Here is a 57,671-nt window from a genome sequence, read left to right as displayed (position 1 = left end):
CCGTTCCGGCGCAGCGGGGAGTTCTTTCCCCATGAGCGGGGATTGTCTGCGTCGACGCCGGAGAGCGTCGTGCGGATCGTCCCGACGTCCTCCGACGAGGTGATCGATGCGAGCGACGCCGCCAGTCGAATCTCGGGCGTTCCGTCGTCGCACAGTCCGATCCATTCGGGGGAGAGCGTGCCCCCGAACGGCCGATCCGGTTTTTTCTCGGGCGAGTTCTGGAGCGCCACGTATTTCTCGAGACGCCCGTACGCGCGGATGAGGCCGCCGAAATGACGAGGCTCGGGGAATTGCGCGCACGTGAACGTGGCGTTCTCTATCCGGTTTCTAATTTCTTCGAGAGCGGCGGGAGTCGACTTGAGCTTCCGGACGTATTTTCTCAATGCGGATGAGATTTCGTCCGTTTCGGAAAGAATGGAGACATTCCGCTCGTCTCGGACTTTGAAACTCCCCAGAGGGACTGCGACGAAACTTCTTCCCCGCCGTCTGAGATATGCGTATCGTTCGAAGGAAGCGATCCCGCGGTCGACGCCGAGCGTCGATACTGCGCGCGCGAAGTCCGTTCCTGTTCGCGCCTGACGTCGCTTCACGGAATCGTCTCTTGAGGAATCGTTGTGACCGGACGTTCTCCGCCGCTCGACGGAGGCGCGCCCTTCCGCGAATAATCGACGTGTCTCGGTGTAACGAGCGAAATTTTTCCATATCGGGAGCCAGACTTCATATTTCGGTGTTTTGTCTTTCTCCTCTTGCAGGGCCTGCTCTGATTCCGAAAGTCGTGCAAAAAAAGGCGCGCTTAGCCCGATCTGCGAATACCCTTCTCTTCCGCTCGCGGATGTCGCAAAAAATGGGCAGCCTTCCAGCATCAGGATATAGTCCCAAGGATTCGTTCGAACGTTCTCTTCCTCGACGCCCTCTCCCTGATTGACTCCTCCTGCCGCTCCAGGGGCGAAAAAGCCCATCTTTGTTTTGGGCAAGCCGCGAACTGTTTCTGCGAACAAAGCGCCTCGGAGGCGTGTTTCACGACCTTCGCTTTTTGTATCGATAAGAACGGAGACACATTGCTGCATGAAGTTCAGGGAAAACTCCATGTTCCCGTCGTTTCCACCGGAAAGGAGGAACGGCGATGTCTTCGTTTCCCGGGAGGAAAGAGAAAACGCGGCGTCGAGCCATTCCAGGGACGCATCCGGCATCGTGGATCGCCATACCTGTAAAAGCATTTCTTTATTGCTGTTAAGTATATCATCAGAGTATTTTTTTCTTATATTTTCTATTAGTTTTATACTCTTATTTGGCGTACTTGACTCGCTGCAAGTTGTAGACTCCAATGAAGATATTATTTTATTGTATTCATCTATTTTCTTTTTGTTATTAAATGTTGATACAATATCTTTGAGTTGACGAATGAGATCACCGACACTCCCGGAGAGGTATGGCGTTTCCGGAAGAGAACGAATGACTTCGATAATCTCTGCGTATTGTGAGAATCGCGGATTTTCCCTTTCGGCGAGGATGCGATCAGGCGCATCGTCGTTCGTGTAGAATCTGCTTCCTTTATTCCACGGAGCGACGAACGGCGTCGGGGCGTACTCGTCCCGAAAGAAACGGACGAGGGCGGCTTCGTCGAATTCTTCCCGCGAAGGCGAGAGGACGAAGACCCCGTCTTTCCAGCACGCCGTCACCTTCGGGTCGACCTGAGTCGCCAGGATTCTGAAGACGCCGAGCGCCTTGAGGTACCCCGCCATCGGGCGCGGTTCGCAGCCGGAGAGCGTGATCGTCATCTCTGGTCCCCCCTTTCGTCCGCAGCGGCGCTTGCGCGTCTGTCGGCGCTCCGAAGCAGGGCTTCGAGGTAGGCCAGCCGGAAGGGGCCGAACGCGTCGAGAAGCTCCTCGGTTCTCGACGTCCAGCTCGGGCCGCGCTCTCCCTCGCCCAGCTCCATGACAGAAAGATTCAGCTCAAGTCCCGGAAAGCCGGCGCCGCCGCCGAGCGAAACCGCCGGAAGTGTGTCCCCGTCCCAGACGCCCCGCGCGAATCTGGAGGCGGGATCGGGCGGGCGCTTTTCGTCAGGAAAGGATCTGAGCGACAGACGGACCTTCCCGTGGTGCGCCGCGGCGAGATACGCCGCGAGATCGTTCAGGATCGTCTCGCCTTCGGGGTGCGTCTCGAGGATTGCGAGCGCGGAGGCGAGTTCGTGCCGGAAGCCGGGGCGTTCGTACCGGAGGCGTTTTCCCGTCTTCTCGCCGGGGCTCTTCGCCCAGACGGTTCCGGCCGGGGCGTCCTCGGGCGGCGTCTTCCCGTCCGTGATGGCCTTCCGGTAGACGGGATGGGCCTTTCCGACATCGTGGAACCTCGCCGCGCTCATGAGTGCGCTCGTGACGTCTGGGGCTTCGCAGGAAGAAGCGACAGGCATTTCGAGTCGTCCCATGCCTTCGAGAATGGCGCGAAGCTCTTCCACGACGCGATCCGTATGTTCGGCGAGGGTGCTCCATCGTCCTTCGGCCAAGGGGTCGTCGTCGTTTCCCTCTTCGGCGCGACCCTCTTGTGGGGCGATGTCGAATGACGGCGTGCCCGAAGACTTTCCGGTCCATCCGAGCGTCGCGTCGTATCCGCCGTTTGCTTTATCGAGCATGAGCGTCATTCCGGGAGCGGGGTGTGTGCATGAAACCCATTTCCGGTCGATCACATCCCAGAGCCGGGCGTTCCATTTATTCTTCGGGTCGCGAATGTCGCCGAGCGGCGCGGAACACAACTCGTCCCGTTCGGGCTGCGGTTCTTCGGAGGATGGCTCCTTTCCGGCGAGGTCTCTCCAGAAGACATGGACGTTGAGTTCTTCGGAGTCGCGGATGAAGCGGGAGACGTCCGTATCGAGGCCGGTCAGGTCGGGCGTCGTGTCGAAGAAGTCCCGGAGGTCCTTGCGTCGCAGGACGAACGAATACGCGAACGGTTCGCGGATTTTCGGCAAAGACGACGGGGCGGCGTTTTTTCCTTCGAGCAGTTCCAGCTGCGTACGCGCGGCCGCTATCGCGGCGGCTTCGTACGGCGCCGCCCACGACGCGTCGGACGACGGTTTCTTTTTCTTCCCCTGCGAATCCGCGAAGCGGGACGGACCCGTTTCGATCCAGTAGATTTCGGCGGGGTCGTCCGGGCCGAACTCGCCGAACCGGGCGTTCCGACCGAACCGTTGGACCAACGACGACCACGGAGCGATGTCGGTGATCAGAAGGCGGGAGGAGATATTGACGCCGGCTTCGATAACCTGCGTCGCGACGACGATCGTTCCGTTCTCCGACGGTTCCGCGACGGCTGCTTTGAACGCGGCGTCGCGCTCCGGCGGACGGAAACGGGAATGCAGGAGGCAGACGGCCGGAACGCTCTTTCCGTCTTCGCCCGCAGTATTCGTTCTGTCCACGAGCCGCCCGTAGATGTCCTGCGCCCGCTTGACGCGATTGACGACGACGAGAGTCCGTGTTCCGGGCCTGTGGCGCGCGAGTGCAAATTCCGCGATGGCCTCCGGGTCGTCTCCGCTGAACGGAGCTTTTCTGAGGATCTTGCGCGCTCCGCTCCGTTTCACGACTTCCGGAACGCGTTCGTCTTCTTCCGTGAGCGACATCGTCGACAGCGTTTCGAGCCGGGGTGTGAAGTCGACGGTTCCGAGCCGTTTGCGGTCGAGGGTCGCGCTCATCCAGAGGGTGCGGTGTGGACGCGCGGTCCCGAGCGTCCGTCTGAAGGCGTCGAGTTGCGTGGTCGTCGCGAGTCCCGGTCCCATGAGCTGGATTTCGTCGAGCACCCAGAGACAGTCGTTGTTCAGGAGTCCGAAGTGGATCGGCCACTTGTAGCGGCTCATGGCGTATCCCCGGCAGAGCGCCCGGGAAAGAAGCTGGTCCTGGGTTCCGACGAGAACGGCGGATCGTTCCGGGGTCGTCTCCCATGTCTCGTCGATGTCGCCGCCCATGAGCCGGTGGACCGTCGGGAGGTCCGACGCATCTTCCGATACGGCGCCGAGATTTCGTATCCATTCCACGATGGAGGCCGCGGTCTGTTCCACGAGAACGCGCGTCGGGAGCGTGAAGACAAGGCGTCCGGGAGCGTCGGTGTCACGGAGGAGCCTGCGGAAGATCCACGCGAGGACGACCGCGGCGGTTTTCCCGAGCCCCGTGGGTATTTCGAGAAGATCGGGCCATTTCGACATCGGCGTTTCGGCAAACCGTTTCTGGTATGGGAAAGGAGTTTTTCCGGTCGCTATGCGAAAGAAGTCTTCGTAGTGAATTTCTGCATTGTGGAGCATCACGCCTCGCCCCCTGCGGTCATTCACGATTTTTTTCTTGAGTGACATGAAAGGATTCAACACGAGATTTAATAATCAAATCTATCAGGAATCTGGATACAGAATAGTCTTTCGACGTGATAAACGCAAGCAGGAGGAGTTCTTTCGTTGGTGAGAGCGTGTTTTCGAGTGATATGATACAAATTGCCGGAGTGGTGCAACGCCGAAAGGGGAGAATCGTCCGTGACGAAGTCCGGGGCTTTCGGGGCCGCACTTGGGTTTGGCCTGCTGTACGCGTGGATGGAAACGCTCGCCGTTCGTCTCGCAGCGGGGGCGACGTCTGCGTCTTCACCCGGCGCGCCGCTCTTTCTCGCCTGCCTTGCGCTCACGCTGTTCGTGTCGGGTGCGTCCTCGCTCCAGCCGTTCATCGAACGCTTCCGGAGAGAGCTTTCGATTGCCGGATGCGTCCTCATGTCCTCGACGCCCATCCTTCTCGCCGCGACCGGTTTTCTGCCGCCCGCGCCGTCCTCGGTCTTTTCGTCCGTCGCCCTCGCCTTAGGCGGCGTCGGAACCGCCCTGCTGCTGTGCCGGTGGGGGATTCTTCTGAGCGCGTTCGAACCGGACGATATCGCCGTCGCCTTCGGCGTCTCTCCGTTCGTTCCGGTCATTGCCGCGGCAGTCGCCGGCGGCGCGCTTCTCGTCGCCGCGCCGCCCGTCGCGCTGTACCTTCTCGTGAAGATTTCCGCGACCGGGGGCGACGCATCGCCCCTTCCGCGCGACGTCCCCCTTTTCGATCTCGCGCTCATGCTCTTCTGCCTCCATCTTGCGATCGGCGCACTGTCGCCCCTCACTGAGGGCGGCGCCGGAGTCCCGGGGTGGAGCGTCTGGATCCATCCGCTCGCGACGGCGTTCGCCGCGCTCGTCTTCCTCTTTCACCGGAACGCGGATCTTCCAGGGTTCTACCGAACCGCCCTTCCGGTCGTCGGAGCGGCGCTCTTCCTGTTGGGGTTTTTCCCCGACAGCCGGACCACGGCCGTTCTCGCCGGGGGCGGGACGGCCCTTCTCGAACTCTACGCGTGGCTGCTGCTGATGCATGTCGCGTCCGCTTCGGGCGCAAGGAGAGGCGTCGTTGTCGCGCGCGGCCTGTTTGTCATCGTGTGCGCGACGGTCGCCGCGTCGATGTCCGCGGGCGCAGCGGACGGACGGCTTGCGGCGTTCGCGTTTCCGCTCGCGATCCTCGTCGCGCTCTTCGCCGCGTGGAAGCGCTGCGGGAGGATCCTTCTCCTGCAGCTGGACGCCTCGATCCCGCTCCGGAACGAGCCTGCCCCCGAGACTGTCCCCGCCGCCGATCCGCCCGAGACCCCCGGGGCACCGGAAATTTCCGATGCCTCCGCCGCGAAGGACGACCGCGACAAGCTCGCGCATTTCGGCCTCACGTCGAGGGAGACGGACGTCGCGCTTCTGCTGCTGCGGGGCTTTCGGGACGCCTCGATCTGCGCCTCGCTCTTCATCTCGCGAAACACCCTCAAATATCACCTCAGGAACATCTACCGGAAGACCGAGACGGGCAACCGCCGCGAACTGCGCGACGTAGTCGGCTGACGCCGCGCCTCCGCGTCCTCTTTCGCGCATCGCCGGAGGGGTGGCGGAAACCACCCCCGGACGGCATACGTCGGGGTGGGGCGGCGCCGTTTCGTTTGCGCTACGATGCGTTCGGAGAACTGCCGGGTGTGTCGGGAACGGAGGAGACGGCGAACGCGAAAGGGAGGTGTCCCGAATGCAGGAAACGAGCGCGTGCGGCCGAACGGTCGCCGGAGAGCCCTCCGATGCGGAGATCCGCATCCGGCTCCAGCTCGAACCCTTCCGGCTGACGAGGCGGGAGGCCGAGATCACGCTGCTGCTGCTCGGCGAGCTGCAACGAAAGGCTATTCTCGAGGCGTGCGGCATCACGAACAACACGCTCAAGAGCCACATCCGCCGGATCTACCGGAAACTGGGGGCGGTCCGCCGGAATGACCTTGCCGGACGCGTGAGGGCGGCGGGGGATTAAAGAAGCGCGAAAAGTCGACCGAGTCGCACTGGCGCTTCAATATGATGCGGACAAAGGGCCTTCTCTGCGGTAGACTGGTGGCGGAAGCGCAATTTGTGCGGAAGGGAGATGGTGGCGGGTGACGTGTCGTCGATCCGTTCTGGCCGTTTTTGTTCTGTGCCTGTGCCTCTTCGCGGTTCCCGCGTCCGCTTTCGGTGCGGATACCGCCTCCGCGGCGCCGAAGAACGAGATCTCGCGCGCGGAGTTCTTTCTCAAAAAGTTCGAGGACAGGCTTTCGCGTTTCCGGGGGCAGTCATTCCGGCTCGGGTACGAGGACCAGGAGGCCCTGAACCGGATCCGGGCGCTCAAGGAAAAGTATCCCGGCGATCCGGCCGTCGAAGCGCTCTTCCGACGGGGGCGCGCCGCCCTCATGAAGAGCAAGGGGGACTTCATAGACATCACCCCCGCGATGCTTGCGTACCGGGAGAACGAGCAGAAGCTCAAGTCTATCTTCGGCCGTCTCGCCGACGAGGAGTGGAAGCGCTTCGCAGAGAGCGTCCTTTCCGGCCCGACGACGATCGCGAAGCCCTTTCCCGCGCCGGACAGGGAGAAGATCTCCCTCGACGAGATCCTGGGCCGCTACGTGATTCTCGACGATTTCGAATACCCCGCGAACCAGTTCGTCGACATCGGGCGCGAGTTCGTCTTCGCCGGGTCGGGGGCGCTCGGATGGTATTTCGTCGAGATCTCGGACAGGAGCTGGCTCGGCCCCTACGAGGCGCTCAAGCGCTATCGGAGGCTCGTGAACCGCGACTTTCCCGAGGGCGGGAAGTGGACGCTTCTCGGCCGGATCTCCGGAATCGAACTCGCCATCCCGCAGGCGGAAAAGACGAAGACAATCGCGCCGCGCTGGGGGTGGGTCGTCGAGCCGGTCGCGATCTATATCCCAGGGATAACGTTCGCGGTGTGCGACGAGACGTCCGGGACGGGCGGCGTCTTCGCCGGAGAGGAACGGATGGAGGAGATCAAGGGCCCGCTCTATACGGTTCGCTCGATCCCGGCCGACGTGACTCCGGAACGGCTCGTCGAGATCCTCGCGACGGCCGTGAAGGAGAAGAATTTCGACCTCTTCCTCGACTGCATCGCTCCGGAGCGGAAGCGAACGCCGAAGGAGCTGTCGCTCGTCCGGTATCACTGGGATCTCCACCTCGAACGCTTCGCGACGTTCTACGTCCACGTCACGACGGACGAGGCGACGGTCGAAACGATCAAGGGCTTTGACTCCGACAACGTACTCGAGGATTTCTTTCTCGACGACGCGCAGAAGAAAAAGGTCCGCGAGATCTCCGGAACGCGCGTCGAACGGGCGACGGTCGTCACGAGGGCGTGGGACGAGCGCGGACGCCAGTACGGATCCCCGAAACCGCACGTCCTCGTCCGGCGGGACGGGGGGCGCTGGAATGTCTATAATTTCGAGCAACCGTTCTAGAGAGGGGAGGGCTCCGGCATGAACGGACGCAACCCGCGATTGCTTGCGGCGACTGTGCTCCTCATATTCCTGCTTCTTCCCGCCGGAGGGGCGGGCGCCGCGAAACCGCAGACGGTGCAGGGGATCATGTCCTCGTGCGAAGCGGACATGAAAACGGGACTCGAAGCGGTGGAACGCCTCCTGAAATCGACGAAGAGGGAAAAGAGCGAGACCGTCGCCGTCTGGGAGGACATCAACGAAAAGAACTTCCTGAAGTTCCGGAGTTCGACGATCGTCGAGTTTTCGGCGCTCCTGAAGGGAAAGACGGATCCCGCCTCGGAGCGGGCTCTGGCGTGGGCCGCCGCGATGGAGTCGTTCACGACCGATCTCCAGTCCGTCGGCGAGGTCGTCGAGCAGCTCCGGAAGATGAATGTCCTCAGGAATCGGATCGAATTCGAGACGGAATATCTCTTCGTCCGGATGGCCGAATTCCAGGAGGAACTCAAGAAAATCGGGCTGACGCTCGACGCCGTGAAAGACGCCGTGGCGGGCGGAACGCTTTCGACGTCGTCGGAACGCGGGACGCTCCTCGGGAAGGCGGACGACGTCCTCAAGGCGCGGAATATGACCGAAATCGTCGTCGAGGCGGTCGATGCAGCCCTCGCCGCGATGGGGAAGGAACTTTCCCCTCCGGAGGAGATCGACAAGCGGATCGCGGCCATTCTCGAGGGGTGGAGCGGCGTCAAGGCGAAGCACCCGGACGTGACGGCCGATCTGACGGACATCCCGCCGCGGTGGGTTCCGCTCGTGAAAAATCAGTGGAACAACCTTCTCGCGGCGAGGAAGAAATTCGACGAGGAAGCGTCGCCGTTCTACTCGGGCGGGCTTGTGCGGGATCTCCCGTTCTTCGGGGCGGCGGGGAGTTCAGGAAGCTCCTATAAGGATGTCGTTCGTCCGGTCCTGGAACTCGAGTTCACGATCCGGGGGATGATCGAGAAGGCGAAGGAGGCGGAGGAAAAACGCCGGACGGACCTCGCGAAGGACGACGAACTCACGCGCGGCGAACTCGCCAGGATCCGGGAACTCGAACGCCTCTACGGCCCCGTCCGGGAGCGGGAGGTCATCACCGCCCTCGAACGAGCCGCCGGAGGCGTTGCGCGCAAGGTCGAACTCCAGCGGCGCATCGACGCGCTCGGCTCCGGGTTCGGGGCGAAAGAGCGCGAGGAGCTGCGGCTTCTCAACGAGTGGAAACACCCGGAGCAGATACCCGCTCGGGACGCCTATTCGGCGTTTTACGAGGGGCGCGCGAAAGCGAACGAGGAGATCTCGGGCATTCTGAAAGCCCACGTCGAGCGCCGGAGGAAGCTCGGTCTCCGTCCGGTCCTCGACGTCGGCGCGTGGAGCAGCTTCCCCGCGGCGAAGAGGAAGCTCTGAACCGCGGGACGCGGACGGTTCCGGACCTCCGGCCGTCGACCACAGATCCGTAGGGAGTGATGATCATGAGAAAACTGTCGTTTCTTCTCGCCATCGTCGCTGTGATAAGCGCATTCCCGTTCGCCGCGCCGGCCGAAGAGCGCATCCTCCGGTTCGACGCCGCGGCGGAAATCCGGAGCGACGCCTCGCTCGTCGTGACGGAGTCGATCCGGTTCGTTTCGGAAGGGAAGGACATCAAACGCGGGCTCATCCGGACCATCCCGACCGACTTCACCGACGCGCAGGGAAAACGGCGCCGCGCCGGGTTCGAGGTGCTTTCGGCCGAGATCGACGGATCGCCGACGGACCTCCGCGTCGAACGGAGCGGGGGCGACCTCGACATCCGCATCGGGCGCGAAAAGACCGTTCTCGCTCCGGGCGAACACGTCATCGTCCTTGCCTATCGCACCACCGGACAGCTCGGCTTCTTCGCCGGCCACGACGAACTCTACTGGAACGTGACGGGCAACGACTGGGCGTTCACGATCGAACGGGCGACGTTCCGTCTCAAGCTCCCCGGGAGGGACTTCGGCGAGGGATTCCGGAGCGTCGACGTCTATACCGGGAAGAAGGGAGAGAAGCGCACCGACGCGCGGACCCTTCCCGACGGTTCCGTTGAGTCGACGAAACCCTTCCCGACGGGCGAAGGCTTGACGGTCGCCGTCACGTGGCCCAAGGGGATCGTCGCGCCGCCGGAGACGCCGGCCCCGCTGCTCGAACGCTGGACGCGGTCGCCTTGGAGGGCACTCCACCTGGCGATGCCGGTCGTCCTTCTCGCGCTCATGGCGGCGATCTGGTTCCGATGGGGACGCGACCCTGAAGCGAAGACCGTGATCCCGCGCTTCACGCCACCGGACGGCGTCGAGGCGGGTTTCGGCCGCTACGTCCGGACGATGCGCATCGACGACACGGCCTTCGGCGCGATGCTTCTGGGGCTCGCGGTCAAGGGGTGCGTCACGATCGAGGAACGCACCTTCGCGGCCGACCAGATGGCGAAGGCCGTTTCGGGAAGCACGGCCGGAAAGGCGTTGAAGCTGCTTTCGAAGCTGGCCGGGAGGTCGTATCGGCTCCGGCTGAGTCGGGAAAAGATCGAGAGCGCATCCCTGACGGCCGACGAGCGCTTTCTCGTCGACGAACTCTTCGGATCGACGAGAAGCGAGATCACGCTGTCGACCGCCGACCGCCCCGTGATCCGCGAGGCGTTCGCCCATGTGACGAACCGCTTCAAGGCCAGGGGGAAGCCGCTCTTCGCGTCGAATATCGGGAAGTGGTCGATCGGCGTCGTGCTGTTCGAGATCTACGCGTTCTCCATGTTCATCGCCATGATGATCGGGACGGGAGGAACTCCCGAACCTCGTTTCGAGCCGATCCTCGCGCTGATCGCAGGGCCGTTTCTGCTGCTGCCCTTTGCGATCCCGCTTCCATCGGGCAAGGGAAGCCTGTTTTCCCGTTTCTTTCTCAGGGTTTTATTCCCGGCGATCTTCCTCTTCGTGACGGCGGGCACGATCTTCGCGGGAGGTTCGAGCGGACTCGACGTCGACCCGGTGTCGGCCGTCGGCCCGATCGCGAGCATGATCATCCTGCTCGTCTTCAAGCCCCTCATGCGGAGAAGAACCATCGATGGCGCCCGGCTCGCGGAAGAGATCGAGGGGCTCAGAATGTTCATCACGACGGCCGAGAAGGAACGTCTCGAAATGATGGCACCTCCGGACGAGACGCCGCAGCTCTTCGAATCCCTGTTGCCGTGGGCCTACGCGCTCGATGCCGCGGAGACGTGGGCGAACCGTTTCGAGAGGATTCTCGCCGCGTCGCAGTACACGCCGTCGTGGTACCAGGGCGATATGGATGCGTTCGCGACGCCCGCGGGGGTCGCCGCGTTCGCGTCGACGTTCGCACAGTCCGTGAGCATGGGAACCCGTTCGTCGGGAAGCGGCGGGAGCGGCTCTTCCGGAGGCGGTGGAGGCGGCGGCGGGGGACGCGGGTGGTGAGCGCGGGAAGCGTGTTGCCGGCGCTGTTGTTGTGGATCTCTTGCGGCGCGATGGCCCTTGCCGTCCCGCTCTCCGAGGCCGCGGGAAAAGAGCTGCCGAACATTGACAGGACCCTGTATTCGCCCGAAGAGGGAGAATGTGACATCATTGCCTTCGTGGACGACGCAGGTGCGGAGGAGGCTGTTGTCAGGGACGCGCCCGGCGGAAAGATCTTCACGCGATTCCGTCGTTCGTCGGAAGCGCCAGGACAGATTGTCGTTCTGGTCGTCGGACACAGGCGGGGATGGCTCGCGGTGTCGCTGCCTGCGGGCGCCAGGGGGTGGATTTCATGCGGACCGCTGAAAGTCGGTGTCCGAAACGACGGTCCCGGTTCCGTGACGGCCCTTCGATGTCGCCCCGAAGAAGATGCCCCTGCGGTCATAGACATCTTCGGCGGCGGGGAAACAACGCTCGTTGGCGGCACCGGGAAATGGGCGCTGGTGCGCTACACGACTCCGGCGGGCATTACCGCCACGGGGTGGCTCGATCCCAGACAGGCAGTCTGTCCATAGCCGCCTGAAGGCGAGCGGCGACCAGGGGCGGCGGGCGCGGGCGCTATGATGCGGCTTGCCGGCAGGGATACCGCGGCATGATATCATTACCGCATCACAGCGCGACGACGGGGAGACGAGTATGCCGCAACGAATTGTCTTATCGATAGGAGAACAGATCTACCGGACGATCCGTGAGAAGATCATCGACAACGAGTACTCTCCGGGCGAGATACTCAGTATCGACAAGCTCGCGGAGGAGTTCGGCGTTAGCACGACCCCGGTCCGGGAGGTGCTCTTCAGGCTCGAGGGGGCGGGACTCGTCGCGATCACCCGCAACAGGGGCGCCACCGTTTCGCCGATCAACCCGGATACGGCGCATGAGGTGTGGGAGTTCCGGCGCCTGCTCGAATCGTACGCGGCTCGATTCGCGGCGACGCGATGCGACATCGGACGGATCGTGGATGTCGAGCGGAAGATTCTGGTCCTTCTCGAAAATGTCGGCGATTTCGAGCTCTACAAGGAAACCGACCGGCTGCTGCACAGACTTTTGTACGAAAACATGGGAAACCGGCTCATCAGAGAATCTCTCGATACGCTGAGCGACCACGCGCGACGGATCCGCTACTTCGCAGAGAGCCTTCCGTTCCGCGAAGAGGTGATCGAGCGGGTGTCGCGGGAACACCTGAAAATCATAGAGGCGCTGAAGCGGCGCGACGCGGGAGCGTCGGAGGCCGCAGTCTTCGAGCATCTCGAGCACGCCGAGGAACGAACGCTCGACGCGCTCGCCAGGAGTTCCTGCTCCGGCGCTGTCGACGAGTAGCGATCCCGGACGGGATCGGGAGAGACATGCGGGGATCCGCCCTCGAGGGCGGATCCCCCTTTTTTATTCTCCGAAAATCGCATTCCGACCGCTGACTTCCAGGAAAAGCGTCTCAATCCGTCATAATCGAATACAATATATTTGACATGATCGTTTTGACGTGATACCGTATTCCCGCTGTTCGACACTATCCGAATCTTCGGATGGGGAGGGAATTTCGAGTGAATTCGTTTTTATCTGATGTCATGAGTCAGATCACCCCTTCGGCCACCGAGAAGACCTCGGCGCTCGCAAACCGGATGCGGCGCGAGGGAATCGACGTGATCAGCTTCGCTCAGGGGGAACCGGATTTCGATACCCCGGAGAATATCCGCGAGGCGGGATGCGGTGCGATCCGCGGAGGATTCACGCGCTACACGGATGTCCCCGGGATTCCGGAACTCAAGGACGCCATCGCGGAGAAGTTCCGGCGCGAAAACGGACTCTCCTACGACCGGGACGAGATCATCGCGAGCAACGGGGGAAAGCAGATTCTGTATCTGCTCTTCCGCTGCGTCTGCAATCCCGGTGACGAGGTCATTCTTCCGACGCCCTGCTACGTGAGCTATGCGGATCAGATCCGTCTCTCGGGCGGCGTTCCGGTGTTTGCGCCGACATCAGAGGCCCGCGCCTTCCGGTTGTGCGCCAATGACATCCGTCCGCATCTGAGCGCCAGGACGAAGGTCGTTGTCGTCAACTCGCCCAACAATCCCACGGGCGCGATCTGCACCGGAGAGGATCTTCGGGAGATCGCCGCGCTGTCGGAGGAGCGGGATCTTCTGGTGGTGACGGACGAGGTCTACGAACATCTGCTCTACGACGGCGTCCGACACGTCAGTTTCGCGTCGCTGGACAGTGGCGCGAAGAGGCGGACGATCACCGTGAACAGTCTTTCGAAGACATACGCGATGACCGGGTGGCGCATCGGGTTCGCCGGAGGTCCGGCCCCTCTCATAGGAGCCATGTCGAAGCTCCAGGGGCACGTCTCGGGCAACGTGAACTCCGTGACGCAGAAGGCCGCGATCGAGGCGTTGCGGGGACCGCAGGACGCCGTCGAGGTCATGCGGACGCGCTACGAATCCCGGAGGAATCTGATGATGGAGCTCGTTGACGCGATCCCGGGGCTCCGTGCGGTCACGCCGCAGGGAGCCTTCTACCTCTTCACCGACGTCCGCGGACTGTACGGCAGGAGCTGGAAGGGCGGTGTCCTCGGGAACGACATCGACGTCGCGGAGTTTCTGCTCGCCGAGGCGCACGTCGCCGTCGTTCCCGGAGAGGCGTTCGCGTACGGCGGATTCGTCAGATTCGTCTTCGCGAAGGGCGAGAGCGTCATCCGGGAGGGGCTCGGGCGGGTCGCCCGGGTGATCGGAGCTCTCAGATGAAGGAACGCGGGAGACGCGTCCTGAGCGGCGTCCATTTCATGATGGGGAACCACGCCGCTGTCGAGGGCGCGATCGCGGCGGGGTGCGATTTCTTCGCGGGGTATCCCATCACTCCGGCGAACGAGATCTCCGAGCGGATGGCGTCCAGGCTGCCCGAGGTCGGAGGCGTTTTCGTCCAGGGAGAGGACGAACTGTGTTCCGTCTACGCGCTCTCCGGCGCGTCGCTCTCGGGCGCGCGGGCGATGACCGCGACGGCGAGCGCCGGATTCAACTACATGCAGGAGGGCATCGGCTACGCCGTTTCCGTCGAGGCGCCGATCGTGATTCTCGACGTCATGCGGTGCCGGGGGGAGAACTTCGCGACGCAGGCGGATGTCATGCAGCTCAAGTGGGGGCACAGCGGCGACTCAGAGTTCATCGTGCTCGCGCCCTCTTCCGTTCAGGAGCTCTTCGATTTCACGGTCCGTGCGTTCAACCTCGCGGCGCAGTACAGGACGCCGGTCATCGTGATGTCCGAAACTACGATCGCGCTGATGCGCGAGCGTCTCGTGATCCCGGAAAAGGATGCGATCCCGATCGTCAGGCCGCGGCCGGCGGCGCTTCCGCCCGAAGGCGCGGCATACGATCGTCCCTTCGCGGCCCCCGGATACGGAGTTCCGGACTTCGCGCGTCTCGGCGACGGGTATCGCGTGATCCATTCGCTGAACCCGCACGACGAACGCGGCTCGATTGAGTGGGATCCGGACGTTTTCGAGCGCCTGTACGAGCGGATCTGCGGCAAGGTGCTGCGCGACCGGAAGGTCATCTCGACGACGCACGCCTTCCAGATGGACGACGCGGAGATCGCGCTCGTGGCGTACGGGAGCGAGGTACGCCCGTGCATCGAGGCGATGGACGCGGCCCGCGAAGCGGGCGCCAGGGTCGGCGTCCTCAAGCTCGACGCCGTGTGGCCCGTTCCGGAAGAGGCGATCGCCGACGTGTCGCGTCACGTGAAGAAGCTCTTCACGGTGGAGATGAACCGGGGAAAGTATGCCGGCGAGGTCGAGCGCGTCTGCGCCGGAAGGTGCGAAACCGGGAGGATCACGCGAAATCGGGGGCTGATCCATTCGCCTTCGGAAATTCTCGCGGCGATCGGAACGAGAGCGGCCTGTCCGGGGGCCGGGGAGGGACCACGATGACCGTCATCAATCCGTTGCGGCGATATATCAGGGGCGGACGACTGCCGCACTTCTTCTGCCCGGGCTGCGGATGCGGCCAGGTGCTCAATACCTTTCTCCGGGCAGTGGAGAAGACGGGGTTCGACCTGCGACATTCAGTGTGTATCGGCGGCGTCGGCTGCACGGCGCGCATTCCCGTCTACCTCGACTGCGATGTCCTTCACGGTGTCCATGGCCGGACGTTCGCCTGGGCGACCGGGATCAAGCTGCACCGTCCGGAGCTTCCCGTCGTGATCTTCGCGGGGGACGGCGACGCCGCGTCCATCGGCGGCAACCACCTGATCCACGCGGCGCGGCGAAACCTCGACGTGACGGTCTTCGTCGTGAACAATTTCAACTTCGCGATGACAGGCGGACAGGTCGCGCCGATGACTCCGGAAGGATCGGTGACGATGACGACGCCGTACGGAAGCGCGGAACCCGAGTTCGATCTCTGCAGGCTCGTCGCGGCGGCCGGAGGAAGCTACGTCGCGCGGGGAAGCACGACCGATCTCTCGGGGCTTCTCGGGCTCATGATCCGGGCGATCGGGCGCAAGGGGTTCTCGCTCGTCGAGATCCTCTCGCAGTGCCCGACGCATTTCGGAAGGTACGCTCTCGGGAGCGGCGACCCCGCGAAGACGCTCGAGTGGATGGATTCCAGGCAGATTTCGGCGGCGAAGGCGAAAGGGGCACTCCCCGATTCTTTGAAGGAGAAGTACGTCCTCGGCGAGTTCGCCGACGCGGAACGGCCGGTCTTCCTCGGGACGACCCGCTGCGGGAAGGAGGGTGGACGGAATGGGGACTAAAAGCGTGCGCTTCTGCGGTTTCGGGGGGCAGGGCGTCGTCCTCGCGTCCGTGGTCCTCGGCGAGGCGATCGTGAAGGGGCACGGGCTCCACGCCGCGCAGACGCAGTCGTACGGGTCGGAGGCGCGCGGAGGCGCCTGTCAGGCCGAACTCCTCTTTTCGGACTCGCCGATTCTGACGCCGATCCGGACTCTTTCGGACATTCTCGTCGCGCTCTTTCAGACCGCCTACAACACGTACCGGGAACGGGTCGTTCCTGCAGGGCTCGTGATCGTCGACCGGGATCTCGCGCCGGATGTCCGAAGCGACGGAGTCGATCTCAGGCGCGTCCCGGCGACCGAGACGGCCGTGTCGCACGGAAGCCGTATGGCGGCGAACATGGTCATGCTCGGGTATCTGCAGGCGGCCGCGGGGATCGTCACGCGGGAGAGCCTCGCGCAGGCGATCACGGACAACGCGCCGCGACGGTTCCTCGATATCAATCTGAAGGCGCTCGACGCCGGAATTTCGCTCGCGAAGGAGGGCATCCGATGAGACTTCTCGAATGCCAGGGCAAGGAACTCTTCCGCGAGGCGGGAATCTCTGTTCCGAAAGGCTCCGTGCTCCCGCTCTCCGGGCCGGTCGCCGCGGAGTCGTACCCTGTCGTCGCCAAGGCGCAGGTGCTTGCGGGCGGCCGGGGAAAGGCGGGCGGCGTGCGCGTCTGCAGGACGCAGGAGGAACTCCGCGAAGCGGCGCGCGATATCTCCGCGCTCAGGATCCGGGAACTTCCGGTTCGGGGCCTTCTGCTCGAGGAAGCGCTCGAGATCGAGAAAGAGTATTACCTCGCGTGTCTCATCGACGGCGCAGCCGGTTGTCCCGTCCTGATCGCCTCCGCCGAGGGCGGGACGGAGATCGAGTCCGTCGCGGAAATGACGCCGGAGAAGATCCTGAGAATTCCCGTCCACCCCTCCTATGGCCTGTCGGATTTCCATGTCCGGCGCGCGGCGCGCTTTCTCGGCTGCGGCCGGGAGCGGGAACTTGCGGATCTTCTGCGGAAGATGCTGAAGGTCATGTCCGATTCGGACGCGACGCTCGTCGAGATCAATCCGCTCGTCGAGACGCCGAAGGGTCTCGTCGCCCTGGATTCGAAGATGAATCTCGACGATCACGCGTTCCGGCGTCGCCGGGACCTCTTCGAACGCCTCCACGCGGCGCAGGTGGCCCTGATCGGCTGCGACGCCGACCCTGTCGGCGAAGGGGACACGATCACGTATGTCCCGATGGACGGGACGGTGGGGCTGATCTCCGACGGAGCGGGCACGGGAATGCTCTCGCTCGACCTCATCGTCGACGCCGGGGGGCGTCCCGCGGATTTCTGCGAAATGGGAGGTCTTACGGACGCGGACGTCATGTATCGCGCGATCGATCGGGTCCTGTCCGCGCCGGGCGTGCGCAGCCTGTTGATCGTCCTGATCGGCGGCTTCGTGCGGATGGACGAAATGGCGGAGGGAATCGCGAGGTATCACGGGGAGCACCAGGAGCACGCGCCGTTCGTGGTTCGCCTGTGCGGAACGAAAGAGGCCGAAGGACGCCGGATCATGGCGGAGGCGGGGCTCGAAACGCGCGACGATTTGCAGGCATCCGTCAGGGAAGCCGTGGAACGTGCGGGGAGGGCATAGGGAATGGCGATTCTGATCGACGGGAACACGCGTCTGGTCGTCCAGGGGATCACGGGAACCTCGGGGCTTCTCCAGACGAAGGTCATGATCGACTACGGGACGAACGTCGTCGCCGGGGTCACTCCCGGCAAAGGGGGGCGAACCGTCGAGGGCGTGCCCGTCTACGACTTCGTCGGAGACGCCGTCAGGGAACATGGCGCGAACGCGCTGATCAGTTTCGTTCCGCCGATGTTCGCGTGGGACGCGGCGCGGGAATCCGTGGACGCCGGAGTGGAGCTTCTCGTGCTCACGATGGAGGGCATTCCGCTGCACGACGCGACGAGGATTCTTGCCTACGCGAAAGAACGCGGAACGCGCGTCGTCGGACCGGGGACCGCTGGAATCATCTCGCCCGGAAAGAGCAAGGTCGGCGCGCATCCGGCCCGGATGTTCGCGCCCGGGGATGTCGGCGTCGTATCGAAAAGCGGCGCGCTTTCCTACGAAATCGGCAAAACGCTCACGGACGCCGGGATCGGGCAATCGACGGTCGTCGCGCTTGGCGGAGGTCCGCTCTGGGGGACGACGCAGCGGGAGGTGATCGCTCTTTTCAACGACGACCCCGAGACACGGGTCATCCTTCTTCTCGGCGAGATCGGCGGATCGATGGAGGACGACGCGGCGGAATACATCGGGCAATGCGTCGAGAAGCCCGTCGTCGCGCTGATCGTCGGCCGTTCGGCGCCGAAGGGGCGTTCTCTGGGGCACGCCGGGGCGATCGTCACCGGATCGAAGGGGACCGCCGAGGCGAAGATGCGGCGTCTGACCGAAGCCGGCGTCACGATCGCCCGGACGCCCGCTGAGGTCGTCGAAACCATCGGGAAGATGAGGTGATGTCCGGATGAAAGTTCATGTCGACCGGGAGGTCTGCAAGGGGTGCGGGCTCTGCGTCGCGTTTTGCCCGGCCGGAGTTTTCCGGATCGGCGCGGAGACGAACAAAAAGGGATATGCGTTCGTCGTAGCGCCGGACGAATCAAAGTGCGTCGGATGCGGCCGTTGCGAAGCCAGCTGTCCGGATCTGGCGCTGTTTATCGAACGGTGACGCAGGGCGGGGTCCTTCCGGTCACGACCGGAGAGCGATTCCCGCTCTTTTCGCATACGCACAATCCGCATCGTGAGGGGGCAAATCGAACATGCTGGATATGGTCATTGAGAAGGGGCTCGTGGTGCTGCCCGGAGGGGCGCGGCGGGTTTCCGTGGGAGTCCTCGACGGAAAAATCGTCGAAGTCGCGGCTCCGGGACGGGAACTCAAGGGAAATACCGTGATCGACGCGACGGGACGCGTGGTGCTGCCCGGTCTTGTGGACGGGCACGTCCATGCGGGGCACGGCACGCCGGACAGGGAGTCGTTCGCGTGCGCATCGAAAGCGGCGGTCGCGGGCGGTATTACGACGATCGTGGAAATGCCGCTCTCCGAGCCGAGCACGGTGACGGTCCGGGCGCTCGAAGACAAGAAGGCGTCGGCGTCCGAACAGTGCGTCGTGGATTTCGCGCTCTACAGCGGCGTCCTGCCGGGGCGTTTCGACGATATCGAGCCGACGTTCCGCGCCGGGGCGCAGGCGTTCAAGGCGTTCATGTGCCGCTGTTCGAACTATCCGATGACCGATGACGGGACGCTGCTCCGGGGGATGCGGAAAGTCGGGGAACTCGGCGGCGTGGTCTGCGTCCACGCGGAGAACGACACTCTCATCCAGGAACTCGTCGACCGCTTTCGCGCCGAGGGACGGAAGGATGCGCGGGCGTTCATCGACTCGCATCCGGAGTACTCGGAACTCGAGGCGGTCCATCGACTGCTCTTTCTCGCGGAGCAGGCGCCGGAGTGCGCTGTCCACGTGTGCCACATGAGCGTGGCCTCCGGAGTCAGGTTCATCCGGGAGGCGCGGGGGCGCGGCGTGACGAACGTCACCTGCGAGACCTGCCCGCAGTACCTCGGACTGACGGAAGACGATCTCGTCCGCGTCGGCGCGTTCGCCAAGTGCGATCCTCCGGTGCGGTCCCGCGAGACTGTGGACGCGATGTGGGGATACGTTCTCGGCGGTACGGTCGATATCGTGGCGACCGACCACTCGCCGCATCCCGCGGCTCGGAAGACCGGGCGGGAAGATGACTTCTGGACCGTCGCGGAGGGATGCACGGGGCTTCAGACGATGCTGCCGGTTCTCTTGACGCAGGGACGGCCCCGCGGACTTACGTGGGAGCGCCTCGCGGAGCTGTGCGCGTCGCGTCCGTCGGAGATTTTCGGAGTCGCGGACCGCAAGGGGCGGATCGAACCGGGGCTCGACGCGGACTTCGCGATCGTCGATCCGGACGTCTCGTGGATCTTGCGCGAAAACGACCTCTTCTATCTCAACCCCGCGAGTCCTCATACGGGTGAAACCTTCACGGGCCGCGTCGCGGAAACGATCCTGCGCGGGCAGGTCGTGTACCGCGACGGGGCGATCCTCGCGCCGGAGGGACTCGGCCGCTTCCTCCCGATGCGGCGGGGATAGCACGGAGACTGCGTTCGTTGGAGGGGGTGAAACGGACTCCCTGCGTATGTTTCCGAAATGGCGACGACGGACCGAAAGGTTTTTTCATTCATGAGTTCGACAAGGGGGAATAGAAGTGGACGCAATTCTTGATATGGCGGGGAAAACAGCGGATCTGCTCTGGGGGCCGTGGACGCTCGCCCTCATCGCGGTCGTGGCCGTAACGTTCACTCTTCGGACGGGATTCTTCCAGTTTATCGGGTTCGGAACGATCATGCGGAACACCTTGGGCAAGATGTGGGACAAGGGAAGGGGAAAGGGCGGCATGTCTCCCTTCCAGGCGGCGACGACCGCGCTCGCGAGCACCGTCGGCATGGGCAACGTCGCCGGGGTCGCGACGGCGATCGCCGTGGGCGGGCCGGGCGCGATCTTCTGGATGTGGCTCTTCGCGCTGCTTGGAATGATCTCGAAGGTCGTCGAAGTCACGCTGGCGGTTCACTACCGGAACGTCAACCCCGACGGGACGACGCTCGGCGGCCCGATGTACTACGTCGAAAAGGGCCTCGGAATGACGTGGCTCGCGAAGCTCATCAGCTTCGGTCTCTTCGTCAACGCGATCCTCGCCGCAGGATTGTTGCAGCCGCACACGGTCGGGCGCGCCTTCCTGAGTTCCTACGGAATCGATCCGTACGTCACGTGCGGACTTCTCGCCGTCGTTACGGGCGTCACGGTCATCGGCGGCGTAAAGCGCATCGGGAAGGTCTGCGAAACGATGGTGCCGTTCATGTCGATCGTCTATATCATCGCGGCCGTGGTCCTGTTCGCGGTCAACGCAAAGGCGATCCCTCACGTCTTCGGCCTGATCTTTTCGAGCGCCTTCGCGCCGTCCCCAGCGATGGGCGGTTTCGCCGGAGCCGCGGTCGCCGCCGCGATTCAGAAGGGCGTCTCCCGCGGGATGCTCTCGAACGAGGCCGGTCTGGGCACCGCGCCGATGGCGCACGCCACCGCGACGACGGAGCACCCCTTTGAGCAGGGAATGTGGGGCGCTTTCGAAGTCTTCTTCGACACGATCGTCATCTGCACGGTCACGGCGTTCGCGATCCTCTCGACGGGCGCGATCGAAAGCGGGACTTCCGGCGTCGAGCTGACGCTCAGGGCCTTCGGCGCGGTCTTCCCCCCGGCTCTGGCGCAGGGACTGATCTCGTTCATCATCCTGTTCTTCTGTCTTTCGACGCAGATCGGATTCTTCATCTACTACGAAACCGCGACCGTCTATCTGTTCGGCCAGGGGTCGATGTCGGTCATGAAATGGGTTTATCTTCTTCCTGGAATCGTCTTCGCGGGCGTGGCGAACGTCGACCGTCTCTGGGTCTTCGCGGACGTCGCCACGGGGCTGTGCGCGATCCCCAACCTGATCGCGATCATGTTGCTCGGCGGCGTGTTCATGACGCTTATGAGAGACTGGAAATCCGGCGAGCGGAAGTACGCGACGGCCATCGTGGACGAGAAACGCGCCTACGTCTCGAACCGGAGCCGGGGATAGACGGCCCGAAGCCGCGAATATCGGTGCGGACCTAAGGGCGGGAGGCGGCTCGCTTCCCGCCCTTTCCCGTGAGGCGACCCCGGGAAACGGATACAATACGAAAGGAAGGTATGCGGACATGAAGCTTCTTGTCATCAATCCGAACAGCGATACGTCATTTACGCGTCTCATCGACGCGACGGCGCGAAAGACGGCGTCGCCCGGGACGGAACTGACATGCGTCAACGCGCCGGACGCCCCGGCGTTCATCGAGAACTACAGGGAATGGGCGCTGTGCGCGCCGGGGATGCTCCGCGTCCTCGAAGAACACGGCGGCGCTTTCGACGCGGCGATCGTTGCATGCACGTGCGACGTGAACATCGACCTGCTTCGAGAGGCGACCGACCGGCCGGTTCTCGGCGTCGGGGAGTGTTCGTTCCTGATGGCGATGACGCTCGGCGAGCGCTTCTCCGTCTTGCAGACGTCGGAACGCTCCGTTCCGATGAAGCGGCTCATGATCCGGCGTCTGGGGCTCGAGGCGCGGTGCGCGTCGGTGCGGTCGGTCGACGAGCGGGCGACCGGCGAGACGCTCGAAGAGCGGATGACCGACGCGGGACGCCTCGCCGTGGAACGCGACGGCGCGGAAGTCCTCACGCTCGGGTGCGCGGGGCTCTCGGGCCTCGATCGCCGGGTGTCCGACGCACTCGGCGTCCCCGTGATCGATGGCGTGGGCGTCGCGGTTCCGATGGCGGAAGCGCTGGTTCGCTGCGGCCATCGGACGAGTAAGGTCGGACGCTTCCGCTACGAGTCGATATCCTGAGTTTGGGAGGAACGACGAATGTTCGACTGTATTCTGCGAAACGCGACGATAGCCGACGGAACGGGCCGAGAACGCTTCCGGACAGACGTGGCCCTCGCCGGCGACCGGATCGCGAAAATCGGCGATCTCGGTCCCGGAGAAGCGACCGCGTCGGAAATTGACTGCTCGGAGATGGTGCTCACACCCGGCTTCATCGACATGCACAGCCATACGGACCTCGAATTCTTCCGCGCCGCGCCGCCGGAGGCGAAGATACGACAGGGCGTCACGACCGAGCTTCTCGGGCAGGACGGCCTAGGGACGGCTCCCGTCCGCGACGATACGTTGCCCGTCGTGCGCGACCTTCTGGCCGGGCTCGACGGCGTCCTTCCGGAGGAAAAATGGAGCTGGAGGACGTTCGGGCAATACCTCGCCGCGCTCGAAAAGAGGGGAGTGCCGAACAACGTCGCGGTCCTGCTTTCGCATGGCCCCGTGCGGATCGAATCGCTCGGGATGGCCGAGCGGGGCGCGACGAAGGAAGAACTCGCCGCAATGTGCGCCACGGTCCGCGACTGTATGCGGGAGGGGGCGTTCGGACTTTCGACGGGGCTCATCTACCCCCCGTGCCCCTACGGCGATGCGGACGAACTCATAGCGCTGAACCGGGAAGTCGCGGCCCAGGGCGGCATCTTCGTCGTGCATCAGCGCGACGAGGGGTATTACCTGTCGCGATCGTTCGACGAAGTCGCACGGATCTCCATGGAGTCGGGCGCGCACCTCGAGATTTCCCACTGGCAGGCGTACGGGAAGGTGAACTGGCCGCTCATGGACGTCGTTATGGAGAAGGCCGAACGATTCGCCGCGGAGGGAGGAAGCATCTCCTGGGACCGGTATCCCTATCTCGCGGGGAGCACCGTCCTGACGGCCGTCCTGCCGACCTGGACCTTCAACGAGGGGACGGCCGCGCTTGTCCGGAACCTATCGAATCCGGCCTTCCGCGCGCGGATCCGCGAGGAATTCACGAAGGGACTCGATGTCTGGCACAACAGGCAAATCTCGGTCGGCTGGGAGAACATCGTCGTGACCGCGGTCCAGCTGGAAAAGAACCGATGGATGGAGGGCCGGAGCTGCCGGGCGATTGCGGACGAACAGCGAAAAAACCCCGTCGACGCCGTTATGGATCTTCTCGCGGAGGAGAAGCTCGCGGTGACGATGATCAGCTTCTACGGTTCGGACGACATCATGGACAGGGTCATCGGGCACCGGCTCGGAACGGTGGGGAGCGACGGGATCTACGGCGGACGTCCGCACCCGAGACTCTACGGAACGTATCCCTGCTACTTCCGGCGTTTCGTGCGGGAGAAGAAGCTGCTCCGTCTCGAAGAAGCCGTGCGCAAGGTCACGGGCTATCCGGCGTCGATCCTCGGAATCGGCGACCGGGGGACGATCGCCGAAGGCAAGAAGGCGGACATCGTGCTCTTCGACCCCGATACGATCGCCGACAGGGCGACCTATGAGGACCCGATACAGTTTCCGACGGGCGTTTCGCATGTCTTCGTCAACGGGCGGGCCGTCGTGACGCCGGAGGGATATACGGGCGAACTGCCGGGGCAGGTGCTTCGGCGGGGGAGGCGCCTCTCGTGACGATGTCGCCCGCCTCGCAGATCACGTTCCTCTATTTCGAGGATCTTGCGGAACCGGCGCGTTTCTTCGAAGAATGCCTCGGATTCGAATGCGCCGACGATCAGGGGACGTGCCGGATCTACCGGGTCGCGGAGGGGGCCTTCGTCGGGGTCGTGGCGGGGAAGTCGGGACACTGCCGTCCGCAGCCGGAGAGCGCGGTTCTCGTGACGTTCGTCACGGACGATCTCGCCGGATGGCGCGACAGGGTGGCTGCGTACGGATCGCGCGACCTCACGGAGATCCGCCGACCGGCGTCGTTCCCGGTCGAGTGCTTCTTCTTCCGCGGCCCCGGGGGATATCACTTCGAGGTGCAGCGCTTTCTGTCGCCCGATGTCCGGCGGCGGTTCGGGCAACCCAACGCCGGCTGACGCCATTTCTGGGGCGCCGGACGCCGCTCGCGGCGTGAAAACGACCGCCCGATATGCCGGACAGTTGCTTTGCGGTATCATATTTTTCAGGGCGATGTCCCGCGTTCCGTTCAGAGGAAGGGACGCACGACTTCGGAGAAGGGGGCTTTTTGGTCATGAACGGCAACGGAAACGACGATGCGACAATGTGCCCGACGACGATCCTCGGCGTCCTCGGCGGGCTTGGACCGGCCGCGAGCGCGGACTTCCTTCGCCTGCTCGCGCGACTCGCGCCGGCGGAGCGCGACCAGGACCACCCGGTCGTCTATATGTATTCCAACCCGCAGATCCCCGACCGGAGCGCCGCGATCCTCGGCCGCGGGCCGAGTCCCGAAGGCGACCTGAAGAAGGGGCTTCTCGAACTCTGCCGCTGGGGGGCGGGACTGCTCGCCGTTCCGTGCAACACGGCGCACTTCTTCATCGACCGCTTCCGCAGCGAGCTTCCGGTCCCGCTCGTCCACATCGTCGACGCGACCGTGACGCGCGCGATGCGTGCGAGTCCCCGGGGCGCGTGGCTCATCGCGACGGGAGGGACCATGGCGAGCGGGCTCTACCCGAAGAAGGCGGCGGAACTGGGGTACCGCTTTCTCGAACCGGGAGACGACGTGAAGGCGCTCGTCACGGACGCGATCGCGCTCGTGAAGGCCGGTCGCCTGCCCGAGAGCGGAGATGTCATGAAGACGATCGTCGCGCGGCTGCGCGCCGCGGCGGACCTCCCTGTCGTGGGGGCCTGCACGGAGCTGCCGCTCGCGTACGACGCCTCGGGGCTGCCCCCCGAGGGGATGGTTTCGAGCCTCGACAGCCTCGCCCGGGAGTGCGTCGGGCGACTCTACGGAAGGGAGATATGAAGGATGCGTGATTTCGTCTTCTACAACCCGACGCGGATCATCTTCGGGAAAAAGGCGACGGACAAAATCGGCGAGACGGCCGCCTCCGCCGGAATCCGCCGCGCGCTGCTGATCTACGGAAAGGGGTCGGTCAAGGCGAGCGGCGTCTATGACCGCGTGCTCGCCTCGCTCGCGCAGGCGGGAGTCGACGTGACGGACCTTTCGGGCGTCCAGCCGAACCCGGTCGTCTCGAAGGTCCGCGAGGGGATCGCGCTCTGCCGGGAACGGAACCTCGAAGCCGTCATTCCGGTCGGCGGCGGGAGCGTCTACGACACGGCGAAGGCCGTCGCCGCGGGCGTCCGCTACGAGGGCGACATCTGGGAGCTGTACGGCGACCGGATTCCCGTGAAGGGCGCGCTGCCGATCTTCGGGATTCTCACGACCTCGGCCACGGGCAGCGAGATGAACCGCGGCTCGATCATCACGAACGAGGCGACGCGGCAGAAGTGGGGGCTTCATTCCGATTTCATCTACCCGACCGTCTCGATCATCGACCCGGAGCTTCAGGCGACGCTGCCGCGCGGCCAGACGGTCTGGGGCGGGATCGATACGATCGTCCACGTCCTCGAGGTCTACTTCGACGGCGTCCGGAACGTGGACGTCATGAGCGAATATTCCGAAGGCATCATCCGGACGGTCATGAAGCACCTGCCGCGCGTCATGAACGACGCCGCGGACTACGACTCCCGCGCGGAACTCGCGTGGGCCGCGACGCTGGCCCTCAACGAATCGACGAAGTGCTGCCGGACGGGCGGCGACTGGTCGACCCACACGATCGAGCACTCGCTGAGCGCGATCTACGACATCGTCCACGCCGCCGGGCTCGCGGTGATCATGCCCGCGTGGATGGAGAACGTCCGGGGCGAGTACCCGGAGATCTTCGCGCGATTCGCCGAAAAGATCTTCGGCGTCGTCGCGGGAAGCTCGCCGAAGGGGCAGGAACAGGCGGGGCTCGCCGGAATCGCGCAGCTCCGGGCCTACTTCACGTCCCTCGGCGCGCCGGTGACGCTTCGCGACCTCAACATCCCCGAAGCCGACCTGGAGCGCATCGCCGACAACGTCATGGAGACGAAGGGCGGCGCCCCGATCGGAATGATGAAGAAGCTCGTCCGCGAGGATGTTTTGAGCATCCTCCGCCGGGCGTTCTGACGCGGGAGGGGACCGGGTGACGACACGAATCCTGCTTCTCGGACACGGCGTCGTGGGGAAGGGGCTCTGTTCGCTGCTCGCGGACAAGCGCGGGCGTCTCGCGGAGATATGCGGCGGGGAGCTGTCGCTCGTCGGCGTCGCGACCGGAAGACGCGGATGCGCCTATTCGCCCGAAGGGCTCGACCCCCTCGAGCCGCTCGCGCACGCGTCGCCGGACTGGACGACCGAACGGCTCGTCCGCGAGGCGGAGTACGACGTCCTCGCCGAATGCACGGTCACGGATCCGTGGAACGGCGAACCGGCGATGTCGTTCATCCGGGGGGCGCTCACGCGCGGAAAATCCGTGACGACGTCGAACAAGGGCCCGGTCGCGCTCGACTTTCACGGCCTGCGGCGGCTCGCGGCGGCGAACGGCGCGCGGCTCCTCTTCGAGGGGACCGTCATGGCGGCGACGCCGCTCTTCTCGGCGCTCGGCCCCGGGCTGCTCGGCGCGGAGGTTCTCGGCTTCGAGGGCGTCCTCAACGGGACGTGCAACTTCGTCATCGAGGGGATGAAGTCCGGAAAGAGCTTCGCGGAGGCGCTCGCGGAGGCGCAGGCCTCGGGGCTCGCGGAGGCCGACCCGACGCTCGACGTCGAGGGGTGGGACGCGACGCTCAAGGCCATCATCCTCGCGCAGGCCGTGATGGACTTCCCGGCGATCCGGCCGCAGGACGTCGACCGGAAGGGGATCTCGCACCTGACGCCGGACGACCTCCGGGACGCGGCAGAGCGCGGCGGCGCGATCCGGCACGTCGCGGTCGCGGAACGCAGGAACGGCAAGCCGGTCCTCACGGTGGGGCCGAGGTTCGTTCCCGCGTCGAGCCCGCTCTGTTCGATCCCCGCGAACGCGAAGGCGGTGCTCTTCCGCACCGACTGCGCGGGCGACGTGTGCATCACGGGCGTCGGTTCCGGCGGGGCGAGGACGGCGTTCGCGCTGCTCCGGGATATCGTCGACATCGCGATGACGCGGTAGAAAACGCCGCCCGGACGCATCTTCCAATCCCGAAAAGAACGAGAGAGCCCGGCCGTCGCTTTCCGGCCGGGCTCTCTCTGTATCTGTATTTAGCGTGTGGCGTTTTGCGCGATTCGCTACAGCGACGGAAGCGCGCGCTCCATGCGGTCGAACGCCTTCGCGAGTCCCTCCATCGGGAGCGTGCAGGCGATGCGGACGTGCCCCTCGCCGCTCGCGCCGAAGGACGTTCCCGGGACGACCGCGACGTGGGCGGACTCCAGCAGCCTCCAGGCGAACTCCTCGCTCGTCTTTCCGGTTCCGGTGATGTCGGGGAAGAGGTAGAACGATCCGTTCGGCTCCGCGCACCGGACGCCCTTCATCGCGTTGAGCCGCGACGCGGCGTACTTCATGCGCTCCCCGAAGACGGCCGTTCGTTCGCGGACGCGCTCGTCCTGCGTCTTCAGGGCGTAGAGCGCCGCGCGCTGCGCGAGCGTATTGACGCCGAACGTCCGGACGACGGAGAGCGTGATCATCGTCCGCAGGAGGTCCGGCCGCCCGATGACGTATCCGATGCGCCAACCCGTCATGCAGTGGCTCTTCGAGAAGCCGCCGAGCGTTATGGTGCGCTCCTTCATCCCCGGAAGCGTCGCGATCGAGGTGTGAACGCTCCGGAAGACGAACGATTCGTAGATTTCGTCCGAGAGCACGAAGAGATTGTGCTTCTTCGCGACTTCGGCGACGCCTTCGAGGCATTCGCGGCTCAGGACGGCGCCCGTCGGGTTGTTCGGCGTGTTGAGGACGAGGACGCGCGTTTTCGCGGTCACGGCGCGCTCGATCGCGTCGGGCGACGGCTGGAAGCCGTCTCCGGCGCGCGTGGGCACGGGGACGACCACGCCGCCCGCATACTCGATCTGTTGGGCGTAGGCCGTGAAGTAGGGCTCGACGACGAGCGCCTCGTCGCCGGGGTCGAGCATCGCCTCGAAGAAGAGCGACGATCCCTGAATGCCGCCCACCGTGACGAAGATCTCGTCGGGCGTCGCGTCGAGACCGTGGCGCCGCTTCCACCACGAGCAGATCTCCGCGCGGAGGTCTGCGTAGCCGGGGAGCGGCGGGTAGTGCGTGCATCCCGCCCTTCCGGCGTCGGCGGCAGCGTCGACGATGTCGATGTCCGTGTCGAAGTCCGGCTCGCCGATGCTCAGGTTGCTCAGGTCGTCGATCGTCGCGGCGGCGTTGAAGATCTTCAGCATCGACGACGGCTGGAGCGATCCCCAGCGGTTCGCGACGCGGAAAGCGTTCGTTGCGCCGGTCATTGCGGGGGCCTTCAGTTCGCCGCGGCCTTCGCGACGAGGACGCGGAACTCCTGCTCGTTCAGGTCGCGCTTGAGTTCGATCGACAGCGCCTTCACGAGTTCGAGAAGGTCGCGCTCCCGGTCTTCGGGGATCGAGAGTCCGGTCTTTTCGAGCCAGTACCGGATGTTGTCCTTGCCGCTCTTCTTGCCGATGTAGAGCACGGGTTCCTTCTGGCCGGTCAGCGTGTAGTGGTAGGGGAGCATGATGAGCGGGTTCTCCTTCTTCGCGTTCGTCCAGAGGCTCGACGGAAGTCCCGTCTCCCAGCCGAAGAGCTTGTCGCCGACGACGGGCTTCGTCGGGGGCACCGGGAAGTTCGAGAGCCTCGCGACGAGTTCGGAAAGTTCCTTGAGCTTGTCGAGCCGGATGCCGGTCGCGCGTCCGTAGAGCGCCTCGAGCGAGATGGCGACGGGTTCGAGCCCCGCGCTGCCGGCCCGTTCGCCGATGCCGTTCACGGTGACGTGCGCGACGGATGCGCCCGCCGCGAGGGCCGCGAGCGTCGTCGCGACGCCGAGGTCGTAGTCGCTGTGGAAGTGCGCCTCGATCGGGAATGCGAAACGCTCCCGGAGCTTGCGCACCGTGAAGGCCGCGCCCTCGGGGGAGAACGTCCCGAACGTGTCGACGAGCGCGAGCGAGTCGATGTGTCCGCCCTCGGCGACGGCCTGCACGAAGTCGAGGAGGTAGTTCAGCTCCGCGCGCGAGCCGTCGGCCGGGAAGAACGTCACGAAGAGCCCGAGTTCGTGGGCCGCCTTCGTCGCCTCGACGCACGCCGCGACGGCCTGTTCGGGCGTCCACTTCTTGCCGTAGCGGAGCATCTGCTCGCTGCCGATGATCTCGCAGATGACCCCGTCGACGCCGAGGCTCTTCGCGAGTTCCATGTCCTTCACCATCGAGCGGCAGAAGCAGAACGTCTTCGCCTTCGATCCGTCGGGCAGCGTGAGGCCGAGGTCCGAGATCGCGCGGATCGCGTCGGCGTCCTCGGCGGATCCGGCCGGGGTTCCCGCCTCGATCCGGTGGACGCCGGCCTCGGCGAGTTTCTTCGCGATCGCGACCTTGTCGCCGCGCGTGAAGATGATCCCCGGCTGCTGCTCGCCGTCACGGAGCGTCGTGTCGAGGATCTCGATGCGTTCGGGGAAGTGAAGCTCATTCGTCACTTCGGATTCGTAATTCGCGGGGGAGACCCACCATTTGCCGTCTTCTCTGTAGCCCATTCGTCAGTTCCTCCTTCAGATGTTCTATTCGATGCGGATCCGGGCGTCGGCGACGATGAAGCGCTCTCCGTCCCAGATGAGGGGATTCACGTCGAGTTCCGCTATTTCCGGAACATCGAGCACAAGCCGTTGCAGCGCGGCAAGAAGTTCGAGGAGCTTCGGGATATCCGCGCCCTTCCGTCCACGATAGCCTTCGAGCAGCGGGAAGCACTGCAACTGTCGCAGCGCGGCGTCCGCGTCGCGCGTGTCGAAGGGGACGTGGAGGAGCCGGACGTCCTTGAAGACCTCGACGCTCACGCCGCCGTACCCGACGAGGACCGCGTGTCCGAGGACCGGATCGCGCGTGACCCCGAGGATGAGTTCCAGCGCGTCGGGGCTCCGTCGGATCTGTTCCTGGACGAGAACGCCGCGAGCGCCCGGGAAGCGCGCGAGAAGGCCGGAAACCGTCCGTTCGAGCGCCGCCGCGTCGGGGATGTCGAGGATGACCCCGCCGACGTCGGACTTGTGGAGGATCTCCGGGTGGTCGATCTTCGCGACCGCGGGGCAGCGAAAATCCTCCGGGGCGCGGCGGTCATCGCCGTCCGCGGCGACGAACGCGCTCTGCGGCGTCGGAAAGCCGAAGGCCGAAAGGAGTTCCATGCACCGCTCCTGGGGCAGGAACGTTCCCCTGTTTTCACCGACGAGGGCGCGTCGTTCTGCGAGCGTTACTTCCGGCTTCGCGGTCGCGCGTGCGGCTGCGGGAGGCGTCTGCGTCGCGCCGGTCCGCATCAGGTGAAGCACGGATGCGGTCTGTTCCGGAAACGTGAATGACGGAACGCCGTTTTCGAGCATGACGGCGCGTCCGGCCGCTCCGAGCGTGGGCCCGAAGAAGCAGGAGAGCACCGGGATTCCCGCGTTGCGCGCGGCGACGAGCCCGTCGATCATCCCGCGCGCCGCCGCGCCGGTGTCGACGCCAGCGGGCGGGACGACGACCACGAGGATCGCGTCGAAGACGCCGCTCTCGACCATCGTTCGGGCGGCCTCGCCGTAGTGTTCGGGCGTCGCGGTCGCGACGAGGTCGAGCGGGTTTCCCGTCGAGGCCTGCGGCATGATGCGCGACGCAAGGCGTTCGCGCAAAGGCGCGGGCATGAGCGGCAATTCGAAACCCCTGGTTGCGAGCGCGTCCGCGACGAGCGTTCCGGGGCCGCCGGCGTTGCTGATGATTCCGACGCGGTTTCCCCTGACGCGCGGCATCCGGGAGAGCGCCGAGGCGAGCAGGAAGGCCTCTTCGAGCGTCTCGGCGACGACGGCGCCCGACTGGGCGAGGAGCACTCCTGCGAGCCGGCCGTCGCCCGCGAGGCTGCCCGTGTGCGACTTGGCCGCCGCCGCTCCGGCCTCGGTCCGGCCGGATTTCAGAACGACGACGGGCTTGGCGGAAGCCGCCTCCCTGAGAATGCGCGCGAAACGCGGCGCGTCGGGGATCGCTTCGAGGTAGGCGAGGATGACCTTTGTGTTCGGATCGTCCGCGTAGAGCGGCAGCAGGTCGCATGCGGTCACGTCGGGTTGGTTGCCCGTTGACGCGATGCGCGAGAAGCCGAGGCCGTAGGCGGACGCGAAGTCGAGCATCGCGGCCCCGATTGCGCCGCTCTGGGTGATGAGGCCGATGCCGCCGCGCTCCGGGATCGTCTGGAGCATGTTCGCGTGTAGCCGAACGGCGGGGTCGGTGTTCAGGATGCCCATGCAGTTCGGCCCCATGAGGCGCATGCCGTAGCGGTTGACGATGTCCATGAGCGCGCGTTCCTGCGCCCCGCCCTCGTCGCCGGTCTCGCGGAAGCCGGCCGTGAGCGCGACCATCGCGCCGACGCCCTTCCGTCCGCACTCATCCGCGACCTCGAGGACGCCGTCCGACGGCACCGTGAGCATTGCGAGATCGACGTCGGACGGAATGTCGAGAACCGAACGGAATCCCTTCACGCCGTCGACCGTCTCGCCCTTCCGGTTCACGGGGAATACCTCGCCCGCGAAGTCGTAGCTCCGGATGTTCCGGAATACGGCATTGCCGATGCCCGGACGGGCCGACGCGCCGATGACGGCGACGCGCTTTGGCGAGAAGAGGCATTCGGTCCGCCGTTCGTGAAGCGGTGGGTTCTCCCGCCACGACTCGAAACGGAGGCCTTTCGGGGCCGGAACGCCGCGGAAGAAGACCGAGTCGCGCTCGTCGAGGCCGAAGGAACCGTTCGCGATCTCGAGCGTCGTGCGCGCGCCGACGATGCGCCCCTCGTCGTTGACGGACGGGAGGTAGCGGCGGACGCGGTCCTTCCCTTCGAGTCCGTCGCCGGTGTCGACCGGGACGCCGGGCGAGACGATCAGGATGGGGCCGCCGTCGATGAGGTCGGTCGCGAGGTAGGACGACGCGCGGATCTCGGACTCTCCGCCCGCGAGCGTGGAGCCGACGCCGTCGGCCCCCGCGTAGGCGCGCCGCCCGTCCTTCTCTATGGCGAGGTCGGCCGGGTGGACGCCCCACGTGATCAGCGACCCCGTGACGACGGATGTCGTGGCCCAGACGTACCCCGCGAGAAGGACGCCGTCGGGGGCGTAGGGCGCGAGGAGGTCGAGGATCTTCCGGTCGTAATCTGCCCGGACGGTCCGGTCCTTGAGCGGCGTTCCGCGATCGGCGTAAAAGGCCCGGATGTCGATCGAGAGGCCGGGGATTCCAAACTCCTCCGCGGTCCGGAGCGCCTTCGCCTCCGGAGAATCGGCGAAGACCGCGACGATTTCGAAGGGGGAGCCTCCGGGCGTCGCTTCGAGCGTCCGCTGAAGCTCCAGGGTTTTCCAGAGCGTGTTCCCCGACCCCGAGGCCAGACCGGCGACGCGCATCCGGCCCCGTGCGGCGTTCCATATCGGTTGGATCATTGGCTGTCCTCCTGTTTCTTTCGTGTGCGCTTCCTGGGAAGCGCGGGTTCCGTACTCTTGAGCGTGTCGAGGATGGTCTTCTGGTGGCGCATGGACGACTCCGTGATCTTCTTCTGATCTCCCGACCGCAGCGCGTCGATGATCTCCTCGTGCTCCGCGGGCGCATGTTGCAGGATCGGACTCTCCGGGTCGAGGATCTTGCGTTCGAGCATGCTGATCCGCTGGAGCCGGATCGTATCCGTGATCTCTTCGAGCTGTTCGAGAAGCATCTTGTTGGGGTAGACGCTGAAGATCGCCCGGTGGAACTTGTCGTTTTCCTCGAGCGCGCGATGGTTCTGTCCCGTCTTGAGGAAATGCTGCATGTTGTTGTTGAACTGCACGGCCTTTTCGATGTCTATCCCGGAGACGTAAGGTGCGATGCGGTCCATGACGTAGGACTTCAGCGCGTGCTGGATCTCCTGCATCTGGAAGAACTCGTCGAGCGAGAGCAACATCACGCTCCAGCCGATACGCGCCTCGGATTTCACGAATCCTTCGCGGGCCAGGCGTCCGAGCGCCTCCCGTATCGGGGTCTTGCTGACCTTGAGTTCCCGGGCGAGTTCATCCACGTTGAGCCTGTCGCCCGGCGCGCAGGAACCGTCCAGAATCCGTCTCCGGATTTCCGAAAGAACCGCTTCGACGATAGTGGGAATCTTCATGTCGTGTCGCCTCCTGTGAGCTTTCCCCGGCCCGCAAAATCTGATATAGTATCCGATATCCGAAGATGCTATATCCTGCGGAGCCGTTTGTCAATTCGGGACTATGCGGCAATGGTACACGACGGCGGCCCGCGGCGGAAGGAGAGGATGGTTGATGGTGCGTATCGGTCATGCGTTGTGCAGGTGCGCGGCGGCCGCGTGTGCGGCGGTGGTTGTGGGAGCGGCGGCAGTCGGAGGAGGTGTTCCGGCGTCGGCGGCGGAGTATATCGTCAAGATCGCGAACGTGACGGCGCCGGACCATCCACTGAACAGGAGCTTCGAGAAGATGGCCGCGATCCTGAACGAGCGGTCGGGCGGAAGGATCGAGGCGAAGGTCTACCCCAGCGCGCAGCTCGGCAATCTCCGCGCGATCGCGGAGGGGTTGCAGCTCGGGACCATCGAGATGGGCACGCAGAGCCCGGGCGGGCTGGCGTCGTTCATGCCGCTGCTCGGGGTCCTCGAACTGCCCTACGTCTACCGGAGCAACGATCACGTCTACAAAGTCGTCGACGGTCCCATCGGCGCGGAACTCAACGAGAAGTTCCGCGCGAAGACGGGAATCCGGATTCTCGGGTACTGGATGAACCTCTACCGCAACACGACGAACAACAAGCGCGCCATCGCCGCGCCTGCGGACTTCAAGGGCCTCAAGATCCGCGTTCCGGAGACGAAGACGGTCATGGACACGATGAACGCGCTCGGAGCGAGCCCCGTTCCGATGGCGTTCGGCGAGGTGTACACGGCGTTGTCGCAGGGCATCATCGACGGGCAGGAGAACCCGCTGTCGATCATCTGGGCCTCGAAGCTCTACGAAGTGCAGAAATACCTGTCGCTGACGGGGCATGTCTATTCCCCGACGGTCGTGATGATCTCCGATGCGTTCTACAAGAAGCTGCCCGAGGATCTTCAGAAGCTCGTCGTCGCGGCGTTCGAGGAAGTGCGTCCCGAGGCGCGGCGGATCGTCGAAGAGCAGGAGAAGGACCTCGTCGCGAAGCTGAAGGAGAAGGGAATGCAGGTCAACGAGGTCGACCCCGAACCGTTCAAGGCCGCGATGGCGCCCGTCTACGACGCGTTCGTGAAGGCGAGCGGCGCGGAGGCCGGCGGGTACATCGCGAAGATCCAGGAGACGAAGTAGCGTCCGTTCTCCCGTCCGTCCAGCACGGACGGCTTCATGAATCCATGAATCCATGAGACCGGGGGCGGCGGCGTCAGCGTCGCCTCCGGCGTTTTTAAGGAGGTGTCGCATGTGCGTGCAATCGCCGCGTTCCTGAGCGGCCTGACGGTGCGGATCGACCGGATCGTCAACCGCCTTCTCTTCGTCATTCTCTTCGTCATGACGGCCGTGACCTTCGCGCAGGTCGTCGCGCGCTACGCGCTCGGCTTTTCGATCTCCTGGAGCGAGGAGCTGTGCCGGTTCCTGTTCATCTGGATCATCTTCCTCGGCGTTCCGCCGCTGATCCTGCGTTCGGGGATGACGGCCTTCGATATGCTTCTCCGGAGCCTGAAGGGGTGGAAGGCCGTCGTCGCGGGGTGCGTCGTGTCCGGCGCGTCGTTCTGTTTCTTCTGGCTCATGGCCGTCGGAAGCCTGCCGCTCGTCGAACGGCAGATTCCGCAGATCGCGACGTCCCTGCCCGTGTCGATGGGGCTCGTGTACGGCGTGATCCCGCTGAGCGGAGGGCTCTCCCTGCTCTTCGCGGCGGAGCGGCTGCTCCGTCTGTTCGTCCCCGCGGACGGGGAGGCGCGCTGAGCTATGGATATCCTGCTGTTTTTCGGGGTCTTCTTCGCGATGCTTCTGATCGGCATGCCGATCGCGATTTCGCTCGGGTTCGTCGGCATCCTGCTCGCGATGTCGCGCGGCGTGTTTAACCCCGTCCTTCTCGGCCACATCATGTACCAGGGCGTGGACAGCTTCACGCTGCTCGCGGTTCCGTTCTTCATGCTCGCGGGGAGCCTGATGGAGGAGGGAGGCATCTCCCGGAGGCTCATGGATTTCGCGTTCGCGCTCGTCGGACGGATGCGCGGCGGGCTCGCGCAGGTCGCCGCGGTGTTGTCGATGCTCTTCGCGGGATTGTCGGGATCGGCGGTCGCGGATACGGCGGCCGTCGGTTCGCTGCTGATTCCGTCGATGAAGGCGAAGGGGTACCGCGAGGGGTTCTCGGCGGCGCTCGTCGCCGCGGGCGGCGCGATCGGCCCGATCATCCCGCCGAGCATTCCGATGATCATCTACGCCGTCGCCGCGAATGCGTCGGTCGCGAAGCTCTTCATGGGCGGCATCCTGCCCGGCGTCGCGTTCGGCGTCCTGCTCATGATCTACTCGCACATCGAGGCGGTCCGATTCAATTACCCGCGCGAGGAGGGCTCCTTCAGCGTCCGGGAGCTGGCCCGCGCGTTCCGCGACGGCTTCCTCGCGCTGCTCATGCCCGTGATCATTCTCGGCGGCATCCGCCTCGGGATCTTCACGGCGACGGAGTCGTCCGCGATCGCCGTGGTCTATGCGTTCGTCATCGGGAAGTTCGTCTACGGCGAGCTGACGTGGAAGCGGATTCCCGAAGTCTTCGCGGGGGCGGCGCGGAGCACGTCGGCCGTCATGTTCATCATCGCGGTCGCGTCGTTCCTGAGCTGGGTGCTGACGAGCCTCCAGGTTCCGCAGACGATCACGCTGTTCCTGACCTCGCTGTCGACGAACCCGACCGTGATCCTGCTGATCCTGAACGCGTTCATTCTCTTCCTCGGCTGTTTCATCGACGCCGTATCGATCATCGTCCTCATCACGCCCGTCGCGCTTCCGGTGATCCATCAGCTCGGAATCGACCCGGTGCTCTTCGGACTGCTGCTCGTCTGCAACGTCTGCATCGGCGCGCTCACGCCTCCTGTCGGAACGTGTCTGTTCGTCGCCTCGGGCGTCGGACGCGTGGATCTGTCGAAGACGGCGGTCGCGGTCCTTCCGATCGTGTGCATCGCGATCGCCGCGCTCGTTCTCGGGATCCTGTTTCCGCAGGCGCTCCTGTGGCTGCCGGATATGATCGGGTGATGTAGAATAGCTCCGGGGCGCATGCGCGCCCCGGAAGCGAGGGAGAGCCATGGAGCGTTCTGACGGCGAAACGGGGGCGTTCGGCCGGGATTTTCGGGTCTGCCTGTGGGCGACCTTCATGATCCAGTCCTTCCAGTCGATGTTCTTCATGTATCCGCAGGTGCTGTACGTCCAGGGCTTTTCGCTCGCCGCCTCCGGGTGGCTCATGAGCGCGTTCAATCTCGCGTCGACGGCGTCCCGTCCGGTTGCGGGGCGACTCGTGGAACGGGCCGGCTTCCGCAACACGCTCGTCGCCGCGTGTCTGGGGCTCACCGCGTTCACGATTCCGCTTCTGGTCGCCCGCTCGGGAATCGCGCTCTTCGTCCTTCGCCTCGGAATGGGGTTCTTCTGGGGCGTCGCGATGGTCGGAGTGTCGTCCTACCAGTCGCTGGCGGTTCCGCCGGAGCGCCGGGGAAGCGCCTTCGCGCTCGTCTCGATGGCCTACGTCCTGCCGCAGCTCACGCTTTTCGTCCTCGTGGAACGATTCATCTCGCTCGGATACGTCCGGCTTTTCGTCGCATCCGTCATCGTCGTCGACCTCTTGGCCGCGTGGCTTTCGCTGTCGTTTCGCGGCGATCTCCGGACCGGGAAGGGGGAGGCGCGCGTCTGGGGCGCGTGGAGCGATCTTCCGAAGGTTCCGGGCTTTTGGGTGCTCCTCGGCACGATTCTCTGCTGGTCGGTCGTGAATTCTTCCATCCTGCAGTACCTTCCGATGCTCGCCGCGTCGCGCGGGTGCAACGCGAGCGCCTTCATCGCCGTCAACGCGGCAATGTCGCTCGTCGTGCGGCTTCTGTTCGCGCAGGCCATGAATCACATGGACCGGCGGATCATGCTCTGCGGCGCGCTGACGCTCATGGGCGGAATGACGCTTCTGCTGCTCGTCGCGCGGACGAATGCCTGGTTCATCGCCATCGGGGTCGTCTACGGCTTCGGCATGGGCTTCGGGTTCCCCGCGATGCTCGCGCTGATGCCGGATATCTTCCCCGAACACCTTCGTCCCAAGGGCGTGTCCGTGAGTTTCTTCGCGCTCGACCTGGGGTTCATCGTGTCGCCGTTCCTGGTCGGGTATGGCGGTCAGCTTCTCGGACTGGATGCGACCTTTGCGCTGATCGGCGTGACGGGGGCCGTGACGGTCGCAACGCTCTACTTCCGCGCATGGCGCAGGATCCGAAACGCGTAGTCCCCGTTTCCTGATACAATACGGCGACATTTCATCACTTTTTTCGAGGAGGAAGACCATGCGTCGAAGTTCCGTTTCCCGTGTGACGTGTTTCATTGCCGCCGCGCTCCTTTTCTCCGGCGCCGCCAGCGCCGAGGGCTGGAAACTCGCTCCCGTGTCGGAGCGCTTTCTGAAATCGCCGATCGACCGGTCGGCCGTTTCGGCCACGGGGCACGCGACCGGATACAGGCCCGGGCCAATCGACTTCGGCGCGGCCGATGCGATGATCGCCGGAAACGCGTCGAAGAGAACCTCCAGAGGCTCCTTGCCCGCCGCCTACGATCTTCGGACGCTCGGACGCCTGACTTCGGTCCGGAATCAGGGGGCGTACGGAATCTGCTGGACCTTTGCGGCGCTCGGTTCGCTCGAGTCCACGCTGCTTTCGGCCGGAGGGCCAGCGAAAAATCTCTCCGAGTGGCATATGGGGTACTTCGCGTTCGCCGATACGGTCCCGTTCACCGGTAGTCCCTACAACGGCGGGTACGACTGGCAGGCGGTCGCGATGCTGGCCCGCCGGCGGGGCGCCGTGAACGAGGCGGACTGCCCGTACGGCGGCGCGAATCCGACCGGAAACGAGCCGAACTCGGTCTTTCTGCTCGACGCGCTGCATCTGCCGCAGATCAGCCCGAGCCAGTATTGGGTATTGGACCAATACCCCGAGCTCATCCGCGACACGGTCAAACAGGCCGTGATCGACAAAGGCGCGGTGTCTATCGGCATCTGGATGAACGAGTCCGACCCCGCGATGTGGGACGCGGCGACGAATTCGTATTACACGGCCGTCGGAAACAAATCGGCGAACCATGCGGTTCTCATCGTCGGATGGAACGATGCGTACCCGGCCGCGAACTTCGCGACGCAGCCCGCCGGACCCGGCGCGTGGATCGTGAAGAACAGCTGGGGAACGGGGTGGGGCGACGCAGGATACTTCTACGTCTCGTACTATGAACCGTCGCTCGACTCGGGAGTCGCCTACGTCGGCGCGACGGCTGACCCATACCTTCGCCGGTACGACTACGACCCGCTCGGATGGGTGAGGAACGCCGGCGGCGGCGACGTCGATACGGCATGGTTCGCGAACATGTGGACCGCCCAGGCGTCCGAGAGCGTCGCGGCGGCCTCCTTCTACGCGTACATGCCCAACTCCGTCTACGAGATCCGCGTCTATCGCAACGCGACGGCGGGGAACCCCGTCTCGGGAACGGCGACGCTCTCCGCGAGCGGGACGCTCGCGGAGACGGGGTATCACACGGTTCCGTTCGGGACGCTCGTCCCCGTCGCGGCGGGGGAGCGATTCTCCGTAGTCGTGAAGCTCACGACCCCAGGATACAACTACCCCGTTCCGGTCGAATTGCCGCTTCAGGGATACTCCGACAGCGCGACCGCGAACGCCGGAGAGAGCTTCTACAGTCTGAACGGCGCGAGCTGGACGGACGCGACGCTCCTGTACGCGAACGCGAACGTCTGTCTCAAGGCATTCACGAAGGCCGGAGCGCCCACGAACACGCCGGGCGGCGGCAGTTCAGGCGGCGGATGCTCCTCGGGCGCGGCGTCGCTCTGGGCGCTCCTGCTGCTCGTTCCGGCGTGCGTTCCGTTCGCCGTGAAATCGAAGCGCTAGAGCGGTGCGATGCGAGAGGGGGAGGCGGAGTTATCCGCCTCCCCCTTTTCCGTATCGTCGAAGGACCGCTTTCCCGTCAGCCCCGGGCCGGCTTCGTCACCTTGAAGAAGATCGCGTACAGGACCGGGACGACGACGAGCGTGAGCGCCGTGGCGAATGTGAGGCCGAACATGATCGTCACGGCCATCGCGGAGAAGAGCGTGTCGAAGTAGAGCGGAATCATCCCGAGGACGGTCGTCATGGCGGCCATGAGGACCGGCCTCGCGCGGCTGATCGCGGAACCCACGATGGCGTCGTACGGAGTCTTGCCCTCCCGCACCTCGAGGTCGATCTGGTCGATGAGCACGATCGCGTTCTTGATGAGCATCCCCGCGAGGCTCAGGAAGCCCAGGAGCGCCATGAAGTCGAAGGACTTGCCGAAAACGAGGAGCCCGGCGGTCATCCCCGTGAGCGAGAGCGGCAGCGTCAGGAGAATGATCGACACCTGCCCGAAGGCGTTGAAGAGCATCACGAGGATGAGAACGATGAAGACGAACGAGAGGGGAATCATCCCCATGAGTCCGCTCTGCGCCTTCTGCGAGCTTTCGTACTCCCCGCCCCATTCGAGGCTGTACCCCGGAGGCAACGGAATCCCCTCGATCTTCGGGCGGATCTTCCCGAAGAGGACGCCGGTCCGTCCGTCCGACGCGTCGCACTCGATCGTGATGGTGCGCATCCGGTTTCTCCTGTAGATCGTGGGGTCCTCCGCGAGCACGGGGAGCCCCGACGTGACCTGGACGAGCGGGATGTAGCGGCGCATGAGCTGACTCCAGACCTGGACGTCCGGCATCGTTCCGGCGTTTCCACGATCGAGCAGCGGAAGGCGCGCGACGATCGGGATGAGCTTGTCGTCCTCGCGGTAGAGACCGACCGACGAGCCCGAGAACGAGAGCTCGAGAGCCGTCGCGACGTCGCGTCGCGTCAGGCCTGAAGAACGGAGTCTCGTCTCGTCGAGCTGCGGCCGGATGACCTTGACGCGTAGCCCCCAGTCGCACTTGATGTTCATGCTCTCTGAAAACCCGCGCATGATTTCCGTCGTCCGCGCCTCGAGATCGCGGAGCACCATCGGATCCTCGCCCCGGAAACGGGCCTGGATCTTGGCTCCGCCGCCCGTCCCCTTGCTGAAGGCGCGTACGCGCGGGTCGATGTGCGGCATCTCCTTCGTGACGAAGTCCGCGACGTCGCGCATGAGTTTTTCGGCCTCGACCGTCCCCTTCGCCGTGACGACGAGGCTCCCGTAGCCGCTCTCCGAGTCGCCCGGGGTATAGGTCAGGATAAAGCGGAGCGCCCCTTCGCCGGTATAGGAGGCGACGGACGCGGTCTCAGGGCGCGAGAGCAGGAAGCGTTCGACCGAATGGACGTCTTCGGCCGTCGTTTCGATGTGCGTTCCCTTCGCCCTCCAGAAGTCGATCGTGAACATCGGACTCGTCGAGTTCGGGAAGAACGATTTGTCCACGAGTCCGAAACCGACGACGGAGAGCACGAGAACGCCGACGACGACCCAGACGACGATGACTCTGCCGCGGAGGCATCCCTCGAGAAACGCCCTGTACATCCTGTAGAGGCGGGAACCGTACGGGTCGACGCCCTGCTCCGACGCGGCGGGTTTGAGAACGAGGATCCCGGCGAGGGGCGTGACCGTGACGGCCAGGACCCAGCTCAGGAGCAGCGATATGCCGACGACCTGAAAGAGGCTGCCGCAGAACTCTCCCGTGCTGTCGGGGGAGAGGCCGATCGGCGCGAACGCGATGATCGCGATCAGCGTGGCTCCCATGAGAGGCCATTGGGTCTGTTTGACGACCTCGATCGCGGCCGACGCGCGGTCCTGTCCCATCTGGGAGCGGACGAGAATCCCGTCGGCGACGACGATCGCGTTGTCGACGAGCATTCCGAGAGCGACGATCAGCGCGCCGAGCGAGATGCTGTGGAGATCGATGTGAACCATTCTCATGACGACGAACGTCGCGAGGATCGTGAGCAGCAGTACCGCGCCGATGAGCATCCCGCTGCGGAGCCCCATGAAGACGAGAAGGAGGCCGATGACGATCACGAGCGATTCGAGCAGGTTGACGATGAAGTTGTTGATCGCGTCGCGGACCGTATCCGACTGGTAGTAGATCAGCCCGAGGCGCATCCCGACCGGGGTCTCCGGCTCGAGTTCCCTGAGCCGCTGTCTGACGGCGTCTCCCATCGTGATGACGTTGCCGCCCCTGACGTTGGAGATCCCGATGCCGATCGCGGGTTCTCCGTTGAAGCGCATAAGCGCGCGCGACGGGTCGACGTATCCCCTCGTGACGGTTGCGATGTCTCCGAGCCGGATCATGTTGCCGGACGAGCCCAGGAGCAGCAGCGATTCGATCTGCTTCGGCGACGAAAACGTTCCCGTCGGGTCGATCCGGATATAGTCCGTTCCGGCCTTCACTTTGCCCGCCGAGGCCACGACGTTCTGCGCCTTGAGCGTGTCGAAGATCTCCTGGAGCGAAATTCCGAGCTGCGCCATCCGTGTCCGGGAGAGTTCGACATAGACGGCTTCCCGCTGGGCGCCCGCGATTCTGACGTTCGCGACTCCCGGGACGAGCAGGAGTTCCTTGCGGAGCCGGATCGCGAAGTCCTCGAGCTCTCTCGGCGTGTACCCCTTCCCCGTGAGCGCGAAGTAGACGCCGAAGACGTCGCCGTAGTCGTCATTGACGAGCGACGGTCCCGCTCCGGGCGGGAGCATTCTCTGGACGTCGCCGACCTTGCGCCGGAGTTCGTCCCAGATCTGGGGGAGGTCCTTTCCGGTGAAGGTATCCTTGATGTCCACGTAGATCACGGACGCCCCCTCCTGCGAGAGGGAGCGGACCTTGTCCACCTGTCCGAGCTGCTGGATCGCGCTCTCGATGACCTCGGTAACCTCCTGCTCCACCTCGACAGGCGAGGCTCCCGTGTACGCCGTGCTCACGACCGCCGTCTTGATCGTGAACGACGGATCCTCGAGCTTGCCGAGGCCCGTATAGGCGGCAATGCCTCCGAGCGAGAGGAGGAGGACGAGGAACCACGTGATCGTCTTTTTGCGGATCGAATACTCGGCGATGTTCATGGCCGTTTCCCCCTACTTTCCGGAGGGTGCTTCGCCCCGTTCCGAAGAGGAAACGTACAGCCTGACCTTCTCCCCCTCCGCGAGGAGCTGCGTTCCGGCGACGACGATCCTGTCCCCCGGCTTCAGATCTCCCGACACGATTGCGGACTCGTCCCTGTAATCGACGATCTCGACGGGGACGCGCCGGACCGCCCGGGGCTCTCCCGAGACCTTCCAGACGAAGTGCTTCTCTCCCGCATCCGCGACGACCGCTCCCGACGGGATCGCGTACCCCGGAGCCGCGTCCGCCAGTTTCTCCGCCGAAAGCTGGACGGTCGCCGTCATTCCGGGCAGGATGACGAGACCTTCGGGGTAGGTCATTCCGAACGTGATCGCGTAGGTCTGCGTCTGCGGGTCCGCCCGCGTCGAGGCCTCCTTGAGGTAGAGCGGGAAGAGCCGGTCGGGAAGTGCGTCGAACTGGGCGTTCATCTCGATCGTGCCCGCGGATTTCGATCGCATGAGGTCCTGTTCGGGCAGGGCGATGACGATCTCGAGTTCCGACAGGTTCTGGATCGTCACGAGCGGCTGATCCTTCTGGACGCTCTGGAAGTTCTCCATGTAGCGGTCGACAACGATCCCCGAGAAGGGGGCGCGGAGTTCGGTGTCGTCGCGCGCGCTCTGCGCCGCCTGCACCTTCGCCGCGAGTCCCTTGATCGTCGCCTCCATCGCGTCGATGTCTTCCTTCCGCGAGCCCGTCCTGGCCTTCTGGAGTTCCTGATTGGCCGCGTTGAGCGATGCCTTCGCGACGTCGTACGCCGTCTTCGCCTGATCGTACGTGGATTTCGCGACGGCTCCGGACTTGAGCAGCGATTCCATGCGACGGAAGTTCGCCTCCGCCTCGTCCGTCCGGGCCTTCGCCGACGCCACCTGGGACGAGAGCGCCGAGATCTCTTCCTTCCGGGCTCCGGCCTTCATCGCGGCGAGCTGCGCCTTCGCGTTGTCGAGCGCGCTCTGCGCGTTCTGAAGCTGGATGTCGAAGTCCCTCGGGTCGAGTCTGGCGATGAGGTCGCCCTTCATGACCTTCTGTCCCTTGAGCGTCGGGAGCTCCATGAGCGTTCCGGCGACGCGGAAGGAAAGGTCGACGCGTTGCGACGCGAGGACCTTTCCGGGGTAGGACCGCCGGAAGCTGTCCTCTCCCCGTGCGAGTGCGACGGTCTTGACCGGTCGGGGAATGGGCTCCCTCGGGGTCACGTCTGCCGCACGCCGTTCGCGGAGGACGACGTATCCTCCGACGGCGGCGAGAATGAGAACGAGAACTGCGATGATCTTTCGAGACACTGATACTCCCCCTTTTGCCCGATGTGGGCTGTACTATAGCAGATTCGTTCCGTCCGCAGGAGAACCGGGGAGTTTCCGCCCGGATCCGCTCCGTCGCGTCCACTCGACCCGGTGCGTGGGAACGATTTCGATGCCGGCTTCCGTGAGACGTTCCGTGATCGCGAACCTGAGCTCGCTCATCGTGTCGTGGAAGAGCGACCACGAGAGCAGAAGGTCGTGCTGCGAGAGGTAGAAGGAGAGCCGGAAGGTCAGCGAGTGTTCCGCGAAATCCGCGAACGTGACGCTCGGCGCGGGGGATCGAAGGACGCTCGGGTGTATGGCGGCGACTTCGAGAAGGAGACGTTCGACCTCCCTCACGGGAGCGCCGTACGCGATTCCGATGGTGAGCCGCAGCTTCACTGCCTTCGACGAGAATGTCCTGTTGACGATCCGGTTTTCCCAGAAGAAGCTGTTCGGCAGAAAGACGTCCACGCCGTTGAACGTGAGGACGTGCGTCGTTCGCGAATCGATCTCCTTGACAACGGCGACGTCGTTGTCGATTTCGATGATGTCGTGGATCCTGACCGGTTTCTCGATCATGAGGGCGAGGCCGCTGATGAGGTTGCGGAAGAACTCCTGCGCGCCGAGCCCCACGCCCACGACGATCGCGCCGCCGAGGAACGCGAAGGCTGTCAGCGGGATGCGGACCGCGTGAAGGGCGAAGACCGCGAGAATCGTCACGAAAACGTACTGTGCGAGGCGAAGCAGCAGGCTCGCGACGTGGATATCCTGTCGCTGTCTGCGGTAGAGGCGCTTTTTGACGAACCGGATGATCGCGTTTCCCGCCGGGATTCCGACGAGCAGGATCAGAAGCGCTTCGAGGAGCTTTCCGAGCGTGACGGGGACGTCTCCGGTCGCCCAGAGTTCGATGTCGCCGAGATCCGAGATGCGCCGTTCGACGGATGCCTTCAGCCGCTCGCCGATCCCGGCGATGTCCCGGAGCCTGCCGATCTCGTCGAGAAGGCGGCGCTGCAACCGCGAAAAGGAAAGGAGAACGGAGATGTACTCGAGCGTCTCCCCCTTGCCGCGTTCGAGAACCGGCAGGCGGGACGGATGCGACCCCTCCGGCGAGGCCGCGTACGCGGCGACGTTCGCGAGAAAACGCTGTCTGTCCGTCAGCCGGGCGCGCACGACATCGCCCCACCACTTCGCCTCGCCGGCCCATTCGTCGAGGACGGCCGTTTCCGGCGGAGTCGGGCGCAGGATCGCGTATCTGCGTTCCCACGTTTCCCGGACGGCGTTCAGCAGTCCGGCGGCCTGTCGTGCCTGGTCCTCGAGCTTTCGGATCGTCTCCCGGAGCCCGCTCTCTCCCTGGGTCGCCGCGAGAAGCGATGCGTACCATTCGGCGCTTTCGAGGAAGCGGGACGAACGTTCCCCGATCCGGTCGATCTGTCCCCGAAGATCCTCCTCGTCGCAGGCGAGCCCCTTCCGGATCGCGGCGACGCGCTCGCGGAGGCGTCCTCTCTCCTCGTCGAGGATCGCGCGGGCGAGTTCTGAAACGACGCTGCGGATCCTGTAGAACTCCGTCGACGTTTCGATCGTCTCCTCTTCGGTCCTGAGGAAACGGAGGGTCCATTCGGCCTTCTTCCGCGCGGAGGATCCTCCGGTGGCGTCGCCGAGCCGGTCGGTCGCCCGACGGATCTTTCTGCGCACCGTGTCGAGGGATTCGGCGTCTTCCTTCAATCCCTCGCGGATCTGATCCTGCTGGAATTCGTTTTCGCGGAGTTGCTCGTCGAGGTCGTCGAGACGTTCGAGATGCTCGTCGAGATAGGAGAGCGGGTACGGGGCCGGACGGGAGATCGGCGGCAGGGAGGCGAGGCGGGATTCCCCGCGCCTTCGGGAAAGCTCGCGGATGCGGCCGACGGCGCTGATCGAGCGGGAATACACGTTTCCGACCGTCGTGAGCATGTACTCGTAGCTCTTCACATCTTCGGGGGCGACGCCGTAATCCGTCGCGGGAGAGGACGCTTCCTCGCGGCGGTATGCGCCGATCCGTTCGTCGAGTGCGGCCGAGCGTTCCTTCAGAGACGTTTCGAATTCCGCGAGACGAGTTTCGGAAATGTCGCCCTGAAGGGGGGCGGGGGGAGCGGCGAGCGCGACGGGCGAAAGGAACGAGAGAACGACGAGCGCCCGAAGGAGGCGAAGGAAGGGCAGGCGAAAGAGTTGCCCCTGTCCCGCGATGCGGTCCGGGGTGTTCCTTCCGCCTGCCGGAACCATCTGCACGCCGCTCCGGGGACTAGATGCGACTGACCCCGGCGTCGCGCGCGGCCTGCGAGACTGCGGCGGCGACGGCCGGGACGACGCGGGGATCGAGAGCCGCCGGGATGATGTTTTCGGGCGCGAGCTCCGCCTCGGGGACGAGTCCCGCGAGTGCGTACGCCGCGGCGATCTTCATGGATTCCGTGATACGGCTCGCGCGGACGTCGAGCGCTCCCTTGAAGATGCCCGGAAAGCCGAGGCAGTTGTTGATCTGGTTCGGGAAGTCGCTGCGCCCCGTCGCGACCACGGCGGCTCCGGCGGCTTTCGCCTCGTCGGGGAAGATCTCGGGTGTCGGGTTGGCCATCGCGAACACGATCGCTCCTCTGTTCATGGTCTTCACCATGTCGGCCGTCAGAAGGCCGGGGCCGGAGACGCCGAGAAAGACATCCGCTCCGCGCATGACGTCGGAGAGGCTGCCGCGTTCGCGCCCCGGGTTCGTGTCGCGCGCGACGGCTTCCTTGGCTTCGTTCATGTGGTCCGTCCGTCCGGCGTAGATCGCGCCGGAGCGGTCGCAGAGGATTGCGTTCCGCGCGCCCGCGCTCATCGCGAATCGGATGATGGCCGTTCCCGCGGCGCCCGCGCCGCTCGCGACGATCTTGACGTCGGAGAGCTTCTTTCCGACGATTCTGAGAGCGTTCAGGAGTCCGGCGAGAACGATGACGGCCGTTCCGTGCTGGTCGTCGTGGAAAACCGGGATATCGCAGCGTTCCTGGAGCAGCCGTTCGACGTCGAAGCACCGCGGGGCGGAAATGTCCTCGAGGTTGATTCCGCCGAATGACGCGGTGATCAGGGCCGTCGTCCGGACGATCTCCTCCGTGTCGCGGGAGTCGATGCAGATCGGAAAGGCGTCGATTCCCGCGAAGCGCTTGAAGAGCGCGCACTTGCCCTCCATGACGGGGAGCGACGCGGCCGCGCCGATGTCCCCGAGCCCGAGAACGGCGCTTCCGTCCGTGACGACAGCTACCATGTGTCCCTTCGACGTCACCTCGTATGCGGCCTCCGGACGGCGTTCGATTTCCCTGCACGGCTCCGCCACGCCGGGCGTGTAGGCGACGGCCAGGTCGTGCATCGTCTCGATGGGCAGGAGACTCGATACGCTGAGCTTTCCCCTGCTTTTGCGGTGTGTCTCGAGCGATTCCGTGTAGATGGCGTTTCTGTCCATGTGTTCTCTTCCTCCTCGCGAATCTGAAGTGGATGGTGCGTTTCTTCCGTCGTTATTTCCTGTGCGGGGCGTACCGAACGTTGAGCCTCCCCTTGAGCGACGCGCGAATGTCGAGATGCGTCGCTCCGGCGGCGACGTCCTCGAGCGTCAGTTCGTCGAGCTTTCCGGTCAGCACGAAATGCTCGTCCGCGACGGCTTTTGAAAGGGCATCTCGGATCGATTCGCGGGCTTTTTCGAGCGGTTCGGCGACGGACCACACGAGCCTCGACTGAAGCGACCGCACGAACGCAGGCTTCGCGAGCCACGAAGCCTTCGCCGCGAGCCCGGAAAGCGTCGACGGGTCGAAGTCGAATTCGTCGATGCGGACGGTTTCGGTTTTCGGGTCGAGAACCGGAACCCCCGTCAGGTAGATCATCCCCTCGGTGCGCGAAAAGAAACCGCGGCCCTGCGCTTTGACATCCGCGGCGACGACGATCCTGTTCCCGTTCCCGTATACTTTCAGATCCCGGATCGTCACCCGGGTTCCCTCTGTGTAGAATTCCTTTCCCTTCCAGACCGGCGCGAGCGCTTCGGAGATCGCGACGTAGGTCATCGAGAGCGGCAACTGGACGTCGACGCCACGGGAGCGCGGCAGGCCCTTCGCGAATTTCGGGAGCAGGGTCTCGACGCGTTCGGGAGGAGGAGAGCCCGCGATGACTCGAAGTCCGGCGATCAGTCCCAGCGTGACGGTCAGGGACGTTTCGTCCATCCCGACGAGAGGTTTGTAGATGTTGCGCGGTTCGACCTCGAGCCAGACGTCGGGATTGGCCCGGACGCGGACGGGGGAATGCAGGGCGCGCCACTGTTCTGCGGCGAGCGCCCGAAGACGGAGGCTTTCGTTCAGCGACTTCTCGATCTCTCCGGCCTCTTCCCTGAAGCGGGAGTACATGAGGTTCTCGAGGACGCCCGCGATGCCGATCGACTGGTTCAGGATGTCGAGCGCGGGTTTTTTCTTCCACTCGATCGAGATCTCGGGGCTCGTGCGAAGTTCCCAGTCGTCGCCGAACGACGGAAGCAGCGAGATCGAGAGCGCGAACGCCCCGGAAGGGGTCTGGTTCGTGCTCGGCTTCAGGCCCAGAAATTCTCCTTCCCACCGGATGCGCGACGTGAACGAGAGCGGAACCGAGAAGACCAAGCGGTTTCCGGCGGCGCGGATCGTCGTTGCGCCGGCGCGGCGGACGTGGAGATCCCCGACGGCTTTCCCTGTCGGGACGTCGATGGGACGGGCCGTCGTATCGTAGATGGCTTCCGGGAGGCGTTCGTCGGCGAGCCTCCGGAGGTCGTCGAACGATGCCGACACGGGAACTTCGACGTAGGAGTCGGCGGCCGGGACGACGTGTTCCTGGGTTGCGACGGGAGCCGGGGGTGGTACGGTCAGTCGGCTCTGTCCGGACAGAAGTCCTCCTCCCGCTGCGAGGCATCCGCCGAGAAGAATTCCCGCCGTGGCGACGATCAAGCGCATGTGTCTCATGTATCAGGACTCCTTCGGCGCGCGAAAAATCGGCACACGCCGGCAGGGGCGCGTGTCTTGGCGCTATTATGCCATACTTCCCGGTCTTTCGGTCCGCCGGAACGTCGCTCTTTTCCGAAAATGGCCGCCGAATGGAGGAAAGCGTCCCGACGGATGATTGACAGGAGCCTTCCGGGGCGTATACTGGACGTCGCATATAAACAAACGTTTGTTTGAAATTTCGGAGGCGACGGGAATGGACGGTCACTCGAAGGCGATTCGAAACGGAGATTCCGATATTTTCGGCGGCCCGGACCGCGAGGAACCGAGGGAGCGGATCCTTGCGGCTGCGGCCCGGCTCTTTGCGCGGCACGGCTGCGGAAGGGTCTCGGTCAGGGAGATTACGCGCGAGGCCGGCGTGAACATGGCGATGGTCTCGTATTACTTCGGGGGCAAGGACGGATTGTACCGAGAGATTCTCGACCGGATCTTCGGAGTTCTCGCGAAAACCGTGGAACGGGGACGCGGACTTTCTCCGCTCGAACGGGTAGCGCTCTACGTCCGGTCGGTCGACGAGCTTCACACGAAGTACCGGAATGTCGCACCGATCCTCTACCACGAGATTCTCCACCCGTCTCCGGCGTTCCGCGAGAAGTTTTCGGCGACGATCTCGGGGATCGTGAGCTTCCTCGAGGATTCGTTCGCCGAGGGGCAGCGGGAAGGCGTCTTCCGGAAGGACGCCGATCCGGCGCTCATGTCGTACGTCGTCGCGTCAGTCGTGAACTACAGGCACATCCTCAGGGCCGTCGTCGAACTCGTTCTCCCGGACCTCGCGAAAGAAGGGAAGAACGTCGATCCGCTGCTGACGCTTTTGCTCGAAGGGATGAAAACCAGATGAGGCGCATCGCGCTTGCAGTCTCGGGGATCGCGTTCGTCGCGGGGATTCTTCTCTGGACCGGAAGAATCCCTCTCCCGTTCGCGCTCGGGGGTGCGGAGGAGTCCCTTCTGCGCGCCACGGGGACAATCGAGATCCAGGAAGTGACGCTCGCCCCGAAGATCGGCGGATACGTCGCCGAAATGCGTTTCCGGGAAGGAGACGTGGTCCGGGCAGGAGATATCGTCGCGACGCTGCTTCGGGAGGATCTCGATGCGGATGTCTCGCGCGACCGTGCCGCGCTCGATCGCGGACGCGCGTTGCTCGCGGACCTCGCGAGGGGGGAGCGTTCGCAGCGGATCCGGGAGGCGTCGGCGTCCGTCGCGTCAGCGGTTTCGCGGCTGCGGCAGGCGGAGCGGGACTATGGTCGGTACCGCCGGCTCTACGAGGAGAACGCCGTGTCCCGCAAGCAGATGGACGACGTCGCGCTCGCACTGGATGTCGCACGGAACGCGTACGTCGCGTCGCGGGAAAACCGGAGCCTTCTCGAGGCGGGAAGCCGCGAGGATCAGATCGATGCCCAGCGGCGCGAGGTCGAGCGGCTCGATGCGATGCTCCTGGCCTCGATGATCCGCCGGGAGGATCGCGTGATCCGCTCGCCTCTCGGCGCGGTGGTTCTCGTGCGTGCGATGGAGCCGGGGGAGCTTGCGAATCCGGGATCGGCGCTGGTCGTTTTGGGAGACGAATCCGACTGTTGGGTCCGCGTCTATCTGCCCTCGACCATGCTCGGGAAAATCCGTCGGGGCGGAGAGGCCGAAGTCCGCGTGGATTCGTTTCCGGGGCGCGTCTTCCCCGCGTGCGTCGGGGAGATCGCGGAGAAGGCGGAATTCACGCCGCGCGAAAGCCTGACGCCAGAGGAGCGGGCGAATCTCGTCTTCCGAGTGAAGGTGCGCGTCGACAACGCCGGAGGATTTCTGCGCCCCGGAATGCCTGCGGACGTAACCTTCCGATGATCGCCGCGCGTGACGTGCAGAAGTTCTACGGTGATGTCCACGCGATCCGCGGAGTTTCGTTCGATGCGGAACGAGGGACGGTGTTCGGCATCGTCGGTCCGGACGGAGCCGGAAAGACGACGCTGCTCCGGATGATTGTCGGCGTGCTCTCGCCGTCGTCGGGGACCGTTCGGGTGGCGTTTGACGGAGGAGACGGCGAGGCGCGGCGGCGGATGGGGTACGTCGCGGGGAAATTCAGTCTCTACGAGGATCTGTCGATTCTCGAGAATCTCTCGCTATTTTCCAGGCTCTACGGGATGTCCGAAAATCGCGCGAAGGCGCGGGCGGACGAACTTCTGGACCTCACCGGACTGTCGCCGTTCGGCGACCGGCTCGCGGGAAGGCTTTCGGGCGGCATGAGGCAAAAACTCGCGATCGCGGCCGCGGTCCTCCACGAACCGGAACTCATCGTCCTCGACGAACCGGGGACCGGAGTCGATCCGGTTTCGCGACGGGACATCTGGGGCGTTCTCTATCGCCTGAACCGGAAGGGAGTGACGATCGTCGTCTCGACGTCATACATGGACGAGGCCGAACTCTGTATGAGACTCATCTTCCTCCACGAGGGACGAGTGTTGGAGTCGGGAACGCCGGACGAGATCTGCGGGCGTTTCCCGTACCGGATCCTTCGGGCCCGTTCGGAAACCCCGGGAGTCAGGAAATCTCTCGTCGACTTTCCCTGTCCCGGGACATCGAGCTTCGGCCACTCGGTTCACGTCGTCGTCGACGGAGACGATGGAGATCGGCGACTCAGGGAGCATCTCGAACGCGCCGGAATTTTCGACGCCACGGTCGACGCGATTCCCCCGACGCTCGAGGATGTCTTCGTTCTTCTGGCCGGAAACGGGGCGCATCATTCGTGAACGGCGGAAAGATGGCCGTGGAGACCGACGGACTCACACGGGACTTCGGAGCCTTCAGAGCGGTCGATCACGTGACGCTCGCGATTCCGCGCGGCGCGATCTTCGGGTTCCTCGGGCCGAACGGTTCGGGAAAGACGACGACGATCAGGATGCTCTGCGGACTTCTGCGTCCGTCGTCGGGGGACGGACGGGTCGTCGGGTGCGATATCGCCCGCGAGGGAGAAGCCATACGGCGGCGTATCGGGTACATGTCCCAGAAGTTCAGTCTCTACGACGATCTGACCGTCGCTGAGAATCTGACGTTCTATGCCGGGATGTACGGCCTCGGGAACGCGAGGCGACGCGAACGGGTGGACGCGATGATCGGTCTGGCGGATCTCCGGGGACGCGAGCGCGTCGTTACCGGGGCGCTCTCCTGCGGCGTCCGGCAGCGCCTCGCGCTCGCCTGCGCGATCGTCCACGAACCGGAGATGATCTTTCTCGACGAACCGACGAGCGGTGTCGATCCGGCGGCACGAAGGCGCTTCTGGGAAACGATAGCGGACCTTTCCGAGGAGGGCGCGACCGTCATGGTAAGCACGCACTTCATGGACGAGGCGGAACACTGCACGGGACTCGGTCTCATGTATTCCGGAAGGATGCTCGCCTGCGGCACTCCGGAAGAGCTCAAACGGAGGCTCGTCGCGGAAACGGGAAGGTTGTGGCAGGCACGCGTCCGTGATTCCATCGACTTTCTGGACCGGATCCACTTGGACGGATCCGGTTCCGTCCTGGATGCGTACATTTTCGGTTCCTCGATCCGGATCCTTGCGCGGGGAGACAGTCTTCCCGCGGATGTCGCGGGAGAAGCGGACTGGGAGGAGCGAGAGGTGACGCTCGAAGACGTTTTCGTACACCATGTCCGTTCCTCGGCCGGGAAGGAGGTCCGAAAATGCGGCGCCTGAAGTCGCTCGTCGTGAAGGAGTTCATCCAGATGCGGCGCGACCCGCTCACGCTCGCCATGCTGATGCTGATCCCGATCGTCCAGCTTGTCCTCTTCGGTTTCGCGATCAACACGGATGTCAAACATCTGCCGACGATCGTGTTCGATCGCTCGATGGGGCAGGAGAGTCGGGAATTTGTCCAGTCGCTCGCCGCGACGCAATATTTCGATATCCGGTCGTACGCGTCGTCGTTCGACGACATCCGACGCGCGATCGAACGGGGGGAGTGCGTGGTCGGAATCGCGTTCGGCCCCGATTTCGCGAAGCGGCTCGCGCGACGCGACGGGGCGGAGATTCAGGTGATCGTCGACGCATCCGATCCGATGTCCGCGAGCTCGGCGATCTCGGCCGCCGAGATGACCGGAATCCGGAAGTCGGTGCTCGTCCTGTCGCGGATGGCGGGGACGGGCGAGCCCAAGATCTGGGACATACGGGTGCGACCGTGGTACAACCGCGACTTCAAAACGCCGTACTATATGGTCCCCGGGATTCTCGGCGTGATCCTGACGATGACGATGCTGATGATCACATCGATGGCGATCGTCCGCGAACGAGAGCGGGGAACGCTCGAACAGCTCCTCGTGACGCCGATGCGCCCGTGGGAGCTCATGGTGGGGAAAGTCGTACCGTATCTCGGCGTCGGGTACGCACAACTGACGATCGGTCTCGCGATCGGTCGCGTCGTCTTCGACATCCCCGTCAGAGGGAGTCTGGGACTCCTGTATCTTCTCACGCTGCTTTTCATCTGCTCGACGCTCGTATGGGGGATCCTGATCTCGACGGTATCGAAGACGCAGATGCAGGCGATGATCCTCTCCGTATTCGGCTTCCTTCCGAGTATTCTGCTTTCCGGCTTCATGTTCCCCCGGATGGGGATGCCGAAGATTTTCCAGTACCTGAGTATGGCGCTGCCGCTGACCTGGTTCCAGCTCATCACGAGGGGAATTCTGCTGAAGGGGGTCGGCGCGGAGGCGCTCGTACACCCCATCGTCGCACTCTGTGCGCTGACCCTGCTCTTCTTGGCCGTGAGCCTTCTCAAGTTCCGCAGGACTCTCGACTGAAGAAGGGTGGGGCGGCCGCCCCACCCTTCCGTTCGCTATTTCCCGCGCCGTTCGAGCGCGTCCATGTAGTCGCGCAGCTTCCGTATATGCGCCTCCACTTTCGGAGTGTGATAATACTCCAGACTTTGTCGGAATTTCGCGATCGCCTCGGCGTACTTCTTCTGGCGCTGGAGTGCCGTTCCTTCGTCCGCAAGGCGCTTTGCGCGCTTGCGGAGCAGCGTCTCGAACTTGACGGCGTATTCCTCGAGTTCCCGGTCAGGCAGAACCGTGAGGCTTTCTCTGTATCGCGCGAGCGCGTCGCTGTATCGTCCGCTGCGCTGGAGCTCGGCCCCCTCGTTCCGGAGTTGCGCGGCAAGGTGCTTCTGAAGCGCGGCGGCAGCGATGGTCCGTCGTGCCGGGACATCCTCCGACGTTCCTGCGTCCGGGGTCGCAACGGTGTCCTTCGAAACTGCCGGTGCCTCGATCTCTCCGGGTTTTCTCTTGGATTCGGGAGGTTCCGTGGCTTCGGCGGCTCCGGTTTCAGGAAGAGCGTCTCCGTCTTCGGTTTCGACGGGTACGTTCCACACGTATCGGATGAGGGCGACCGGATCTCCGTTTTCTCCGGCGTCTTCGGTCAGCAGCGTGAGCGTCAGCTCGCGGGATTCACCGGCCTCGAGGTCGGTCGTCACGTCATAGTCGGCACGCTCTCCTTCGAGCGTGAGCGTCCCGGAAGCTATTTCCTCTTCCTCGACCGTGCCGCCTTCGGATGTCGCCGTCACGGACCATCGGCACGGAATCCGACCGAGCGTCGCCGCAGTCCAGAGCAGGCGGAGCGAGCCGGTTTCCGCGTCGGGTTCGATGCGGCGGTCGAGGATCTTCGTCTCGTATCCGCGTATGTCGATGTCTGCCGTCGCGTTCCCGCAACGGATCGTGTGAGTTCCGGTCGGCATCGACGTGGGGAGCGGAATCGCGACGGAGCCGTTTCCGGAGTCGTCGAGAGTGATCTCGCGGTCGCTTCCCGGGAAAAGATCCGACACGAGCGAAACGGCGCCTTTCGGCGTCCCCGAGACGCGGAGGCGTATCGTTTCCCCGGCGCTGTATCGGGGTTTGTCCGGAAGGAGAAGAACGTCACGTCCCGCGTCGGGAACCGGGATCGCGTCGATCAGAACGGAACGGCCGGTTTTGTGGTAGAGGCCGAACATGAGCTTGTTGCCGCGGAAGGCGACCGGGATGTCGCGGAAGGTCGCGACGGCTTCGCCCGAGACCACCTTCAGATCCCGGACGAGGGATGTCTCGTTGAAGGTCGCCCGGACCTGAAGGTCATCGAAGACACCGCTCTTCGCGTCCGTCGAGACGTGGACGCGGAGCGAAAGCGTGTCGCCTTCGCGGTAGGCTTCCCTGTCGGTGCTCGCGACGCACCGGAAGCTCGGAGCCTCGATGCGGAGCGACCCCGTCGCGGTCTGGTTTTCGAGCGTGACCGAGCATGCGAGAAGCGACGAAACGGCATCTTCAGGAGTCACGGCTTCGAAGGAAATCTGTTTGCGTTCCCGTGCGCCCAGAAAAACCTCCTGTTCGTTCCGGAGAAGGCCGAGGATATCGAAGACGCAGACCGAACGGCCCGCCGCGTCTCCCTCGTTTTCGACCGTGACCTGAAGTGTCTGCCGTTCGCCGGGGCGCAGGACGGCAGCGTCAGGAACGGAGAGAATACGCGGCGAATAGGGCCTTCGCGCGGCGACCAGCCCGAGCGGAGACAATCTGAGCGCCTGCAGCGATTCCGTTCCCCCGGGAACGGCGGACTTGGCGCTTTCGCCGAGATGGCCGCTCTTCTGTGCGGAGAGCGTATAGATTCCCGAACGGATATCGGCGAAGAATGCGCGTCCCGTGATGTCGGTGGACGCGACACGTTCCTTCCCGCCGCCGCCGAGCGTCACGCGGGCGTCGACGAGCGGCGCGCCGGAGGTGTCCGTGACGGAAACCCGGAGGCTGCCTGCACCTGCGGGGAGTTCCTCTTCCATCGGGAGTACGAGGGAGACCCCCTGCCGGCCGGTGACGAAATAGCCCGGCAGACTCACGGTCCGGTATCCGGGCGCGGAAGCCTGGAACCATTGATGGCGGATATGTGTCTTCGCCGCGTGCGTCGCGGTTCCGTCAGGGGCTGAGATCGGCCGCTCTCCAGAGGGAACGATCGTGACGTTGCGGATTGGCATTCCCGTGACGATATCCTCGACACGGAGAGAAAGGAGTCCCTGCGGCGCCTCGGGATGGAGGTACATCGCGAGTTCCGTGTCGCGTCCCTGGATCACCGTGGGGTAGAAGGATCCGGTTTCGAAGTAGCCGTCGGCGCGAAGGATCGACTGTCGGTTCCCGGGTTCCGCACGGGCCGAGAGCGTCCGCTCGGGCGTGGCGGAACCGGCCGGTTCGGATCGCTGCCAGTTGTTGTTCTGGATATAAGCCGAGAACGGTCCGGCGATCGGTTCTCCCGTGAGCGCGTCGCGTGCGTGGAACGTCATCGTTCCAGTCGATGGCCAGAGGAAAATCGTGTGCCCGGTGTCTCGTCCCCTGAACGTCGTGGGGTAGAAGGATCCGGTTTCGTAGTATCCCTCCGCGCGGACGATCGTCTGACGATTGCCGGGAGGAACGGAGGCGCGGATTTCGCCGTCGCGTCCCTCCTGCCAGTTCGTGCTCATGAGATAGGCCGAGAAGCGCGAAATCGCCTCTCCGGTCAGGGCGTCCCTGACGCGGAAGGTCGTGCCGCCGGACTCGGGCCAGAGGCGGATCGTCCGCGTGACGGAACGTCCATGGTGCGTCGACGGGTAGAAAGATCCCGTCTCGAGGTACCCTTGGGCGCGGATGATCGTCTGCCGGTTTCCCGGCTCCGCTGTCCCGGCGCAGACGCCGTCTTTTCCCTCGCGCCACCCCGAGTTCATGAAGTAGATCGAGAAGACCGGCAGCGGCGCGTCGGTTATCGCGTCGAGCACGCGGAACGTCATTTCGCCGGTGACGGGCCAGAGAAAAACCGTCTGCGTGACGGAGCGTCCCGTAAAGGCCGTCGGATAGAAGGATCCCGTTTCGTGGTATCCTTGGGCGCGGACGATCGTCTGTCGGTTGCCCGCCGGGACGCGCGTCGTGACGGTCCCGTCGTTGCAGTCGCGCCATGCCGTGTTCAGCAGGAAGCAGGTGAATTTCGGGATGGCTTTTCCCGTGAGCGCGTCGAGAACCCTCAGCGAGAGCTCGCCCGTCGCCGGTCGCATCCGGATCGTCCGGACGACGGTTTTCCCCGGAAACGTCGTCGGATAGAAGGATCCGGTCTCGTAATATCCTTCCGCGCGGATGATCGTCTGCCGGTTCCCGGCCGGAGCCGTGGCGCTGATCGCGCCGTCGCGTCCATCCTGCCACGCCGCGCCCAGCAGGTAGCAGGAGAACTTCGGAATCGGCTTTCCCGTGAGCGCGTCGACGACGCGGAAGGAAATCGTTCCCTGGGAGACGTCGCCCGATGTGAGGACGTACTCCTCGTCGGCATCGGAGGCTCCGCCGAGATAGCCCTGCGTCGTGAACGCGGGATAGCCGTCCGCGGAGAACGAGAGCTCGAAGACACCCGCGGCGAGATCGGTCGCGAAACGCCCGTCGCTCGCGGTAGTCATCGTTTTCATCGACTCTCCCTGTCTGACGGCGACCGTGACGTTCGACACGGGGTGTCCCGTTGCGTCGCGGACGACGCCCGAGTACGGAAGCGAGATCTGCGACAGGTAGACCTCGTCCGTGAGCGTCTCCTCGCGCCCCGTTCCGGAG

Annotated in this window: 44 protein-coding genes (2 of these 44 only partly in view); 32 read left to right on the top strand and 12 right to left on the bottom strand. The window is 64.6% G+C overall.

Going from position 1 to position 57,671, the window contains the following annotated elements:
• Positions 1-1,778: the 5' portion of a type I-G CRISPR-associated protein Cas8g1/Csx17 gene (gene cas8g1 / locus ACZ5IU_RS04965; RefSeq protein WP_464421085.1), read on the bottom strand. It extends 589 nt beyond the left edge of the window; only the first 1,778 of its 2,367 coding nucleotides appear in the window; its start codon is at positions 1,776-1,778; its stop codon lies off the left edge, out of view.
• A complete protein-coding gene (cas3g, locus tag ACZ5IU_RS04960; protein WP_464421084.1) occupies positions 1,775-4,282 on the bottom strand; it encodes a type I-G CRISPR-associated helicase/endonuclease Cas3g in 2,508 nt (835 codons plus the stop codon). The genes cas8g1 and cas3g overlap by 4 nt, the downstream gene beginning before the upstream one ends.
• Before the next feature lie 222 nt (positions 4,283-4,504).
• Here cas3g and ACZ5IU_RS04955 point away from each other — a divergent pair, with 222 nt between their 5' ends.
• The 22 genes from ACZ5IU_RS04955 to ACZ5IU_RS04850 all read left to right on the top strand — a co-directional run bounded on the left by ACZ5IU_RS04955 (position 4,505) and on the right by ACZ5IU_RS04850 (position 27,614).
• Complete coding sequence (locus tag ACZ5IU_RS04955) at positions 4,505-5,863, top strand: helix-turn-helix transcriptional regulator (RefSeq protein ID WP_464421083.1); 1,359 nt, start codon at positions 4,505-4,507, stop codon at positions 5,861-5,863.
• Positions 5,864-6,038: 175 nt separating this feature from the next.
• Positions 6,039-6,311 carry a helix-turn-helix domain-containing protein gene (locus ACZ5IU_RS04950; protein ID WP_464421082.1) on the top strand — a complete coding sequence of 91 codons (273 nt, stop codon included), beginning with the start codon at positions 6,039-6,041 and terminating at the stop codon, positions 6,309-6,311.
• 118 nt (positions 6,312-6,429) lie between these two features.
• Positions 6,430-7,779: a hypothetical protein gene (locus tag ACZ5IU_RS04945; protein WP_464421081.1), complete on the top strand. Its 1,350-nt coding sequence runs from the start codon at positions 6,430-6,432 to the stop codon at positions 7,777-7,779.
• Positions 7,780-7,797: 18 nt separating this feature from the next.
• Positions 7,798-9,192, top strand: a complete 1,395-nt coding sequence (locus ACZ5IU_RS04940; protein ID WP_464421080.1) for a hypothetical protein — start codon at positions 7,798-7,800, stop codon at positions 9,190-9,192.
• A 65-nt stretch (positions 9,193-9,257) separates the two neighbouring features.
• On the top strand, positions 9,258-11,219 hold the full coding sequence (locus ACZ5IU_RS04935) for a DUF2207 domain-containing protein (protein WP_464421079.1): 1,962 nt from the start codon (positions 9,258-9,260) through the stop codon (positions 11,217-11,219).
• On the top strand, positions 11,216-11,770 hold the full coding sequence (locus ACZ5IU_RS04930; RefSeq protein ID WP_464421078.1) for a hypothetical protein: 555 nt from the start codon (positions 11,216-11,218) through the stop codon (positions 11,768-11,770). Before ACZ5IU_RS04935 ends, ACZ5IU_RS04930 begins: the two co-directional genes overlap by 4 nt.
• A gap of 121 nt (positions 11,771-11,891) precedes the next feature.
• On the top strand, positions 11,892-12,572 hold the full coding sequence (locus tag ACZ5IU_RS04925; RefSeq protein ID WP_464421077.1) for a GntR family transcriptional regulator: 681 nt from the start codon (positions 11,892-11,894) through the stop codon (positions 12,570-12,572).
• A 221-nt stretch (positions 12,573-12,793) separates the two neighbouring features.
• Positions 12,794-13,993 carry a pyridoxal phosphate-dependent aminotransferase gene (locus ACZ5IU_RS04920; RefSeq protein ID WP_464421076.1) on the top strand — a complete coding sequence of 400 codons (1,200 nt, stop codon included), beginning with the start codon at positions 12,794-12,796 and terminating at the stop codon, positions 13,991-13,993.
• On the top strand, positions 13,990-15,171 hold the full coding sequence (locus tag ACZ5IU_RS04915) for a transketolase C-terminal domain-containing protein (RefSeq protein WP_464421075.1): 1,182 nt from the start codon (positions 13,990-13,992) through the stop codon (positions 15,169-15,171). The genes ACZ5IU_RS04920 and ACZ5IU_RS04915 overlap by 4 nt, the downstream gene beginning before the upstream one ends.
• The gene (locus ACZ5IU_RS04910) at positions 15,168-15,995 is read left to right on the top strand and encodes a thiamine pyrophosphate-dependent enzyme (RefSeq protein ID WP_464421074.1); all 828 of its coding nucleotides are present in this window, start codon (positions 15,168-15,170) and stop codon (positions 15,993-15,995) included. The genes ACZ5IU_RS04915 and ACZ5IU_RS04910 overlap by 4 nt, the downstream gene beginning before the upstream one ends.
• Positions 15,985-16,527: a 2-oxoacid:acceptor oxidoreductase family protein gene (locus ACZ5IU_RS04905; RefSeq protein WP_464421073.1), complete on the top strand. Its 543-nt coding sequence runs from the start codon at positions 15,985-15,987 to the stop codon at positions 16,525-16,527. Before ACZ5IU_RS04910 ends, ACZ5IU_RS04905 begins: the two co-directional genes overlap by 11 nt.
• On the top strand, positions 16,524-17,651 hold the full coding sequence (locus tag ACZ5IU_RS04900) for an ATP-grasp domain-containing protein (protein WP_464421072.1): 1,128 nt from the start codon (positions 16,524-16,526) through the stop codon (positions 17,649-17,651). Before ACZ5IU_RS04905 ends, ACZ5IU_RS04900 begins: the two co-directional genes overlap by 4 nt.
• A 3-nt stretch (positions 17,652-17,654) precedes the next feature.
• Entirely contained in the window at positions 17,655-18,521 is an 867-nt protein-coding gene (gene sucD, locus ACZ5IU_RS04895; protein ID WP_464421071.1) for a succinate--CoA ligase subunit alpha, read from the top strand.
• Between the two features lie 7 nt (positions 18,522-18,528).
• Positions 18,529-18,729 (top strand): 4Fe-4S dicluster domain-containing protein, encoded by a 201-nt coding sequence (locus ACZ5IU_RS04890; protein WP_464421070.1) that lies wholly within the window; start codon positions 18,529-18,531, stop codon positions 18,727-18,729.
• Between the two features lie 91 nt (positions 18,730-18,820).
• A complete protein-coding gene (allB, locus tag ACZ5IU_RS04885) occupies positions 18,821-20,176 on the top strand; it encodes an allantoinase AllB (RefSeq protein WP_464421069.1) in 1,356 nt (451 codons plus the stop codon).
• Between the two features lie 115 nt (positions 20,177-20,291).
• Positions 20,292-21,698, top strand: a complete 1,407-nt coding sequence (locus tag ACZ5IU_RS04880; protein ID WP_464421068.1) for an alanine/glycine:cation symporter family protein — start codon at positions 20,292-20,294, stop codon at positions 21,696-21,698.
• 118 nt (positions 21,699-21,816) lie between these two features.
• Positions 21,817-22,497, top strand: a complete 681-nt coding sequence (locus tag ACZ5IU_RS04875) for an aspartate/glutamate racemase family protein (protein WP_464421067.1) — start codon at positions 21,817-21,819, stop codon at positions 22,495-22,497.
• An 18-nt stretch (positions 22,498-22,515) separates the two neighbouring features.
• Positions 22,516-24,120, top strand: coding sequence for an N-acyl-D-amino-acid deacylase family protein (locus ACZ5IU_RS04870; RefSeq protein ID WP_464421066.1), 1,605 nt, complete (start codon positions 22,516-22,518; stop codon positions 24,118-24,120).
• A 2-nt stretch (positions 24,121-24,122) separates the two neighbouring features.
• The gene (locus ACZ5IU_RS04865; protein WP_464421815.1) at positions 24,123-24,527 is read left to right on the top strand and encodes a VOC family protein; all 405 of its coding nucleotides are present in this window, start codon (positions 24,123-24,125) and stop codon (positions 24,525-24,527) included.
• A gap of 155 nt (positions 24,528-24,682) precedes the next feature.
• Entirely contained in the window at positions 24,683-25,414 is a 732-nt protein-coding gene (locus ACZ5IU_RS04860) for an aspartate/glutamate racemase family protein (RefSeq protein WP_464421065.1), read from the top strand.
• A 3-nt stretch (positions 25,415-25,417) separates the two neighbouring features.
• Positions 25,418-26,602, top strand: coding sequence for an iron-containing alcohol dehydrogenase (locus ACZ5IU_RS04855; RefSeq protein WP_464421064.1), 1,185 nt, complete (start codon positions 25,418-25,420; stop codon positions 26,600-26,602).
• A 16-nt stretch (positions 26,603-26,618) separates the two neighbouring features.
• Entirely contained in the window at positions 26,619-27,614 is a 996-nt protein-coding gene (locus ACZ5IU_RS04850) for a homoserine dehydrogenase (RefSeq protein ID WP_464421063.1), read from the top strand.
• Positions 27,615-27,730: 116 nt separating this feature from the next.
• Here ACZ5IU_RS04850 and ACZ5IU_RS04845 read toward each other — a convergent pair whose 3' ends face one another.
• From ACZ5IU_RS04845 to ACZ5IU_RS04830, 4 genes are read right to left on the bottom strand one after another with little or no spacing between them, the layout of a single operon-like run.
• Positions 27,731-28,903 (bottom strand): pyridoxal phosphate-dependent aminotransferase, encoded by a 1,173-nt coding sequence (locus tag ACZ5IU_RS04845; protein WP_464421062.1) that lies wholly within the window; start codon positions 28,901-28,903, stop codon positions 27,731-27,733.
• Between the two features lie 11 nt (positions 28,904-28,914).
• The gene (locus tag ACZ5IU_RS04840) at positions 28,915-30,150 is read right to left on the bottom strand and encodes a pyruvate carboxyltransferase (protein ID WP_464421061.1); all 1,236 of its coding nucleotides are present in this window, start codon (positions 30,148-30,150) and stop codon (positions 28,915-28,917) included.
• A gap of 24 nt (positions 30,151-30,174) precedes the next feature.
• Complete coding sequence (locus ACZ5IU_RS04835) at positions 30,175-33,042, bottom strand: acetate--CoA ligase family protein (protein ID WP_464421060.1); 2,868 nt, start codon at positions 33,040-33,042, stop codon at positions 30,175-30,177.
• Positions 33,039-33,740 carry a GntR family transcriptional regulator gene (locus tag ACZ5IU_RS04830; RefSeq protein ID WP_464421059.1) on the bottom strand — a complete coding sequence of 234 codons (702 nt, stop codon included), beginning with the start codon at positions 33,738-33,740 and terminating at the stop codon, positions 33,039-33,041. The genes ACZ5IU_RS04835 and ACZ5IU_RS04830 overlap by 4 nt, the downstream gene beginning before the upstream one ends.
• 154 nt (positions 33,741-33,894) lie before the next feature.
• Between ACZ5IU_RS04830 and ACZ5IU_RS04825 the strand changes: the two genes are divergently transcribed.
• From ACZ5IU_RS04825 to ACZ5IU_RS04805, 5 genes are all read left to right on the top strand, one after another.
• Positions 33,895-34,914, top strand: coding sequence for a TRAP transporter substrate-binding protein (locus ACZ5IU_RS04825; RefSeq protein WP_464421058.1), 1,020 nt, complete (start codon positions 33,895-33,897; stop codon positions 34,912-34,914).
• 111 nt (positions 34,915-35,025) lie between these two features.
• Positions 35,026-35,526, top strand: coding sequence for a TRAP transporter small permease (locus tag ACZ5IU_RS04820; protein WP_464421057.1), 501 nt, complete (start codon positions 35,026-35,028; stop codon positions 35,524-35,526).
• A 3-nt stretch (positions 35,527-35,529) separates the two neighbouring features.
• Positions 35,530-36,810, top strand: a complete 1,281-nt coding sequence (locus tag ACZ5IU_RS04815) for a TRAP transporter large permease (protein ID WP_464421056.1) — start codon at positions 35,530-35,532, stop codon at positions 36,808-36,810.
• Positions 36,811-36,859: 49 nt separating this feature from the next.
• A complete protein-coding gene (locus tag ACZ5IU_RS04810; RefSeq protein WP_464421055.1) occupies positions 36,860-38,029 on the top strand; it encodes an MFS transporter in 1,170 nt (389 codons plus the stop codon).
• Between the two features lie 58 nt (positions 38,030-38,087).
• The gene (locus ACZ5IU_RS04805; RefSeq protein WP_464421054.1) at positions 38,088-39,686 is read left to right on the top strand and encodes a lectin like domain-containing protein; all 1,599 of its coding nucleotides are present in this window, start codon (positions 38,088-38,090) and stop codon (positions 39,684-39,686) included.
• A gap of 76 nt (positions 39,687-39,762) precedes the next feature.
• On the opposite strand, the gene ACZ5IU_RS04800 is transcribed toward ACZ5IU_RS04805, so the two are convergent.
• Genes ACZ5IU_RS04800 through ACZ5IU_RS04780 form a run of 5 tightly spaced genes read right to left on the bottom strand, consistent with a single transcriptional unit; the run spans position 39,763 to position 49,091 of the window.
• The gene (locus tag ACZ5IU_RS04800; protein WP_464421053.1) at positions 39,763-42,804 is read right to left on the bottom strand and encodes an efflux RND transporter permease subunit; all 3,042 of its coding nucleotides are present in this window, start codon (positions 42,802-42,804) and stop codon (positions 39,763-39,765) included.
• Positions 42,805-42,816: 12 nt separating this feature from the next.
• Positions 42,817-44,121, bottom strand: coding sequence for an efflux RND transporter periplasmic adaptor subunit (locus tag ACZ5IU_RS04795; RefSeq protein ID WP_464421052.1), 1,305 nt, complete (start codon positions 44,119-44,121; stop codon positions 42,817-42,819).
• Between the two features lie 33 nt (positions 44,122-44,154).
• The gene (locus ACZ5IU_RS04790; RefSeq protein ID WP_464421051.1) at positions 44,155-46,377 is read right to left on the bottom strand and encodes a mechanosensitive ion channel family protein; all 2,223 of its coding nucleotides are present in this window, start codon (positions 46,375-46,377) and stop codon (positions 44,155-44,157) included.
• Positions 46,378-46,396: 19 nt separating this feature from the next.
• Entirely contained in the window at positions 46,397-47,581 is a 1,185-nt protein-coding gene (locus ACZ5IU_RS04785) for an NAD(P)-dependent malic enzyme (protein WP_464421050.1), read from the bottom strand.
• Positions 47,582-47,633: 52 nt separating this feature from the next.
• Positions 47,634-49,091: a DUF4403 family protein gene (locus tag ACZ5IU_RS04780; protein WP_464421049.1), complete on the bottom strand. Its 1,458-nt coding sequence runs from the start codon at positions 49,089-49,091 to the stop codon at positions 47,634-47,636.
• 235 nt (positions 49,092-49,326) lie between these two features.
• Here ACZ5IU_RS04780 and ACZ5IU_RS04775 point away from each other — a divergent pair, with 235 nt between their 5' ends.
• From ACZ5IU_RS04775 to ACZ5IU_RS04755, 5 genes are read left to right on the top strand one after another with little or no spacing between them, the layout of a single operon-like run.
• A complete protein-coding gene (locus tag ACZ5IU_RS04775) occupies positions 49,327-49,968 on the top strand; it encodes a TetR/AcrR family transcriptional regulator (protein ID WP_464421048.1) in 642 nt (213 codons plus the stop codon).
• Complete coding sequence (locus tag ACZ5IU_RS04770) at positions 49,965-50,957, top strand: HlyD family secretion protein (RefSeq protein ID WP_464421047.1); 993 nt, start codon at positions 49,965-49,967, stop codon at positions 50,955-50,957. The genes ACZ5IU_RS04775 and ACZ5IU_RS04770 overlap by 4 nt, the downstream gene beginning before the upstream one ends.
• Entirely contained in the window at positions 50,954-51,859 is a 906-nt protein-coding gene (locus ACZ5IU_RS04765) for an ABC transporter ATP-binding protein (protein WP_464421046.1), read from the top strand. The genes ACZ5IU_RS04770 and ACZ5IU_RS04765 overlap by 4 nt, the downstream gene beginning before the upstream one ends.
• Positions 51,856-52,803, top strand: coding sequence for an ABC transporter ATP-binding protein (locus tag ACZ5IU_RS04760; protein WP_464421045.1), 948 nt, complete (start codon positions 51,856-51,858; stop codon positions 52,801-52,803). Before ACZ5IU_RS04765 ends, ACZ5IU_RS04760 begins: the two co-directional genes overlap by 4 nt.
• Complete coding sequence (locus tag ACZ5IU_RS04755) at positions 52,791-53,903, top strand: ABC transporter permease (protein WP_464421044.1); 1,113 nt, start codon at positions 52,791-52,793, stop codon at positions 53,901-53,903. The genes ACZ5IU_RS04760 and ACZ5IU_RS04755 overlap by 13 nt, the downstream gene beginning before the upstream one ends.
• A gap of 35 nt (positions 53,904-53,938) precedes the next feature.
• Here the strand turns inward: ACZ5IU_RS04755 and ACZ5IU_RS04750 are convergent, their stop codons facing one another.
• Positions 53,939-57,671, bottom strand: partial view of a carboxypeptidase regulatory-like domain-containing protein gene (locus tag ACZ5IU_RS04750; RefSeq protein WP_464421043.1) — the 3' portion only. It continues 5,474 nt past the right edge of the window; 3,733 of the gene's 9,207 nt are visible here — the last part of the coding sequence; its start codon lies beyond the right edge, outside the window — the gene reads right to left on this strand; the stop codon is at positions 53,939-53,941.

This window comes from Lactivibrio alcoholicus, assembly GCF_055390895.1.
The sequence above is the reverse complement of the archived record's forward strand: the minus strand, read 5'-3'. Positions and strand labels throughout refer to the sequence as shown.

What these genes read in the sequence shown, in the direction of transcription:
- ACZ5IU_RS04780 (WP_464421049.1), bottom strand. Translation starts at nt 49,091, where the DNA reads ATGAGACACATGCGCTTGATCGTCGCCACGGCGGGAATTCTTCTCGGC.
- ACZ5IU_RS04890 (WP_464421070.1), top strand. Translation starts at nt 18,529, where the DNA reads ATGAAAGTTCATGTCGACCGGGAGGTCTGCAAGGGGTGCGGGCTCTGC.
- ACZ5IU_RS04845 (WP_464421062.1), bottom strand. Translation starts at nt 28,903, where the DNA reads ATGACCGGCGCAACGAACGCTTTCCGCGTCGCGAACCGCTGGGGATCG.
- sucD (WP_464421071.1), top strand. Translation starts at nt 17,655, where the DNA reads ATGGCGATTCTGATCGACGGGAACACGCGTCTGGTCGTCCAGGGGATC.
- ACZ5IU_RS04855 (WP_464421064.1), top strand. Translation starts at nt 25,418, where the DNA reads ATGCGTGATTTCGTCTTCTACAACCCGACGCGGATCATCTTCGGGAAA.
- ACZ5IU_RS04830 (WP_464421059.1), bottom strand. Translation starts at nt 33,740, where the DNA reads ATGAAGATTCCCACTATCGTCGAAGCGGTTCTTTCGGAAATCCGGAGA.
- ACZ5IU_RS04810 (WP_464421055.1), top strand. Translation starts at nt 36,860, where the DNA reads ATGGAGCGTTCTGACGGCGAAACGGGGGCGTTCGGCCGGGATTTTCGG.
- ACZ5IU_RS04865 (WP_464421815.1), top strand. Translation starts at nt 24,123, where the DNA reads ATGTCGCCCGCCTCGCAGATCACGTTCCTCTATTTCGAGGATCTTGCG.
- ACZ5IU_RS04875 (WP_464421067.1), top strand. Translation starts at nt 21,817, where the DNA reads ATGAAGCTTCTTGTCATCAATCCGAACAGCGATACGTCATTTACGCGT.
- ACZ5IU_RS04805 (WP_464421054.1), top strand. Translation starts at nt 38,088, where the DNA reads ATGCGTCGAAGTTCCGTTTCCCGTGTGACGTGTTTCATTGCCGCCGCG.
- ACZ5IU_RS04860 (WP_464421065.1), top strand. Translation starts at nt 24,683, where the DNA reads ATGAACGGCAACGGAAACGACGATGCGACAATGTGCCCGACGACGATC.
- ACZ5IU_RS04905 (WP_464421073.1), top strand. Translation starts at nt 15,985, where the DNA reads ATGGGGACTAAAAGCGTGCGCTTCTGCGGTTTCGGGGGGCAGGGCGTC.
- ACZ5IU_RS04910 (WP_464421074.1), top strand. Translation starts at nt 15,168, where the DNA reads ATGACCGTCATCAATCCGTTGCGGCGATATATCAGGGGCGGACGACTG.
- cas3g (WP_464421084.1), bottom strand. Translation starts at nt 4,282, where the DNA reads ATGCTCCACAATGCAGAAATTCACTACGAAGACTTCTTTCGCATAGCG.
- ACZ5IU_RS04935 (WP_464421079.1), top strand. Translation starts at nt 9,258, where the DNA reads ATGAGAAAACTGTCGTTTCTTCTCGCCATCGTCGCTGTGATAAGCGCA.
- ACZ5IU_RS04915 (WP_464421075.1), top strand. Translation starts at nt 13,990, where the DNA reads ATGAAGGAACGCGGGAGACGCGTCCTGAGCGGCGTCCATTTCATGATG.
- ACZ5IU_RS04870 (WP_464421066.1), top strand. Translation starts at nt 22,516, where the DNA reads ATGTTCGACTGTATTCTGCGAAACGCGACGATAGCCGACGGAACGGGC.
- ACZ5IU_RS04900 (WP_464421072.1), top strand. Translation starts at nt 16,524, where the DNA reads ATGAGACTTCTCGAATGCCAGGGCAAGGAACTCTTCCGCGAGGCGGGA.
- ACZ5IU_RS04835 (WP_464421060.1), bottom strand. Translation starts at nt 33,042, where the DNA reads ATGATCCAACCGATATGGAACGCCGCACGGGGCCGGATGCGCGTCGCC.
- ACZ5IU_RS04840 (WP_464421061.1), bottom strand. Translation starts at nt 30,150, where the DNA reads ATGGGCTACAGAGAAGACGGCAAATGGTGGGTCTCCCCCGCGAATTAC.
- ACZ5IU_RS04785 (WP_464421050.1), bottom strand. Translation starts at nt 47,581, where the DNA reads ATGGACAGAAACGCCATCTACACGGAATCGCTCGAGACACACCGCAAA.
- ACZ5IU_RS04815 (WP_464421056.1), top strand. Translation starts at nt 35,530, where the DNA reads ATGGATATCCTGCTGTTTTTCGGGGTCTTCTTCGCGATGCTTCTGATC.
- ACZ5IU_RS04925 (WP_464421077.1), top strand. Translation starts at nt 11,892, where the DNA reads ATGCCGCAACGAATTGTCTTATCGATAGGAGAACAGATCTACCGGACG.
- ACZ5IU_RS04825 (WP_464421058.1), top strand. Translation starts at nt 33,895, where the DNA reads ATGGTGCGTATCGGTCATGCGTTGTGCAGGTGCGCGGCGGCCGCGTGT.
- allB (WP_464421069.1), top strand. Translation starts at nt 18,821, where the DNA reads ATGCTGGATATGGTCATTGAGAAGGGGCTCGTGGTGCTGCCCGGAGGG.
- ACZ5IU_RS04775 (WP_464421048.1), top strand. Translation starts at nt 49,327, where the DNA reads ATGGACGGTCACTCGAAGGCGATTCGAAACGGAGATTCCGATATTTTC.
- ACZ5IU_RS04950 (WP_464421082.1), top strand. Translation starts at nt 6,039, where the DNA reads ATGCAGGAAACGAGCGCGTGCGGCCGAACGGTCGCCGGAGAGCCCTCC.
- ACZ5IU_RS04800 (WP_464421053.1), bottom strand. Translation starts at nt 42,804, where the DNA reads ATGAACATCGCCGAGTATTCGATCCGCAAAAAGACGATCACGTGGTTC.
- ACZ5IU_RS04770 (WP_464421047.1), top strand. Translation starts at nt 49,965, where the DNA reads ATGAGGCGCATCGCGCTTGCAGTCTCGGGGATCGCGTTCGTCGCGGGG.
- ACZ5IU_RS04765 (WP_464421046.1), top strand. Translation starts at nt 50,954, where the DNA reads ATGATCGCCGCGCGTGACGTGCAGAAGTTCTACGGTGATGTCCACGCG.
- ACZ5IU_RS04940 (WP_464421080.1), top strand. Translation starts at nt 7,798, where the DNA reads ATGAACGGACGCAACCCGCGATTGCTTGCGGCGACTGTGCTCCTCATA.
- ACZ5IU_RS04755 (WP_464421044.1), top strand. Translation starts at nt 52,791, where the DNA reads ATGCGGCGCCTGAAGTCGCTCGTCGTGAAGGAGTTCATCCAGATGCGG.
- ACZ5IU_RS04790 (WP_464421051.1), bottom strand. Translation starts at nt 46,377, where the DNA reads ATGGTTCCGGCAGGCGGAAGGAACACCCCGGACCGCATCGCGGGACAG.